Below are 57,671 nucleotides of genomic sequence, written 5' to 3'. Positions count from 1 at the left end.
TCCGGTTCGCCGCGCGCAGGGCGCCGTCGTTGGACTTGCCGAACCGCTCGAGCCGGGCCGCGATCCCGCCGCCGAGCCGCAGGGTCTCCCCCGCCGAGACGAACTCGTTGAACTGGGCGGCCATGGTGGCCTCGGCGGCGGCCTGGTCGCCGAAGGCGTCGTCGGCGTCGCGGTCGAACCAGCGCAGCACCAGGATCGTGGCGGGCACGAACAGCGCGAGCAGGATCACGGTCAGCAGCCAGGAGTAGACCAGCAGCACGACCACGGTCATGGTCAGCGAGATGAGCGCGCCGAGCAGGTCGGGCAGGCTGGCGCGGACGAACTGGGCCAGCTCGGCGACCTCGCCGGTGCTGCGCCGCAACAGGTCGCCGGTGCGGTGCGCCTCGATGAACCGCAACGGCGCGCCCGCCAGCCGAGCGACGACCAACTCCCGCACCCCGCGCACGACCTGCTCGCCGACCGAGGTGAGCTGGAGTTCGGCGGCGGCCAAGAGCACCAGCCGGATGAGCGTGAGTCCGACGAGGACGAAGACGGCCGTCCACAGCGCGCCGCGGTCGCGGTCCAGCACCGCGTCCACGCCCGCGCCGATGACCGGCGCGATGCCGACGACGGCGGCGGTGGCCACGGCCGTGGTGAGCAGGGCGGCGGCGATGCGCCAGCGGTACGGGCGCAGGTGCGGCCAGAAGCGGCGGATGACGCCCTTGGTCGCGGGGGACTCGTCGAGGGTCCGGATCTCAGCCACCGACGACCTCCATGCGCGCCTGCTCGTCGAGGCGGATCAGCCGGTCCGCGGCGGCGACCACGGCCGAGCGGTGCGAGACGAACACGACCGCGGTCTCGGGCGACCACTCGCGCAGGCGCCGCAGGATGGTCTGCTCGGTGTCGGCGTCGACTGCCGAGGTGACGTCGTCGAGGACCAGCACCGGCGGTTTCGCCAGCAGCCCCCGGGCCAACGCCAAGCGCTGCACCTGCCCGCCGGACAGGGTCTCGCCGCGTTCGCCGACGACGGTGTCGTAGCCGCCGGGCAGGCCGTCGATGAACTCGTCCAGCGCGGCCACCCGGCACGCCTCGCGCACCAGGTCCAGGTCGACGTCGCGGTCGAGGGTCACGTTGTCGCGGATCGTGCCGGAGAGCACCACCGGCCGCTGCGGCACCACCCCGATCCGGCGCCACACCTGTTCCGGGTCGGCCAACCGCAGGTCGACCCCACCGAAGTGGACAGTTCCGCTGTCAGGATCGTCGAGCCTGCACAGCAACCGCACGAGCACCGACTTGCCCGAGCCGGTCGGACCGGTCACCACGACCAGTTCCCCCGGCGCGGCCATCAGGTCGACAGGGCCGACGACCGCGCGGCCGTCGCGCACCGCGCGCACCCCGACCGCGGCGAGCATCCCGGACTCCGGCAGCGGCCGCGGGTCCGCGGGCGCGGCCACCGCGGGCTTCGCCGCCAGCACCTCCGCCACCCGACCCGCCGCGACCCTGGCCTGACCGCGGTTGACCAGCAGGTCGACCAGGACCGTCACGGCGACCGTCATGGTGATCATCCACGAGGTGAAGGCGACCAGGGAGCCGACGGTGATCCGCCCGTCGATCGCCGCGAGCCCGCCGACGGCCAGCCCGATCGCCACCGCGACGCGCAGCACCGCGGGCGGCGCCGAGACCCACCACGCGGAGACCCGCGCGACACCCATTGTGTGCCGGGTGACGTGCGCGCTCACCTCGTCGTGCCTGCGCACCAGCACCTGCTCGCCGCCGAGCCCGCGCACGGCCGCGCTGGCCGAGAGCAGGTCCTCCACCGCGTCGGCGCGCTTGCCGTGCGCGGTGGACAGCCGCTCGTTGGCACGGCGGTAGCGGCCCGGGAACTGGGCGTTGACCAGGCCCAGCACCGGCATGGCCAGCACCAGGACGAGTAGCAGCGGCGGGTCCATCGCGCCGACCGCGGGCAGCACCAGCGCGACCGTGACCACCACCCGCGCCCACCGGGTCAGCCCCTGCACCCAGGCGTTGATCATCTCGGTGTCCCGGGTGACCCGCATGGCCAGGTCGCCCTGGCCGAAGGGTGCGATGGCGGCCCGGTCGAGGGTGCCAGCCCGGGCCGCGAGGTCGGCGCGCAGCCGGTGCGCGACGCGGTGCGCGGCCAGGCCGGACCACCACTTGCCCGCCGCGGCGGAGACCATCATCACGACCGCGACGACGGCCGTCGTGCTCGACCAGAACAGCGTGCGACCGCTGTCACCGGGGGTGATGCCCTCGTCGAGGCCGTGCTGGACGCACCACGGCATGGCCAGGAACGCGATCTGCTGCACCACCGTGGCGGCCAGTCCGGCCCCGAGCACGACCCGTTCCCGCCGCAGCGCGCCGCGCAGCAGTTCCACCGCGGTGTCCTCCCTCGCCCGCGGCCAGTCGCCAGCCGCCCCAAAGTGCCTACAACTGAAGTTAGGCAATCCTTACTTGCGGCCCGGTCGGGTGTCAATGTGACCGGGTCGGCGGCGGGCTCAGCGGCGGCCGGAGCGCCATTCCGTGGCCAGCAGCCAGGCCAGGTAGACGCCGCCGAGCGCGGCCGTGGCCACCCCGACCGGCAACGCGTTCTGGCCGAACGCGCGCTGGGAGAGCACGTCGCCGCCGAGCAGCAGCGCCGCGCCCATCGCGGCGGCGGGCAGCAGCGCGGGACCGGAGGAGCCCGCGAGCCTGCGGGCCAGTTGTGGCGCGGCCAGTGCCACGAAGGCGATCGGGCCCGCGCACGCGGTGGCCACGGCGGTGAGCGCGACGCTGACCACGACCAGCAGCAACCGCGTCGACTCGACCCGCACGCCGAGCATGGTCGCGGTCTCGTCGCCCATCTCCAGCAGGTTCAGCTTCCGACCCAGCACCACGCCCGCGGGCAGCAGCAGGACCAGCGCGACGGCGACCGGCAGCACCTCGCTCCAGCCGCGCCCGTTGAGGCTGCCGACCAGCCACACCTGCGCGGCCTGCGCCTGGCGCAACCCGGCGCGGGTCAGGATGTAGGTGTTGAGCGACCCGAGCACGGCGGTGACGCCGATGCCGATCAGGATCAGCCGGTAGCCCTGCACGCCGGTGCGGTGGGCCAGCCCGTAGACGGCCACCGCCGCGGCGATGCCGCCGAGGATCGAGCCGAGCGCGATCTGCGTGATGCCGCCGCCGAAGACGACCAGCACCAGGATCGCGCCGGTCGCCGAGCCGCTGGCGAAGCCGATGATGTCCGGGCTGCCCAGCGGGTTGCGCGACAGGCTCTGGAAGATGGCGCCGCTGATCCCCAGCGCGGCCCCGACCAGCACCGCGACCGCGACCCGGGGCAGGCGCAGGTCGAACACCACGTACTTCTGCCCGCCCGTGCCCGCGCCGCCGAGGGTGTCCACGAGTTGGGTGTAGGTGAGGGGGAAGTCGCCGGTGAGCATCTCCAGCACGGCCAGGCCGGAGGTGGCCGCCAGCAGCGCGACGACCACGACGATCGCGCGCGGGTGGGCGCGCAGGGACATCCGACCGACGCGGACGGGGACGCCCGTCACCGGCCTGGCGTCCTCGGTGGTAGCGGTGCTCACAGGTGGGCCAGCTTCCTGCGCCTGCACAGCGCGATGAACACGGGCGCGCCGACGAAGGCGGTGATGATCCCGACCTCCATCTCCCGCGGCGAGATGATCACCCGGCCGACCACGTCGGCGCCGAGCAGCAGCACCGGCGCCAGCACCGCGCTGAACGGCAGCACCCAGCGCTGGTCGGGGCCGGTGAGCGCGCGGGCCATGTGCGGCACGGTCAGCCCGATGAACGCGATCGGCCCCACCGCCGCCGTGGCCGCCCCGCACAGCAGGGTGATCGCCAGCGCGCAGCCGAGCCGGACCAGCGTGAGGTTCACCCCGAGCGCGCGGCCGGTCTCGTCGCCGAGCGCGAGCGCGTTGAGCGGTGACGCGAGCGTGGCCGCTACCAGCAGCCCGGCCAGGATGAACGGCAGCACCTGGAGCACCACGGCCATGTCCCGGTTGTCCAGCGAGCCGATCTGCCAGAACCGGAACTGCTGGAACGCGGCCGGGTCGAGCACCAGCGTCGCGGCGACGAACGCGCCGAGCGAGGCGCTGATCGCCGCGCCCGCGAGGACCATGCGCTCGGGCGTCACCTGGCGACCGGTCGAGCCGAGCACGTAGACGACGACCGACGCGGCGGCGGCGCCGAGGAAGGCGAACCAGATGTAGCCGCCGACGGTGGTGATGCCGAAGAACGCGATCGACGCCACGACCGCGGTGGAGGCGCCGATGTCCACGCCGAGCAGGGCCGGGTCGGCGAGCGGGTTGCGGGTCAGCGACTGCATCAACGCGCCCGCGACGCCGAGCGCGGTGCCGACGAGCAGGCCGATGAGCGTGCGGGGCACCCGGCGGTCCCAGATGATCGTGGCCTCGTCGCCGGTCTTGAGCGCGCCGGTCAGCACGTCCCAGACGGTGCCGAACGGGATGGTGCGCGAGCCGATGGCGACGCTGAGCGCGCAGATCACGACGAGCGCGGCGACCGCGACCACCAGCCACGCGGGCCGCGCGCCCCACGACCGGGGCCTGGCCTCGGTGGTCTCCCGCCGCGTGACGGTCTGCTCCACGGCGGGCCCCTCTCCACTGCCGGTTAAGTTAGGCTCACCTTAACCCGGTAACCGCCGCGCGCGGTCGGGCTACCCCACCAACTCGGCCAGACCCGCCACCCAGCAGGCGCCCTCCTCGGCGAACCGGGCGCCGCGCACCTGACCGGTGGTCACCCCGACGAAGCCGAGCCCGGCGCCGCGGGCGGCGTGCAGGTCCATGATCGAGTCGCCGACGTAGACGGTCTCCGCCGGTCCGACGCCGTGCGCGGCCAGCAGCCGGATCGCGTCGTCGAACACCGCCGGGTCCGGCTTGTGCGCGGCGGTGGCGTCGGCGCCGTGCACGAACCGCAGGCGGCCGGTCGGGAACCCGACCCAGTCCAGGTCCGACAGCGTGGGACCGGTGTTGGCCGAGGTGACCACGCCGACGTGCGCGCCCCGGTCCAGCAGCCCGTCGACCACGTCGCGGGCGCCGTCCATGACCGGCTTGCGGTAGCGCGGCTCCAGCGTCAGGTTGGCCGCCCGCATCTCCTCCAGCGGCGCGGAATCGCGGTACAGCAAGGAGATCAGCTCGTCGAACGGCTTGCCCCAGTGCGCGGCCAGCTCGACCTCGGTGAGGGTGATGCCGTAGAACCGGGCGGCCACGGCCTGGTGTTGCGCCCACTTCACGACCCGGGTCATGACCAGGGTGTCGTCGAGGTCGAACACCACCGCGCGGGCGCGCTCGACCAACTGCCGCGCTTGTTCGCTCACACCAACTCCCGGGCCGGGGGGAAAATCGTCGCCATCCCCAGCATGGCGAGGCGCGGGCCCGGCGTCGAGGCCCTTCAGCGTCCGTTCACGGTCCGGTGGTCAGCCGGTCAAGCAGCCTGGTGAACACCGAGTCCAACGTATCGATCTCGGTATCGGTGAGGGAGTCGAAGAAGAAGTGGCGGACCGTGTCCACGTGCGCGGGCGCGGCGGCGGTGATCGCGGCGCGGCCCTCGTCGGTGAGCCGGACCATGCAGCCGCGGGCGTCGTCGGGGCAGTTCTCCCGGCGCACCAGGCCGCGCTTCTCCATGCGGCTGATCTGGTGGGAGAGCCTGCTGCGCTCCCAGCCGACCGCGGCACCGAGGTCACGGGAGCGGACGAGGCCGTCGCCCGCCTCCGAGAGCGGGACGAGCAGGGCGTAGTCGGCGATGGAGAGGCCGCTGTCGCGGGAGAGTTGGCGCTCCTGGGCGGCGTGCAGCTCGCGTTGCAGCGCCAGGTAGGCCATCCACACCCGGGCCTCCCGCTCGTCGAGCCAGCGTGGGGTGGCGGCGGTCACCGGGAAGACCCTACTCGACAGCTTTGTTGATGTGTCATCATTACCTCGGGAGGCGTGATGGAACTCGGGATCTACAGCTTCGCGGATCGACACCCCGATCCGGTCACCGGTGCGCGGGTTTCGGTCGCGGACGCGCTGGCGAACACGCTGGAGCGGATCCGGCTCGCCGATGAACTGGGCCTGTCGTTCTACGGCCTCGGCGAACACCACCTGGACACCTACGCGATCTCCAACCCCGGCACGGTGCTGGCCGCGGCGGCGTCGGTGACCGAGCGGATCACGCTCTCCAGCGCGGTCACCGTGCTCAGCACCGAGGACCCGGTCCGGCTCTACCAGCAGTTCACCACCCTCGACCAGCTCAGCCGGGGCCGCGCCGAACTGCTCGCGGGCCGCGGCTCGTTCACCGAGTCCTTCCCGCTCTTCGGCGCCGACCTCGGCGACTACGACGACCTGTTCGACGAGAAGCTGGCCCTGCTGCTGCGCTTGGACCGCGAGTCGCCGATCACCTGGTCCGGCCGCTTCCGCCCGCCGCTGGAGAACGCCGAGGTGCTGCCCCGGCCGTACGGGCGTCGGCTGCGCATCTCCGTCGGCACCGGCGGCAACCCGCAGTCGTCGGCGCGCGCGGGCCTGCTGGGCCTGCCCGTGGTGTACGCGGTGATCGGCGGCCAGCCGGAGCGCTTCGCGCCGCTCGTGCAGCTGTACCGGCACGCGGGCGAGCAGGGCGGTCACGCGCCGGAGGACCTGCACGTGACCATGGGCGCCATCGGGCTGGTCGCGAAGAAGTCCCAGGACGCCAAGGAAGCCTTCTTCCCGTACTGGCTGGAGACCATGGAGTACGGCGCCCGGGCCCGGGGCTGGACCGTGCCGTCGCGCGCGGACTACGACGGCTACGCCCGGGGCGCCCAGTCGATCTTCGCGGGCAGCCCGGACGAGGTCGCCGACCGGATGATCAGCGTCGGCAGGCTGGTCGGCGCCGACCGCTACGCCATGCAGATGGACTGGTCGGGCGTGCCGCACAAGACCGTCATGGCAGGCATCGAACTGCTGGGTACCGAGGTGCTGCCGCAGGTCCGCAAGGAACTCGGCTGACCTCCCCGGCTCCTGACCGGCGCGATCAGGGGGCGCGCCGGTCAGGTCAGCCCACTACCTACCGGCTTCCGGCGCCCAGTCGAGGACGTCCAGGGCACCGTTCGGGGCGAACTCGCCCAGGTTGGCGACGCCCTTGGCGAAGGCGTAGTTCTGCACGGTCGCCACCGGTAAGAACCAGGCCTTCTCGACCACCACCCGGTTGAACGCCTTCGCCGCCGCTTCCTGCCCTTCGGCCGGTGCCGACGCCAACGCGTGGAAGGCCGCTTCGACCTCGGGATCGCGGCTCTGGAACGGGTTCAGCGGCGAGGTGGTGCCGGTGATGTTGAACAGCGCGCTGGCGAACAGCGGGGTGTTGAGCCGGAAGGTGACCGCCGCGAACTCGCGCGAAGTCAGGTCGGCGACGAACCTGTTGAGGTCGTTGCCGTCGGTGTGGATGGTCGCGGTGACACCGACCTTGGCCAGTTGGGCGGAAACGGCCTGGGAGGCGGTGTTCATGCCGAACGTCAGCAGGTCGACCAGGTCGAACCGGACCTCCCCACCCAGCAGGCTCCGCGCCTTGTCCGGGTCGTAGGGGTAGCGGCTCTCCAAGGCGGGGTCGTAGCCGTCGGTGCCGTCCGCCGCGATCTGGCCGACGGGGCTGAACCCGGCGCCGAGCGCCTTAGCGATGGCGGCGCGGTCGACAGCGTGGTTGAGCGCCTGGCGGACCCGCACATCCCCCATGGCCGGGGTCGTCTCACCCGCGCGATCGACCAGGTACAGGGCCAGCACACCGGGGTTGCCCTCCAGTACCCGCGCACCCATGCCCCGCGCCTGGTCGGCGAGCGTGGCCGTGGCGTTGAGGTTGACGTCGACCTGGCCGCTCGCCAACGCCTGCGTCGCGGTGTTCGGGTCCGGGATGACGCGGACGACGACCTTGGCGAACCGCTGCGCGGACGGGTTCCAGTAGTGCGCGTTCTTGACGAACGTGTAATGGTCGCCCGCGACGGTCGTTGCGGTGTCGAGGGTGTACGGGCCCGCGCCGAAGGTCTGGGTGGTTAGCCTGTCCGGCATGGACAGTCCGGCGGGGCTGATGACATCGCCCCAGTTGACCAGTTGGCTAAACACGTACGGCAGGATCGGGTTCGGTGTGGACAGCTTCACCGTGACCTGTCTGCCGGACGCGGTGACGTCGGTGATGCCGGTGAGGAACGGCTTCATCGGGCCGGGGCTGCCCAGGTAGTACTTGATCGTGTCGACGACGTGCGCGACCTCGACGCGGGTACCGTCCGCGTAGTCGACGCCGTCGCGGATGGTCATGGCGAACTCGGTGTTGCCGGTGCCGACGTACCCCCACTCGGTGGCCAGGGCCGGGGCGAAGGAGCCGTCGGACTTCGCGCGGATCAGCGGTTCGTAGCTGAGCCAGTGCACGATCCCCTGCGCGCCGGAGCCGTTGTGCGCGGGGTTGAGGCTTTCCGGTGGCGCGGGCAACGCCACGACCAGCGTGTCGTCGGCGGTCGCGCCGCGCGAGGACGAGCAGGCGGGCAGCGCGGCGGCCAACACCACCGCGGCCACCAGGGCGGCGGCTCTCTTCATGATTCGCACGGGACGGGTCCTTCCTGGGCTGGGGCGGCCCGCAGCGCGCGGCGGCGGGCCTGCTCAGCGGGGTCGGGGACGGGGGCGGCGGCCAGCAGGGCGCGCGTGTAGGGGTGGCGCGGTACGTCCGGGTCGGTCGAGCAGACCTGCTCGACCGGTCCCGCCTCGACGACCTCGCCCCGGCGCAGCACCACCACCCGGTCGGCGATGTGCCGGACCACCGCGAGGTCGTGGGTGATGAACAGGTACGACAGGCCCTGCTCGGCCTGGAGGTCGGCGAGCAGGTTGAGCACGTGCGCCTGCACCGACAGGTCCAGCGCGCTGACCGCCTCGTCGCAGATGAGCAGCCGGGGCCCGGGCATGAGCGCCCGCGCGATGGCGATGCGCTGCAACTGCCCGCCGGAGAACCGCGACGGGTAGCGGTCGGCCGCCGACCGGTCGAGGCCGACCCGGTCGAGCATGGCGTCGACCCGCCCGCGCAGTTGCGCGGGCCGCAACCCGGCCAGGGTCAGCGGTTCGGCGACGGCCTGGCCGATGGTGCGGCTGGGGTTGAAGGACAGGTACGGGTTCTGGAACACGACCTGCACCTGACCGCTGAGCCCGCGCCGGGCCCGGCCGCGCAGGTGCGTGATGTCGCGGCCCGCCAACCTGATCACGCCTTCGGCGACGGGCACGAGCCCGAGCACCGCGCGGCCCAGCGTGGTCTTGCCGGAGCCGGACTCCCCCACCAAACCGACGGTCGTGTTGGGCGGCACGGCGAGCGAGACCCCGGTGAGCGCTTGGTGGTCTCGGTAGCGCACACCGAGTCCCGCTATCTCCAGCAGGTTCATGTGCGGGCTCCTGCGCGGGGGTGCAGGCAGCGCGACACCGCGCCCGCTGTGTCTGATGTGGACTGGATCGGCGCCGCCACGCATTCCGTTGTGACGTGGGGGCAGCGGAGGGCGAAGCGGCACCCGGTGGGCCAGTGGCCGGGGGCCGGGACCGCACCGGGGAGGACCGGGAGCCGGGACCCGGGTTCGGCGGCCGCGGGGTTGGCGGCCAGCAGAGCCTCGGTGTACGGGTGGCGCGGGGCCGCGAAGACCTCGGCGACGCCGGTGTTCTCGACGACCTGGCCCGCGTACATGACCACGGCCGTGTCGCAGGTGTCGGCGACGACGCCCCAGTCGTGGGTGACGAGGACGAGCGCCATGCCGGTGCGGGAGCGCAGGTCCCGCAGCAGGTCGAGGATCTCGGCCTGCACGGTGACGTCCAACGCGGTCGTGGGTTCGTCGGCGATCAGCAGGCGGGGTTCGCCCGCCAGCGCCCGCGCGATGGACACCCGCTGCGCCATGCCGCCGGACAGCTCGTGCGGGTACCTGGCCGCGACCGCCGCCGGGTCCGGCAGCCGCACGGCCGCCAGCAGCTCCAGCGCCTTGGCCCGCGCCTGCCGTCGAGTCGCGCCGGTGTGGTGGCGGACGGCCTCGACGAGCTGGTCGCCGACGGTGAACAGCGGGTCGAGCGAGGCGACCGGGTCCTGTCCGATGTAGCCGATGCCGCGACCGCGGACCCCGACCATCTCGCGTTCGGTCAGCCCCAGCGTCTCCCGACCGTCGAAGGTGATCGTCGCCGCGTCGACGGTCGCGCCCGGTGGGAGGAGCCGCAGGACTCCCGAGACCGCCATGGTCTTGCCGCACCCGGACTCACCCACCAGTCCCAGCGCCTGCCCGGCCGCGACGTCGAAGTCGACACCGTCGACGACCGGTGTGCCGTCCGCCAACCGGACCGTCAGGTCGCGCACGGACAGCAGGCACAGCGCGGCGGGCTCCCGGCTCTCCCTGGCGACCACGCGGGTCCGCATGCGCCGCCAGGACAGCGGTTCACCGGTCGCGCGGTCGTCGGTCGCGTCGCGGACCACGTCGCCGAGCAGCGCGCACGCCACGGCCGTCACCGCGACGACACCGCCGGTCGGGACGAGCATCCACGGCTGCCGGTAGATGGCCTGGGAGGCGTCCGCGATCAGCCCGCCCCAGCTCGGCTCCGGTGGCTGCGTCCCCAGGCCGAGGAAGCCCAGGGACGCCTCCACCAGCAGCGCCGAGCCCGCCACCAGCGACACCAGCGAGATCACCGGACCGGCCACCGCGGGCAGGACGTGCCGCACCAGGATCCGAACCGTCCCCAGACCCGCCACCGTCGCGGCCGCCACGTACGGTTCCTCCCGCACCCGGATCGCGGACGCGCGCACCACCCGCGCCAGCCCGGCCGAGGACAGCACGCCGAGGGTGGTCATCGCGGCGGCCTCGTTGTGCGGGAACACGGCGAGCACCACCAGCAGGATGACCACGGCGGGCGCGGACAGCAGCAGGTCGGCCAGCCGGGACACGATCCGGTCGACCAAGCCCCGCCGGTAACCCGCGACGAGACCCAGGACCACACCGAGCACGACGTGGACCGCCAACGCCACACCCACGACGAGCAGGCTGACCCGCCCGCCGTGCAGGACGCGGCTGAGGAGATCGCGGCCCAACTGGTCGGTGCCCAACCAATGGGCCGCGGACGGTCCACTGTAGACCGCTTCGAGATCCTGCTCCTGCGGCGAAGAGCCTAGCCACCCCGCCAGCAGGCACGCCAGGACCAGAAGACCCAACCACGCCACGCACACGACACCCAACGGCCGCCGCGCCACCGCGCGCACCACACCGCCACCCGCGCGGCCCGTGCTGCCAACGCCCGTCACGGCGCTCCCCGCGCTCACGGGGTCACCGCGCGGGGGGTGAGTTTGCCGGAGATCACGTCCGTCACGAGGTTGACCACTACGACCAGGATCGTGAAGCACAGGACGACGCCTTCCAGGACCGGCAGGTCGTGTTGGGCGGTGGCGGTCACGGTGAGCTGACCGAGTCCCGGTAAGGCGAACAACTGCTCCACCACGATCGACCCGCCCAGCAACCCGATCAGCACCACGCCGAAGACGTTGACCACCGGGAGGGCGGCGTTGCGGGTCGCGTGGCGGAACACGACCGAGCGGGTTGGCATGCCGTTGGCGCGCAGCGCGCGGATGTAGCCGCGGCCGAGCACGTCCGCCAGCGCCCCGCGCACCTGTTTGGCCACCACCGCTATCCCGCCGACCGACAGGCACACCACTGGCAGCACCAGTGACAGCGCCCAGTCGGCAGGGGCGTCGGCGAAGGCGACGTAGCCGGTGACCGGGAACAGGGCCAGGTCGACGGCGAACACCACGATCAGCACGAGCCCCAGCCACGGCGCGGGCACGCTCATGCCGACCACGGCCACCCCGTCGAGCAGCCTGCCCGCGAGGCCGCCGCGCAGGGCGCCGACCAGGCCGATGCCGGTGCCGACGGCCGCGATCACCAGGGCGGACAGGCCGAGCAGGGACAACGTGACCGGCAGCCGGTCGCCGACGATCGCCGAGACCGGCTCACCGGTGAACACCGAGCCGCCCAGGTCGCCGCGGACGACGCCGGTGAGCCAGTGCCAGTACTGCTCCACCAGCGGTCGGTCGAGGCCGAGCCGGGCGCGGACCTCGGCGTAGGCCACCGGGTCGGTGTTGGTGCCCAGGATGGTGCGGGCCGCGTCGCCCGGGGTGAGCCAGGCGAGCACGAACGTCAACGCGGACAGCGCGAGCAGGAGCGGGAGCGACCACAGCACCCGACCGCCGACCAGCCGGGCCATCACCGCCCTCCCGCGCAGTCGGGCACGACCGGCAGCACCACGACCGTCTCCGGCAGCACGGTGAGCCGGGCCGGGGTCGCGGCCTCGTCCGCGCGCACCACCGTGAGCCCCAGCCGCAGCCGCTCCCCCGGCGCCAGGTGCAGGTGGACGGGGTAGATCTCCACGTGCAGGTCGACGGGCTCGCCCTGCGGCAGCGGCGAAGCGCCGGTGTGCGGGTGCCACGGGACCGCGACGTCGCCATCCGGCGTGCGGACCGACCGGTCGGGGTCCAGTTCGCGGTGCGACGCGCGCAACCTGCCCTCGGTGATCTGCCGGACCGCTCCGTCGACGGCGACCACCGAGACCCGCGCGTGCAGGTCGACGTCGTCGCAGTCGTCGATGGTGACCGCCGCCGTGAGACCGATCTGCCCGAGCAGCCGCAGCGGTTCCCCGACGGGCAGGTCGAACCACGTCGTCTCGCCCCACAACCGCATGCCGGACTCGGTGACCAGGTCGACCATCAGGTTGACGTCCGTCGGCGCCGCGAGTGGCGCGGTGGCCAGGTTCGGCAGCACCGGGACGGTCACCGGCTCCGCTACGGGCCGCCACCGCCGCCACTGCGGTTCGGGCAAGCCGGGCAGCGTCTCCCACTCGTCGCTGCCCAGCCGGGACAGCGCGACGTTCGCCTCGGGCCGAGTCGGGTCATCGCCGGCACCGGCCAACCAGTGCCGCAGCCACGCCGTCAGCTCGGCGCCCAGTTCCGGGGTGGTGAACGGTTCGTGGGTCCAGTTGCCGACCACGAGCCGCTTCGGCGCCGCGCACTGCTCGAACCCGCGCACGCCACCGCGCAGGAAGTAGTCGGTCCAGCCCGCGAGGAACAGCACCGGCACGTCGACGGCCGCGAAGTCGACCCGCTCGAAGGGCGTGACGTCGAAGTCCTCTTCCAGCAGACCGAGGTAGAAGTACCGCAGACCGTCGCGCCGGGTCGCGCGCCGCTGCGCGGACAGCAGCGCCCGCGCGCCCCACGCGGTGTGCGAGGGGATGCCCCCGCGCTTCCACATGTCCCGGTACGTGTCGATCGGGGCGATCCACGGCGCGACGCACCTGAGCCCACGGGGCTTGCGGGCCGCGATGAGCAGTTGGTTGATGCCGGAGTACGAGCCGCCCGCGAGCGCGGTCCGGCCGTCGCAGAACGGCTGCGCGGCGATCCACTCCAGGAGTTCGGCGCCGTCGGCGATCTCGCGCGGGGACAGCACACCGGCGTACGGCCCGGTGGACCCGCCGAAGCCGCGCGCGTCCACGACGACCGCGTCGAACCCGGCCCGCAGCACCAGGTCGACGAGCGGGGCCTGCTGCGGGGATTCCTTGCGGTAGGGCGTGATCACGACGACGACCGGCCCGGGCGCGCCGCCCGCCGGGTAGCGCAGGGCGGAGAGCAGGGCGCCGTCGCTCACCGGGATGTCGAGCGGTTCGGGTACGGGCAAGGACGGGGGTTCGGGGAAAACGGACATGGCTGGGACCTCGAATGCTGGAGAAGGGCTGTCGCATGGAGAGAGCGGGGGCCGCGACGAACGCGGACACGGATCACCCGAAAGTGCGACGAATTAGGGGAAACCGCGATGCGCGGGGTGGCGATCGGGCGGGCCGTCGACGGGACCGGCCGCGCCCGATCGGAACATCACCTGGGCCGCCGCACGCGCGGGGCGGCGCTCGACCTCGGGCAACGCGCGACCTGGCGCGCGCGGCGAGCTACCCGCGCACCTGGGTGAGCCGGAAAGCGGTATCCGGATAGTTGATCAGAGAACTCAGAAGAACCAGGACACCGGTTCGTGGCCGCGGTCGACCACGTCGCCGAAGCGGCCGCGGAGGAACGCCAGGGGTTCGCCCTCGCGTTCGCAGGTCTCGCGCACGCGCCCGATCACCACGACGTGGTCGCCCGCCTCGAAAGCGCGCTCCACATCGCACTCCAGGTGCGCGAAGGCGTCCGGCACCGCGGGCACCCGGTGCCGCCCCTGCGTGACCGCCAACCCGGCGAAGTGGTCCTCGCCGCGACGCGCGAACCGGAGCGCGATGTGCTCCTGCCGCGCGGACAGGATGTTGACCACGAACCGCCCCGACGACGTGATGGCATCCGTGCTGCGCGCACCGGTCGTCAGGCACACCAACAACAACGGCGGTTCCAACGACACTGACGTCAACGAGTTCACCGTCATCCCGTGCGGCACACCGTCCAGGTCGCGCGTGGTGACCACCGCGACCCCGGTGGCGAAACGGCCCATGGTGCGCCGCATCGCCACCGGGTCGACGGAACCGCGCGTGCCGATCACGGCTCGTCCAGCCGGTACCGCACCTCGAAGGTCAGCACGCCCTCGTCGCTGCGCCACGGCCCGTGCGCCATGCCCGGCGGGCGGCAGGCGTACATGCCCGCGGTGAACGTCTCGTTCAGCGTGAGGTCGGTGAAGGAACCCTCCAGGATGTACACCTCCTCCCAGAAGTCGTGCCGCTGCACGCCCATCGGGCTGGAGTCCGCGCCGGGCGCGTAGCGCAGCAGCCGGGTGCCGACGCCGCTCTCCGGGTCGGCGGCCAGCACCTTGTGGGTGATCAGCGGGTCGCCGCCGGGGATGACGGTGGTGAACTCGACGTCGGCGACTGGGAAGAACTCGTATTCCGGTTTCACGCGGGGACCCCGTATTCAGCCAGGAACCGCTCGACCTCGGCCAGCGGCTCGTCGAACCCGTAGTTGCGGAACGCGTACCCCTTAACCACGAAGGGCGCTCCCGCGTAGAACATCTCGTACTGGTGGTGGCGGCCGGCGAACTCGCTGCCGACCGCGTCCCAGGCGAGCTTGAACAGCTTCACCCGCTCCTCGGCGGGCGTGTTGGGGCTTTGCACGTACCGATCGATGTCGGGACGCGTAGTGGGACTGGTCATGTCCGCCACGCTCGAAGGGACCTGGAGAACCCCACCGCCGACGAGGTCACGAAGGATGGCCAGCACGCGTGGGTACAGCTCCGCCTGCAACCCCATGGCGCCGTAGAGGGCCCGCGCGCCGGGGCGCCACAAGCCCTGGTCGTCCGGCGCCGCGGTGTATTCCGCCGCGAGCACCGCCGACTCCACAACGGACGCCAGCGCGGCCAACTCCCCCAGCTTCTCCACTACGCCCGGCAGCCGGTCCACGCCGTTGACCGCCGCGACCTTGCGCGCGATGCCGAGCAGGAACTGGAGCTTCACCGAGAACCGGATCTGCGCCTGCCAATTGCCGAGCTGGTGCGCGCCGGTGTCGAAGAACTGCCTGCGCAGTCCCGCGATATCCCGGTAGACGAAGACACGTTCCCACGGGATGAAGACGTCCTCGAACACCAAGAGCGCGTCTGTCTCGTCATAGCGCGTAGTGAGCGGATAGTCGTAAGAGCTTGTCGCGGCCGGTGCATAGGGGCGACGGCAGTACAGCTTCAGGCCGGGTGCCGCGACCGGGACCGCGAAACCGAGTGCGAAGTCGGCGTCCTCCGGGCCGAGGGGCTTGATGCAGGACACGAAGATCTCGTCGGCGACCGCACCGCCGGTGGCCAGCATTTGCGCGCCCCGCACGACAATGCCGTCCGCGCGTTCTTCGGCTACCCCCACCTGGATGAGGTCACCGTCCCATCCGTGCGCCGTAGTGGCGCGGGAGACCTGGGGAGGAATGATCGCGTACGAGACGTACAGGCTCTCCCGGGCAACCCGGTCGCAGAAGGCGGTGACGTTGCCCGCGTAGTCGCGTTCGTCGGACGCGAAGGCCTCCGGATGAGCCCCGAACGCCGCGACGAAGGCGCCGACGTGGTCCGGACTGCGGCCGACCCAGCCGCGCGTGTGGCGGGCCCACTTCTCGGCGGACACGCGGAACGCGGTGAGTTCGTCGCGGGTGCGCGGCGCGACGAACATCCGGTTCACGGTCCGGCCGGTGGCGGGGTCCTCGCGGAGGAACCCGGCGGCCGGGTCGGCGGCGAGGTCGTACAGCTCGGCGATGGTGGTGGCCACCGGCGCGAAGGCAGGATGACTGCCGACATCGGCGACAACCTCGCCGTCCAGGTAGACCCGGCGGTCGTCCTTGAGCGCCGCCAGGTATTCGGGTCCGGTTCTTGTCACGGGTTCCTCGGTTTCGTCTCGTAGGCGTGGGTGAGCACGTGACCGGCGGGGAGCTCCAGGTGCACCCGCCAGTACGCGCCGGGGGTGAACTCGCCGGTGAGCAGCGGCAGGGTGCCGCAGAAGAGGGCCAGGTCGCCGTCGACCGGGCCGAGCGCGGCGGTCATCCGGGTGAGGATGTCGGCGGGGTGGCGCAGCGCGGACAGGCCGCCGCGCTGGTAGGGCCAGCCGTCCACGCTGGAGTCGGCGGTGGCGTTGTCCCAGTCCAGGTCGGACAGGTCGGTGCCGATGCGGACGACGCTGTCGCCCAGCGGTTTGGGGCAGGCGGCCTTGCTCGTGGCGATGTCGGCCCGTTCCAGCTCGCGGTCGGTGTGGTCGGACCCGACGCCGAGGTAGTACTGCCCGGCGTGCCGGAGGATGACTGGCTCGACCTCGCCGGAGGTCACGGGTCCCGATACCGCCACTACGGCGTCGGTGGTCAGCAGTGCGGGATCCAGGTCGTAGTAGGCGGGGACGGACGTCGGCGGTGGGACACCGATCGCGGCCAGCTCGGCGATGTGCGCGGCCACTACGTCCTCGTCGCGCGCGGTGTACCCGGCAACGACAAGACGTGTCGGTGTCACGGAAAGCACCTCGTCGGTCCCCAGGACGCGCAGCTTGAGCGGGCTCACCGCGCACCTCCCGCGAGCGGCATGGGCAGCACGCGGTCCTTGAGGACGGCGAACTCGGCGCGGGTCTTGGCGACCACCGCCGGGTCGACCTCGCAGGTGGTGACGCCCTCGTCGACGCCCGCCTCGACCAGCACGGTGCCCCACGGGTCCACGACCCGGCTGGTGCCCGCGAGTTCGACGCCCGCCTGGGTGCCGACGGCGTTGCAGGCGATGAGGAGCAGTTGCTCCTCGACCGCGCGGCACGAGGTGAACAGCCGCCAGTGCTCCCGGCGCGCCGCGGGCCAGGCCGCGGGGACGATGGCCGATTCCGCGCCGTGGTCGACCATGGCCCGCCAGAGTTCGGGGAAGCGCAGGTCGTAGCAGGTGGTCATGCCGACCGTGCCCGCGACGGCCACGCGGTCGCCGGGGGTAAGCAACTCAGCCTCGCGGGAGGCGTGGCCGAAAACGTGGATCTTGCGGTAGGTCTGCGCGACGGTGCCGTCCGGGGCCAGGAGAACAGCCGTGTTGAACAGGCGGCCACGCGCGTCGCGCTCGATAACGCTACCGAGGTGGACGTGCGCGTCGAGCGCGCGTGCCCACTCACGGGCGAGGGTGACGGTGGGGCCGTCGAGGGATTCGGCGGCTTCCGGGTAAGAGTCGAAGGAGAAGTACCCGACCGCCCACAGCTCCGGTAAGACAACCAGGTCCGCACCGCGCGCGTCGGCGACCATCCGACCCACGCGCTCACGGCGCCGCTGCGGCGTTTCATCGTCAGGGCTGGCTACCTGGACAAGAGCGATCCTCATGCCTGAGCGCCGGAAGGTAGGCCCAGAGCCGTCATCGTGCTCGACAGGTGTTCGGCGAGCGCGGCGGCGGCGTGCTCGGGATCGCCGGTGCGCAGCGCGGTGACGATGGTGGCGTGTTCGTCGAGGACCGTGCGGAAGCGGCCCGCGTTGCCGGTGACCGCGCGCAGACCCATGCGCACCTGGCGTTCGCGCAGGGTTTCGTAGAACTCGCCCAGGACCGGGTTGCCCGCCGCGCCCACGATCGTCCGGTGGAACGCGCGGTCGCGGTCGATGAAGCCGACCGGGTCGCCGACCAGCGCTTCCTGCTCGGCCACCAGCGCCTCCAGTTCCTCCACCAGTCCCTCGGGCGCCTCCGCCGCCCGGCGCACGGCCCAGTCCTCGATCAGCTCGCGGGCCTGCATCACCGCCCGCACCTCGGCGTCGGAGATCGGCGGCACGAACGCGCCCTTCTTGGGCAGGATCCGCAAGAAGCCCTCGGCCTCCAGCCGCAGCAGGGCTTCGCGCACCGGGGTCCGCGACGTGCCCGCCGCCTCGGCGACGCCCGACTCGGTGAGGAACGTGCCGTCGTCGCGCGGCAGCGTGGCGATGTGCCGCTTGAGCCAGTCGTAGGTCGTGTCCTGCGCGGACGCTCGTGAACCACTCATAGCCGAGATGTATACAAGCCGTGGACAAGCGGCGCAAGAGCCGCTCAACAGCGGGATCAGGCCGTGATCGAGCGCTCCACCTCGGCCAGGAACTGCCCGAAGGCGTGCGGCATGTCCACGCGTTCCAGGTCGAGCAGCCACTGCTGCTGGAGGCCGTCCATGACGGCGAAGAGGCGTTGCGCGCAGGCGAGGGTGTCCAGGTCGGGACGCAGTTCGCCCGCCTCGACCCCGGCCTTGAACGAGCGGTCGGCGTGGTCGACCAACCGCCGGTAGCGCTCGCGCGCCCACTCCCGGGCCGGGTGGTCGTCGGTCACCGCCTCCCCGTTGAGCACGGTGAACAGCTGGACCAGCCCAGGGGCGCGGGAGTTGTACTCGACCAGGGCGCGCAGGTCGTCGAGGACCCGCCGCCACGGCGTGACCCCTTCGAGATCGATGCCGACCCTGGCACCATCCCGTTCGTCGCGTTCCCGCAGAACCTCGATGAGCAGGTCCGCCTTGCCCTTGAAGTGGTGCAGCAGCCCGGCCTGGGTCAGCCCGGCGCCCTCCGCGATGCGCGCGAGGGAGGCGCCGCGGTACCCGTTGGCCGCGAACTCCTGGAACGCGACGGCGATGATCCGATCGCGTCGAGCGTCCCCCCGACGAGCGCGTGCACCCACGTCGGCAGCCTAACCGGAGAGTGAAAGATAACGTAGACATAACAAACCTACTGATCGCTCGGTCGTTTTTCTACTGTAGGCCACCTCGACGCCAAGGCAAGGAGTTCTTCCGATGGACCTGACCTGGCCCCCGCCCTACGTCCCGCCCACCCGCGCCCGCCGGGGCGAGACCGGCACCAGCCACTTCGAAGGGCTGACCTACGCGCGGACACCGGGGTACCGGCCGGTCCTGCTCGACCTGCACGTGCCCGCCGCCGACACGCCGCCGCCGGTGGTGGTGTGGATCCACGGTGGCGCGTGGCTGGAGGGCGACCGGCGGTTCCCGCCGCCGACCGTGACGGAGCAGCAGCTGTTCGGCGGGTTGTTGGCGGCCGGGCTCGCCGTGGCGACGGTGGACTACCGGCACTCGCGCGAAGCCCACTTCCCGGCCCAGCTGCACGACGTGAAGGCGGCGGTGCGGTACCTACGGCGCTTCGCGGACCCGTTCGGGGTGGACGGGAGCCGGATCGGCGTGTGGGGCGAGTCGGCGGGCGGGCACTTGGCCGCGTTGCTGGCGTTGACGGGGCCGGGCCGGTTGGAGGGCACGGAAGGCGTGCCGGGTGAGGACAGCACGGTTTCGGCGGTCGTGGATTGGTACGGCGTGTCCGACCTGCCCGCGATGGGGAAGCTGGACCGACCGGCGCCGCCCGGTCGGCCGGTTCCCGAGCGGCAGTTGGTGGGCGGGTCGGAGGAGGAGTGGCCGGAGTTGGCGTTGGCGGCCAGTCCGGTGGCGTACGCGGATCGGGTGGGACCGCCGTTCCTGCTGATCCACGGGCTGGCCGACACGATCGTGCCGCACTCGCAGAGCGAGGTGCTGGCGGATCGGCTGCGGGATTCGGGGACGGAGGTGGAGCTGCACTCGGTACCGGGCGCGGACCACATCTTCATGGGGGTGCGCGACGTCGGGCCGCTGGTCGCGGAGAGCGTCGCGTTTCTCCGGGACCGGCTTGGGTGATCGGGGTCGGTTCGACCAGGGCCGAGTGGGCCCGGGCCGGGTCGATCAAGCCCGGCCGGGTCGATCGGACCGGGTCGGGACGGCTACGGGGTGATCATGGTGACGCCGGTGCCCGGGGCGTTGCCCATGGCCGTCAGGGCGTTGGGCGCGTCGTCCAGTGCGATGGTGCGGGTGATGAGGTCGGCCGGACGCAGGGTGCCCGCGCTGACCATCGCCATCATCTCGGGGTAGGCGTGGGCGGGCATGCCGTGGCTGCCCAGCACCGACAGCTCGTACGCGATCACCCTGGCCATCGGGACCAGTGGGTCCTTCGGCAGCAGCCCGACCTGGACGTGCCGACCGCGCCGCCGCAGGGACAGGATCGAGGCGGCGCACGTCGCCGGGCTGCCGAGGCAGTCGAGGGACACGTGCGCGCCGCCGCCCGTCAGGTCCCGGACCGCCGCCGGGATGTCCACTGTGGTCACCGGGTTCAGGCAGACCGCGCCCAGACCCGCCGCGAGGTCCAGCGCGGTCTGCGAGATGTCGACGGCAACCACCCGGGCGCCCGCGGCGATCGCGACGGCCACCGACGACAGGCCGACACCGCCGCAGCCGTGCACGGCGACCCACTCCCCCGCCGCCACCCGGCCCTGGGCGAGGACCGCCCGGAACGCGGTGGCCACCCGGCAGCCCAGGCCCGCCGCCGTGGCGAAGGGGATGTCGGCCGCCAGGCCGACCAGGTTCACCTCCGCGTCCTCCACCGCCACGTACTCGGCGAAGGAACCCCAGTGCGTGAAACCCGGCTGGGTCTGGCGCTCGCAGACCTGCTGGTCGCCCGCCGCGCAGGCGGGGCAGCGACCGCAGGCGCACACGAACGGCACCGTGACCCGGTCGCCCTCCCGCCACCTGGTGACGCCCGGGCCCACCGCGGCGATGGTGCCCGCCAGCTCGTGCCCCGGCACGTGCGGCAGGCGGATGTCCGGGTCGTGACCTATCCACCCGTGCCAGTCGCTGCGGCACAGGCCCGTCGCCGCCACCCGGATCACCACGCCCCCGGTGGACGGCGCGGGGTCCGGCACGGTTTCCACCTTGGGGTCCTGCCCGAACTGCTCGAACACCACGGCGCGCACCCGTTCACCCCTCTCGCCGACGGACACCGGGTCAAGGATTCGGGCGCGCGCCGGGCCAGGTCAACCCCGGTTGGGCCGGACGGGTACCTCAGCCGAGACCGACCGCGGCCTCCAGCAGGTCGGCGATCCGGGCGTGGCCCGCGGCGTTCGGGTGCACCAGCGCCCAGCCGCCGGAGCGGTCGGCCAGGCCCTCGATCCACTTGTCGGACGAGCACACGTCGTGGCCGACGGTCGGGGTGTAGACGTCGACGTAGGTGACGTTGTGCGTGGCGGCCTGCTGGGCGATGGTGGCGTTGAACCGCTCCAGCACCTCGGTGCGCAGGAAGTCCAGGTCCGGGTAGGTGGCGGTCGCGAAGTTGCGCAGACCCGCCGCGTCGAAGCCGTAGGCGCAGGTCGACGGGTCCTCCGGGATGATCGCCGGGTAGCCGAGGGCGAGCACCTTGGCGTTGGGCGCGACGGCCTGGATGGTGCCCAGCATCTCGCCGTACTGCCTGCTCACCTCGGTGAGCCGCTCGGTGATCGTCGGCACGCCGTCGCCGCCGCTGGTGAAGTAGTCCGCGCACGGGTGGTCGGTGTCCTTGTCCGCCGACGAACCCAGCTGCAGGCAGACGTAGATCAGCTCGGCGAAGCCGAGGGTGTTGCCGCCGACCTGCACGCTGACCACGTTCGCGCTCTCCGGGATCGCCGACACCTGGGGATCGACCGGGGAGAACGGGTAGCCGGGGTCGTAGACCTCGAAGAACGGCAGGTTGTACCCGTTGGGGGACTGCGGATCGGAGACGACCTCGGCGATGGTGGCGCCGCCGCAGCTGACGTTGGTCAGGTCGATGGCGTCGCCCAGGCGCGTGCGCAGCACCTCGGGATACGACCCGGCGGTGCGCGCGCACCCGTCGCGCTGGCCGCCGCCGGTGACCTCCACCCCGGCGGCCGGGATCACGCCCGCGGCGTAGGAATCGCCCATCGCGACCCACTGGATGACGTCCGCGGACTCCGCCGCGGCGGGCGCGGCGAGCGCGCCCAACGCCGTGCAGACGACGGCGACCAACGCGGGAACTCGGGCACGGCGCATGAGCTGGCTCCTCCGGGCGAGGTGGGCGGAACAGAGAAGTTCCGGATGAGTCGTACCGTCGCCCCCGGCAACCGCGCCAGTGGACTCACCCGGCCCGGTGAAGCCGGTGGTTCACACCGGAATCCGCCGCGGCTCAGCCGTTCGTGCAGGTCGGTCACGGTCAGCGTTCGACACCGCGGCTATTTCCACCACGGCGGTGGCATTCATTTCCGCGAGGCCGCGGAATGCGCATTCGGGAGGGGGTGGTGCGAGGGTGGTCTGGGCATAAACCACCCTCGCATCCCAGATGTTTTCCCCTACCGCGGCCTGGACCCGCCGCGGTGGCGCGGCGCGCGCGCCGTCGAACGCGGGCAACGCTAGAAGAAGCCGCCGGGGGCAGGTACCTCCGAACGGCCTAAGCCGCGACCGGCGCGTGATCGCGGAGTGATCGATCCGAGACAACTGGTGACAGACTGGACAGACGCACACGCAAGGGAAAGCGCGCAACGGCCGCCCGGATCCGGGAATTCCCAGGTCCGGGCGGCCGTACCCCCGGTGTGCGAACGCGCGGAATCCCTAGCCGGAAAAGGACTTCAGCAACCGGCCGCGCACGTGTTCGACCAGTTCCGGCGGCGCCGTGCGCGGGGAACCGGTGTTGTGCGGTGGCTGCGGGTCGTACTCGTGCACGAGCTGCATCGTCTGCGCCACAAGGGGTCCGGCGATCCGGTCGAGCAGCGCCAGACCCATATCGATACCGGCGGATACACCCGCGGCGGTGACGTACTTCCCATCGAACACCACGCGTTCGTCCACCTGGGTGGCCCCGTACTCCGGAAGTCGGTGTGCCAGCGCCCAATGCGAGGTGGCCTTGCGTCCGGTCAGCAGACCCGCGGCGGCCAGGATCAGCGATCCGGTGCACACCGAGGTGGTCCACGCGGTGGATTCGTCGGCCTGCCGCAGCCACTCGTGGATAGGGCCATCTGTCATGTGTTCCTCCTGCCCGGGTCCGCCGGGCACCAGCAGCATGTCCGGGTCGGGCACCTGGTCCAGGGTCGACTCGGCCACCAGGCGCAGGCTGCCGGAGTCGGCGACCACCGGCCCTTCCCGTTCGGCGACGAACACCACCTCGTTGCCCGGTGCGTGCGCCAGGATCTCGTAGGGACCCACCGCGTCCAACGCGGTGAAGCGTTCGAAGAGCAGGATCGCGATCCTCATCCCGTGACCTCCACAGTGGACGTGAACCGGCGCCGGTACTCCGCCGGTCCGACCGACAGCGCGCGCTGGAACGCGCGCCGCATGGCTTCGGTGCTGCCGTACCCGCACGCCCGCGCCACCCGTTCGACGCTGTCGGCGCTGTCCTGCAACCGGAGCCGGGCCGCCTCCAGCCGCACCTGGTCGACGTAGCGGCCCGGGGCCACGCCGACCTCCCTGGCGAACGCCCGCGCGAAGTGCCGGGGCGAGAGCCCGCACCGCCCGGCCAGCGCGGGCACCGACAGGTCCGCGTCCGGGTGCTCGGCGATCCAGCTCTGCAGCTCGCGCAGCGGCTGCCGGGTGGCGACCTGCGCGGCCAGGTGCGCGCTGAACTGGGCCTGGTCGCCGGGTCGGCGCAGGAAGACCACGAGGTGGCGGGCGATGGCGAGCGCGACGTCGCGGCCGTGGTCGTCCTCGACCAGCGCGAGCGCCAGGTCGATGCCCGCGGTGACGCCCGCCGAGGTGGCCACGTGCCCGTCCCGCACGAAGATCGGCTCGGGGTCGACGGCGATGTCGGGGTGCCGTCGGGCGAGCTGGGCGCAGTAGGCCCAGTGGGTGGTGGCCCGGCGGCCCGCCAGCAGACCCGCGTCGGCGAGCAGGAACGCGCCCGTGCACACCGACACGAGGCGCGGTACGCCGGGCGCGTGCGCGGCCAGCCAGCGGATCAGGCGCGCGTGCTCGTCGGAGTGCTCCGGGTCGGGGATGATGCCGCCGGGGACGACCAGCACGTCGGGGCGCGGCGCGATGGCGAGGTCTCGGTCGGGCAGCAGGCGCAGCCCGTTCGCCGCCGTGACCGGCATACCGCCCAGGCTCGCGGTGACCACGTCGTAGCCGGGGGCGTGACCGGTGCGCTCCAGGCGGGTGTTGGCGCCCGCGAAGACGTCCATCGGGCCGGTCGCGTCCAGGCCCTGGACACCTTCGAAGAGCAGAACCAGCACCGTGCGCATGGCTCCATGCTGGTGGCGCGCGCGGGAGTGGCGCAATGACGCGTTTCCCACCTTTTCTGCCACCGATGACGTCGCGTCCGAACCGGACGGTCGCCGGAGTCAGGTGCCGAAGCGGTAGCTCATGCTCGCGTCGTAGGCGCCCGCGTCGAGGAACAGCAGGTGGTCACCCGCGGCCAGGTCGGCGGGCAGGGCCAAGCCGTCGCGCGGGCGGTCGTGCTCCATGCACAGCCGACCGAGCACGGCCTCGTCGCCCGGTCCCAGGACGCGCCAGTCCGCGCCGGGCCGCCGCCACAGCACGCGGTGCGGGTGGCCCGCCCAGTCGGGCAGTTCGGCCACCGACGCGTCGACCACGGCGGCCCGGCCGTCGGGCCCGTCGCGCACGTCCAGCACCGTGCTGAACACCGCCATCGCGGGCTGCGCCAACACCTTGCCCGGCTCGAACAGCACCTGCTCCGGCCGCCCCAGCGCCCGGGTGGCGACCCGCACGGCCCTGGTCAGCACACCGGCCAGTTCGGCGCGCGAGGTCCCCGGGCGCCAGCCGCCGCCGAGGTCGACGCAGCGCACGCGGACCCCGGTGCGCGCGCAGAGGTCGGCCGCGGCGGAGATGGCGTCGGTGAACTCGCGCAGCCAGGCGACCGCGCCGATCCGGCTGGCGGCGTGGTGGAAGTGCAGGCCGATCCGCCGGATCCCCGCGGTGCGCAGGGCTTTCGCCACGGCGCGCGCGGTCGGCGGGTGGCTGAGGTCGATGCCGAAGCGGGTGGGGACGCCGATCGTCGACAGGCGTAGACCCAGGATGTCGGTGTGCGCCAAGCCCTGCTCGACCACGGCGACCGTGCGCTCGAAATCGGACACCGAGTCGCAGAACAGGGCACCGACGTCGACCGGCGCGCCGTCGTGGCGCCACCACTTGGCGGGACCGCCGAGGACCACCCGGTCGCCGGTGAACCCGGCGTCGAGGCAGGCGCGGACCTCGGACAGCGACACCGTCTCCGCCATCGCGCCGCGGCGCTGCACGGCGCCGAGCACCCGGCGGTCGGGGTTGGTCTTGACCGAGTAGGCGAACCGGGTGGCCACCCCCGTCGCCACCGCCACGTCCCGGCACACCCCGCCCAGCAGGTCGAGCCCGCTTTCCAGGGCGCCGCGCAGCAGCACCCGGCACGGCGACTCCCCCGGCGGCACGGGCAGCGCGGCGGCGACGTCGCGCGCCAGCGCCGCGTCCGGCTCACCCGGTGCGGGCCGGGGGCGCGCGGGCGCCAGGCGCCGGGACAGCGCGGGCATCGCCGACGGGTGCTTGGCGGCGGCCGACCCGGGGAACGCGCGGTGCTCGGGAGCGGGCAGCGGGTCGGCGGGGATCTCCTCGACGACCCGGACGAACCCGTCCGCCTCCGCGCGTTCCGGCAGGTGCGGGGGCAGGCCGGTGGCGGCGGTGACGAGCCGGGCGGGCAGGTTCGGGCCGGTGAGCGTGGCGCCGTGCACCCAGGCCGGGAAGCGGGGGTTCACCTCCAGCAGGTACCGCTCCCCCGTGCGGGCCTCGCGGATCACCTCGACCTCGCCGCCCCCGGTCCAGCGGGTCACCCGGACGAACTCCGCCAGCCGCCCGCCCCGGACCGGTTCGACGGTGCCCGCCCAGGTCTTGCCCTCGGCGGTGAGCATCGTCTTGCGCATCGCGCACGCGCCGAGCAGCTCGCCGTCGAGCGCGGCGAACACGATCGACTCCTCGACGCCGTCGACGTGCCGCTGCGCCAGGGCCGGACCGCCCCAGGTGGCGCGGACGCGGTGCAGCGCGGTGGCCAGCTCCGGCAGCGTGGTCACGGGCACCGCGTCGTGCCGCGGTCCCTTGACCCAGACCCGCCAGCCGTGCGCGGCGGCGAAGTCGGCGGCGTCCTCGATGCCCTCGACCCGGCGGTGCTCCGGCACGGCGAGCCCCAGTACCTCCGCGGCGCGCTCGGCGGGCTTGGCCACCAGCGCGAACGCCGCGGGCGGCGGCGCCAGCACGCCGGGGTGCCCGGGGTGGCGGGCGGCGAGCAGTTCGGCCTCCAGGTCCAGGCCGGGCACCAGCACGCCGCCGGTGGACTCGACCATCGACACCAGCGCCGCGCACTGGGCGTCGAGGTCGGCGCCGTGCCAGTCGGGGTGGACGTGCGCGCGGTCGAACTCCGGCGCGCTGAGCCCGGTGGCCCGCGGCGAGTAGTCCACGGCCTCCAGCCGCAGCCCCGGCCAGGCCCGCCGCAGGGATCGGGCCAGGCCGAGGCCGGGTGACGGGTTGGGGCCGCTGTGCACGCCGGTGATGAGCACGGTGGGGCTGGTGACCGCGGTCGTCGCGGTGATCGGGGAAGCGGACACGTCCGGGGTTCAGCTCCCAACCGCGAAGTAGGCGGACAACCGCTCGCGCTCGCGGCCCCGCAGCTCCGCCCACAGCGCGTCGTACTCGGCGGTGGGGATCTGCGAGTAGTTGTCGTTGTGGTCGGAGAAGTCCTGGAAAGCCGCGTCGCGCAACCGCTCCGGCGACAGCGCCGCGCGCGCCTTCGCCCAGTGGCTCTCCTCGCCGAGCGGGGTGCCGGGCAACGGGTAGTAGCGGTAGGCGTCGAAGGCGAGCCGGGGGACCTCGTCGACCAGGGCCAGCGTGCGGCGGGCGTCGGCGCCGTCCTCGCCGGGCCAGCCGATGCCGATCGAGGCGCGCAGCGCGAACCCGAGGTCGATGGCCCGGTTCAGCGCGCCCGCGACGTCGCGCACGGTGCCCTTGGCCAACCTGCCGCGGGTGGTGGGGGCGGCCGACTCGACGCCGACGTAGAGCGCGCGGAAACCCGCGCGGTGCATCAGCGCGAGCAGGTCGGGGTGCCGGTCCAGATCGGTCAACTGGACGTCGCAGCCGAATCGGAATGGACTGCCCTCCGCGATGAGCCGGGCGCAGAACTCGCGCACCCGGTGTTGCCGGGCGTCGATGAAACAATCGTCGACGAAGTAGAAGCCGCGCGCGCCGGTGGCCGCGTTGAGCGCGTGCAGATCGGTGTGCAGTTTCGGCGCGGTGACGAACCGGAACCGCGCGCCGGGGTGGTGCGCGTTGAGATAGCAGAATGTGCAGCGGCGGGTGCACCCCCGGGCAGCGGCGACGTGGATACCGGGCACGGCCATGTTCGGCCACGCGCTCGCCGGGTGCACGTACTCGGGGAGGTCGGGCCACCACGACGGCACGCCGACGGCGTCGAGGTCGGGTGGCTCGTGGCCGTGCACGAGGGTGCCGGGGCGGGGCCGGTCGGCCAGCCACGACACCATCGCCTGCTCGCCGTCGCCGCGGAAGAGGGTGTGCACACCGCGCCAGAGCGGGGCGCGCGGATCGGGGAAGGTGCTGACCAGGGGGCCACCCGCGACGACGGGGAGGTCCGGGGCGACGGCGCCGAGGTGGTCGACGGCCGCCCGGAACCGGCGGGCGCCGACGCCCTGCTTGGCGGTGAACCCGACGACCGTCGGCCGGTGCGCGGCCAGCGCCGCGTCGAGCGCGGCGACCACGTCGGCCCCGTTGAGGTCGAGCACCACGACGTCGTGACCGGCGGCGCGCAGCGCGTGCCCGACGGCGAGTGCGCCCCACGGCGGAAACGCCCGCGGATCGCTGTCGTCGTAGATTCCCGGATGGACCAGCAGCACCTGCTCGCGCGTCACCGCGTCTCCCTTCCCCCTCGACCGGGCATCGCGGCGAATGCGGCTCGCGTTACCCCGTCCCGGGTTCGAGCAATGCCACCGACACGTTTCCTCCACGATAGGGTGAAATCGAGGGAAAGGCAGCCGACAATCGTCACCGCGGGTAGGCAAAACGCATTTCCCGAGCGGGCCGCCGACCTTGCCCGACCCCGCCGAGGATCGTGTCGTTTTCTCGCTGGTACGCGGCGGGCGAACCGGCGATGCTGGACGGCGTGCACTCCGACACCGAGGCCTGCGTCCGCGCCGTGCGGTCCCGCGACGCGCGGTTCGACGGCTGGTTCTTCACCGCCGTGGTGACCACGCGCGTCTACTGCAGGCCCAGTTGCCCGGTGGTGCCGCCCAAGCCGCGCAACATGCGCTTCTACCCGAGCGCGGCGGCGGCCCAGCAGGCCGGTTTCCGCGCGTGCAAGCGGTGCAGGCCGGACGCCACACCCGGGTCGCCGCAGTGGAACGAGCGCGCCGACCTGGTCGGCCGCGCCATGCGGCTGATCGCCGACGGGGTCGTGGACTCCGGAGGCGTGCCCGCGCTGGCCGCCCGGCTCGGCTACAGCGTCCGGCAGGTCGAGCGGGCGCTGCGCGCGGAACTCGGCGCGGGTCCGCTGGCCCTGGCCCGGGCGCAGCGCGCGCAGACCGCGCGGGTGCTGATCGAGACCAGCGCGCTGTCGATGTCGGACGTGGCCATGGCGGCCGGGTTCGGCAGCATCCGCGCGTTCAACGACACCGTGCGCGACGTGTTCGCGCTATCGCCGACGGAGCTGCGCAGGCGCGCGGCCAAACCCGTCGTCGACCGCCTCGGCGTGCTGACCGTGCGGCTGCCGTTCCGCGCGCCGCTGTGCCCGGACAACCTGTTCGGCCACCTCGCCGCCACGGCCGTCCCCGGGGTGGAGGAGTGGCGCGACGGCGCGTACCGGCGCACGCTGCGGCTCCCCGGCGGACCCGGCATCGTCAGCCTGCGCCCGCTGCCCGACCACATCCGCTGCGACCTGTCGCTGACCGACCTGCGGGACCTGTCGGTGGCGATCAGCCGGTGCAGGCGGATGCTCGACCTGGACGCCGACCCGGTCGCGGTGGACGAGGCCCTCTCCGCCGACCGGGTGCTGGCCCCACTGGTCGCCAAGAACCCGGGCAGGCGCGTCCCGCGCACCGTCGACGGCGCGGAGATGGCGGTGCGCGCGGTGCTGGGCCAGCAGGTCTCGACGAAAGCGGCCCGCACCCACGCGGGTCGGCTCGTGCAGGCGCACGGCGAGCCGGTCGTCGACCCCGTCGGCGGCCTGACGCACCTGTTCCCCAGCACCGAGGCCCTGGCCGACCTGGACCCCGAGTCGCTGGCGCTGCCGCGGTCCCGGCGCGCCACCCTGACCGGCCTGATCGCCGCCCTACCCACCATCGACCTGTCAGTGGGCGGCGACTGGGAATCGGCGCGCGCGGCGCTGGCGGCGTTGCCCGGCATCGGTCCGTGGACGGTGGACACCATCGCCATGCGCGCCCTCGGCGACCCGGACGCGTTCCTGCCCACCGACCTGGGCGTCCGCCTGGCCGCCGAGGGACTCGGACTCCCCGCCTCCCCCACCGCCCTCACCACCCACGCGACGGCGTGGCGCCCGTGGCGGGCGTACGCGGTCCAGTACCTGTGGGCCACCGGCGACCACCCCATCAACCTGCTGCCCGCGGGTTGAGCCCTCCCGAAAGGAAGTTCGTGCAGAGCGCACCCGCCCCGGTCACCTTCACCGACCGGGCCACCGGCCCCACCAGGTACACACTGGTCGAGTCCCCCATCGACGACCTGCTCCTGGTAGGCGACGGCGAGTCGATCACCGGCCTGTACACGACCCCGAGCCACCGCCACTTCACCGGTGTGGGCGCAGATTGGGTCACCGACACCGGCGGCCCGTTCCCCGAAGCCCGCCGCCAACTGGCCGCCTACTTCGCCGGGGAGCTGCGGGACTTCGACCTCCCCCTGGCCCCCACCGGCACCCCTTTCCAGCGCACGGTGTGGACCGCGCTGACCACCATCACGTGGGGCCACACCACCACCTACGGCGGCCTCGCCCACCAACTGGGCCGCCCCACCGCCTCGCGCGCGGTGGGCATGGCCAACGGCCGGAACCCGATCTCCATCATCGTCCCGTGCCACCGCGTCATCGGCACCAACGGCTCCCTCATCGGCTACGGCGGCGGCCTCCCCCGCAAACAGCACCTGCTCACCCTCGAGGGCACCTCCCTCATGTGACCCCACTCCACCCTCGCCCGATCCGCCCCCCTTGTGCACTAACCGCCGATCCCTCCCGTCCGGTTACCAAGTTGCCCACATCCACCCAACCCATCCACAGAGTTTCGCCACCCCCTCCCGGCTGCCCCATCGCCGATTGGAGTGCCATGGATTTCTCGGACGTCGGACCCAAGTAGAATAGGTCTTGGATGATCGGAAATGTCATGGTTCATCGTCGTCATCGTTTCTCGCCGGAGTTCAAGGACGAGGCCGTGAAATTGGTCGAGTCCAGGGTGTCTGTTGCGGAGGCGGCGTGCCAGTTGGGTCTGCTTGAGCAGACTCTGCGGAACTGGGTCGAGACGCGCCGTAAAACCAGGGTACGGTCGCTCCGTTGAGTGTGGACGAGCGTGCCCGGTTGCGGGAGTTGGAGCGGGAGAACCAGGAATTCCGCATGAAGAACGAGTTCCTGGGAAAAGCCGCGGCCTTCTTCGCCCGCGACTATCGTGACCGAGATCGACGAGTTCATCGACGGCGAACGAGGCAGATATCCCGTGACGGCGATGTGCGAATGGCTGGGTGTCACGCTCCGGCTTCCATGACTGGCGGTTGAGGCCGACATCGTTCACCGTCGAGCGTCGGGAATCGCTCAAGGGCGGGATCGAGACGGTGTTCGCCGAATCCCGACGCACCTACGGATACCGTCGTGTGCACGCGGCGTTGGCTCGTCAGGGTGTGGCCCGCAGGCCGGAGCTCGTACGGATGATGATGCGCGAGCTTCACCTGGCCCCGACCGGACGACGTCGCCGGCCGCTCACGACCGTGCCGGCACCCGACATCCACATCACGCCGGACCTCGTCCGCCGCGATTTCACCGCGGACCGTCCCGGGCACAAATCGGTCGGGGACATCACCTGTCCCCCCAGAGGAGGGCGGGGGCTGTCCTGGGTCCGGGCGGGGTGATCAAGAAGTCGACCAAGCCGGATACCGCCTCAGCCGCACCTTGCCGGGCCACCAAGCCCGCTCATGCGCACCCCGCCTGAAGGCGGCGCACCCCGCCAAGCCGCACTCGGGCCCACCCGCGACTTCCCCACCCGGCCAGGCCGAGCTCACCGGCCCCCGCCCAAGCCGCGCTCGCCCACCTACCTCAGCCGCCCCGGCAACCTCTCCCACCCCGCCAGGCCGAACCCACCGGCCCACTCAAGCGGCACTCCCCCACCCACCGCAGCCGCCCCGTAACTTCCCCCACCCCGCCAGGCCGAACCCGCCGGCCCTCGACGTCTGCCAGCCCGACCCCCACTGAACCCACCGCGCCCCCACCTTCTGCTCGATGGGTGTGGATTGTCTTTGTGTGGGGGACGAGCCTGCCAAGCTCGCCCGCGGGTGGGGTGGGCTTGCCCATCCCACCGCTCTTGCCCCACCGCAGGCTCGTAGGGGCCCCGCGCAAAGACGATTCACCCCATCGAGCAACGCTCGAAAAACTCGCACCCAGACCACGAGAGAACCCAACCCCGCTGGAACCGCACCAACCCGCCTCTCTCGTGTGAACCGACCCACGCTCACGTTCCGACCCCCGACACCCCCGGGTACGCCCCCATAGGGCAACAGCCAACCGAAGGGGACGCAGCGTGTCCGAGACGTGGGTCCGAATAGCCACCGCGATCGGCGCGTACGCGGTGTTCCTACTGGTCGAGTGGACGATCCGGCGCACGCTAAGCGGCCTCGGCCGGTCCGCCCTGCAAGCATCGCTCCGGGAGTGCACCCGCACCCCGCTCCGCTGGTTCGCCGCGATGATCGTGCTCCGGTTCGCCGTCGGCGGTGTCCTGCCCGGCCCGGCCGCGCACCTGCTCACCCTCGCCCTGATCGGCACCGGCGCCTGGCTGCTCGCGGGCATCCTCATCGCCGTCGAGCACTCCGTCCTCTCCCGCCTGCGGGTCGACGAGCGGGACAACCGCCACGCCCGCCGCATGCAAACCCAGATCACCCTCGTCCGCCGCGTCACCGTCGCCGCAGTAGCCGTAGTAGCCCTCGGCACCATGCTCATGACCTTCCCCGCGGCAAGAGCAGCGGGCACCAGCCTCCTGGCCTCCGCGGGCGTCATCGGCGCCATCGCCGCGTTCGCCGCCCAGTCGCTGCTCAGCAACGTCATCGCGGGCCTGCAGATCGCGTTCAGCGACGCCATCCGGCTGGACGACGTGGTCATCGCCGAGGGCGAGTGGGGACGCGTCGAGGACATCACCCTCACCTACCTCGTGGTGCACGTCTGGGACGACCGCAGGCTCGTCATCCCGACCGCGCACTTCATGGCCAGGCCCTTCGAGAACTGGACCCGCCGCGAGGCGGCGCTGCTGGGCACGGTCGAGCTCGACGTCGACTGGGCCATGCCGATCGAGCGGATGCGCGAGGAGCTCCGCCGGATGGTCGACGAGACCGACCTGTGGGACCGCCGCGTCTGCGTCCTCCAGGTGACCGAGGCCGTGCACAGCGTGGTCCGCGTCCGCGCCCTGGTCAGCGCCGTGGACGCGCCGACGCTGTTCGACCTGCGCTGCCTGGTGCGGGAGAAGCTGGTCGCGTGGATCAACGACAACCACCCGTACGCGGTCCCCCGGCTGCGCACCGAGCACGTCCGCCACATCCCGACCCAGGACGGCCACGGCGAACCCGACCGCCTCTTCGGCGACACCCCCGACGGCCGCCGCCGCTCCCACGCCTTCCAGTGACACGGCCTCGGCTCCGCCGAGGCGGCGAGATCGCCCTTCAGCCGATTTCTTCCCTCCCGGTTTCGCGCGGCCGGGGGCCGCGCGAAACCGCTCAGTCCAGAAACCGGCGCGATCCCGCGTGCACGTCTTCGTCGATCGGTGACCGGGCCCCTAAGTTCGACCCGTGACCTACGACCACGGTGAACCCCACGACCAAGGCCTGCTCGACGTCGGTCAAGGCAACCGCGTGCACTGGGAGGTCTCCGGCAACCCCGACGGCCTACCCGCACTGCTCGTGCACGGCGGCCCCGGCGCCGGCAGCAACCCCCGCAGCCGCGAGTTCTTCGACCCGGACCGCTACCGGCTGGTCTCCTTCGACCAGCGCGGCTGCGGGCGCAGCGAACCGCACGCCGCCGACCCGGACACCGACATGCGGCACAACACCACCCACCACCTCATCGCCGACGTGGAACTCCTGCGCGAACACCTCGGCATCGACCGCTGGCTGGTCGCGGGCGGCTCGTGGGGCTCGACACTGGCGCTGGCCTACGCCGAGCGCAACCCGCACCGGGTCCGCGCAATGGTGCTCTCCGGCGCCACCAACGCCCGCCGCGCCGACTTCGAGTGGATCACCGGCGGTGTCGGCCGGTTCTTCCCGGAGGCCCTGGCCCGCTTCCGCGCGGGCGCCCCCGACCTGGCCCCCGACGACACGAACGTCGCCGCCGCCTACTCGCGCCTGATGGAGGACCCCGACCAGGCCGTGCGCGACAAGGCCATCAGGGACTGGACGACCTGGGAGGACACGGTCGTCTCCCTCGAACCCAACGGCGACCCCCAGGCCTACAGCGGCCGACCGCCCCGCAACCTCGCCGCCATGGTCCGCACGGTCACCCACTACTGGGGCAACCACGCCTGGCTCGAAGAGGACGAGATCCTCCGCGACGCGCACAAGCTGCGCGGCATCCCCGGCACGATCCTGCACGGCCGCCACGACCTCGGCGGCCCGGTCAGCGTCGCCTGGGAACTGGTCCACGCCTGGCCGGACGCGGAGTTGGTCGTCGTCGAGGACTCCGGGCACACCGGCAGCGCCGAGTTCTTCCGCCGCAAGCGGGAGATCCTGGACCGCTACGCCGAACTCAGTCCGCGGTGACCAGCCCGCTGCGGTAGGCGATCACCACGGCCTGCGCCCGGTCCCGCGCGTCGACCTTGGCCAGCACCCGCTTGACGTGCGTCTTGGCCGTGGACTCGGCGATGACCAGCAACTCCGCGATCTCGGCGTTGGACAGCCCCTGCGCGACCAGCCGCAGCACCTGGGTCTCGCGGTCGGTCAGCCGGGCCAGCCGGGGGTCGTCGCCCGCGCCGGGGACACGGCGGACGAAGTGCTCGACGAGGTCGCGGGTGATCGCCGGGTCGAGCAGCGTGTCCCCGGCCGCCACCACCCGCACGGCGTCGATGAGCCGCTCCGGGCTGGCCCGCTTGAGCAGGAAGCCGCTGGCGCCCGCGCGCAGCGCGCCCCAGACGTACTCGTCGTGGCGGAAAGTGGTCAGCACCAGCACGCGGGCGTCGGGGCGGGCGGCGACCACGCGGCGGGTCGCCTCGACGCCGTCGACGCCGGGCATGCGGACGTCCATCAGCACGACGTCCGGGTTGAGCGTCGCGGCCAACTCCACCGCGCGCAGCCCGTCACCGGCCTCACCGGCGACCTCGATGTCCCCGGCGGCGCCGAGCACCACGCGGACCCCGGCGCGCAGCAGGGAGTCGTCGTCGGCGAGCAGTACGCGGATCACGGCGCGAACCCAATCACAGCGCTCACCCGAGCGGGAGGACGACCCGCAGCCGGAAGCCGCCTCCTTCACCGCCCCCGTGGACGACCGTGCCGCCGAGCACGGACACGCGTTCCCCGATACCGGTCAGCCCGCGCCCCGGCCGGTATCCGGACTCCGGTCCGCTGCCGTGGTCGTGGATCTCCACCACCACCCCGCACTCGTCCGCGGCGATCGCGACCGTCGCGGACCGCGCCTCGCCGTGGGTGAGGGCGTTGGTCAGCGCCTCCTGCACGATCCGGTACACCGCCTGCTCGACCGCGCCGGGCAGCGGCGGCGCCGTCACCCGCAGGTCGACCCGCATGCCCGCCTCCGTCATCCGCGCCACCAGCCGGTCCAGCCCGGCCTCGGGGACGTCCTGGCGCAGGCCGCCGAGCACCCGGTCGAGCTCGTCCAGCGCCTCCCGGCCGGTGCGCTCCACTCCGGACAGCAGTTCCCTGGCCTGGTCCGGATCGGAGTCGAGCACGAGCCTGCTCGCACCCGCCTGCACCAGCATCACGTTGACCGTGTGCCCGACGAGGTCGTGCAGCTCCCGGGCCATCCTGGCGCGTTCCTCGGCGACCGCGGCGCGGCGGGCCAGTTCCCGCTCGACCTCCTGCCGGTCCCGGCTGCGCGCGCCCACGTAACCCAGTGCCCAGCCGAGCAACCACGTGAACACCGTGCCCGCCGCGGCGGGCGCGGGCACCGGGTCGGCGACGAAGTAGGCGAGGATCCCGGGGAGCAGGATCACCGGTCCCCACAACGCCCGGCGCGGCGCCGCGTGCAGGCCGACACTGTAGAGACCCAGCAGGTTTGCGTAGGGCGCAACGGGATTCGCCGTCGCGAGCAGGCTCTGCGCGATCAACCCCAGCGACCCCAGCAGGTAGCCCGCGACGGGCGTGCGCCTGCGCAGCGCCACGCCCGCCGCGACCACCGCGCTGAGCCCGATCGCCCGCCACGACCACGGGTCCACCACCACCATGGCGGCGAACGCCAGCACCGCGACGGACCCGTCGACCGCCGACCCTGCTCGGCGGTCGACCGACCGGATCCACTCGCGCGCTCTCACCCCACCACCTCACCCGACCTCACCGGCCCACGTCCAGCCCGCTCACCCGGCTCGGCGCGCGGCAGTGCCCGCAGGTAGGCGTAGCCGATGAGGGCGACGCCCGCGACACCGAGCACGGCCAGCGGCAGGACGGGGTCCGTCCACGCGCGACCCGCGTACGCGGTCAGCGTGATCGAGGTGAACGCGGCGGTGTAGCCGATCGCGGCCACGGCCACGACCCCGGTCCGCTTGCGCGCCGCCACGGCGCTGCCGTCGAGCAGGATGGCGAGCACACCCAGGACCTGGATGCCGTGGATGCCCGCGGCGTGGGCGAACTTCGCCGCGCCGTCCGCGCCGAAGGTGAGGTCGTAGGGCACGTGCCCGGTCGCGGCGACCACCGCGTCGCCCTCGGCGATCAGGTCGCTGCCGATGTACCCGGCCACGAGCAGGCCGCCCAGGCCCACCAGCGCGGCGATCCGCGCGTGGCCGGGGCCGCGGAAGTCGACCGCGGTCCACACCGCCAGCAGCACCATGCCCAGGACGATCAGCACGACCGTCATCCCCATGACGCTGAACATGTTGTCGTCGAACTCGGTCGCGGCGTTGAAGTGCGACGGCACCCCGCGCCAGCGCTGCGTGGTGATCACGCCGACCTCGAGCACCGAGCTGAGCCCCAGCAGCCCGGCCAGCGCGCCGCGCCAGACCCGCTTGGGCAGGTGCCGCAGCACCCACACCGCCGACCAGCAGAACGCCCCGAACGACACCGCGAAGACCACCGGCTTGCGCCAGGTCACCGGACCGACCCACGGCCCGCCGTCGACCAGCGCGACCACCCCGTGGAACCCCGCCGACGCCAGCAGCAGCGTCCCGCAGCACCACAGCAGCCACTGCGCCGCGCCGGCCGGGCGCATCGCCGCCCACACCTGCCGAACCATCCCTACCCCCTCTTGAGCACCGATAGGGGCAAAGGTAGGGATTCCGGCTTGCCCGCTCGTCCCTCCGACGAGGTCGCCGGGCATACCCCGACGGGGGTACCGCACCCTGAAAGACCTCTCAGGGTCCACAGTGGATCACCCGGATAGCGCCCGAATTGCGCCGTTCGGGCGTAGATGTGGTTTAGACCTCCGCCTAGTTTGGTCCAGACCAGAGGGTCACCGCCGGGAGGCGGCGACATGTCCCACCTCCAGAGGGAGAACTATGTCGGCTAGGAAATGGCGGGCGGCCACGCTGCTCACCGGGCTGGTCGCCGCCGCGGCGACCGTGGCCGTGCCGCCCGCGCAGGCGCACCAGCCCGACCGCGGCCACGGGCACGACCACGGCTCGCAGGTGCGGACCGTCGGCTACTTCATCCAGTGGGGGATCTACGCCCGCGACTACCACGCGGCCAACCTGGTCACCAGCGGCACCGCGGCGCGGCTCACCCACCTCAACTACGCGTTCGGCTCGCTCGACGAGCAGGGCAACTGCGTCAGCGCCGACGCGTGGGCGGACTTCCAGCGCCCGGTCCCGGCCGAGCAGAGCGTGGACGGCGTCGCCGACGTGGCCGGTCAGCCGGTGTCGGGCAACCTGAACCAGCTGCGCAAGCTGAAGGTCAAGTACCCCAACCTGAAGGTGCACATCTCGCTCGGCGGTTGGTCGGGTTCGAAGTACTTCTCCAACGCGGCCCTGACCCCGCAGTCGCGCGCCAACCACGTCAAGTCCTGCCTCGACGGCTGGCTCAAGGGCACCATCGCGGGCACCGACGCCAACGGCAAGGGCCTGGCCGCGGGCATCATCGACGGCGTCGACCTGGACTGGGAGTGGCCCGCGAGCACCGCGGGTGCCCCGGGCAACGTCGTGCGCCCCGAGGACAAGGTGAACTTCACCGCCCTGGTGAAGGAGTACCGCACGCAGCTCGACAAGTTCCCCGGTCGGCACAAGCCGGAGCTGACCGCGTACCTGCCCGCGAACTCCCGCGAGATCGACAAGGGCTTCGAGGTCTCGAAGGTCTTCAAGTACCTGGACTTCGGCACGGTGCAGGGCTACGACCTGCACGGCGCCTGGGACCTGGAGACCAACCAGCAGTCCGCGCTGCGCACCCCGAAGGGCGACCCGACGCCCGCGCCGGGCTACAGCACCGAGGTCACCATCGACAGCTACCTGTCGCGTGGCGCCCCGCGCAACAAGCTCGTGCTCGGCGTGCCGTTCTTCGGGCGCGGCTGGACCGGCGTCACCAACGCCAACCGCGGTCTGTTCCAGAAGGCCACGGCGGCCGCTCCCGGCAAGTGGGAAGCGGGCGGCGAGGACTACAAGGAGCTCAAGGCCAAGGTCGGCAAGGACGGTTTCAAGATCTACCGCGACGACCGCGCGGGTTTCTCGTGGATCTTCAACGGCACCACGTTCTGGACCTACGACGACCCGACCGAGATGCGGCGCAAGGCCCGCTACATCAAGGACCGCTGCCTCGGCGGCGCGATGATCTGGTCGCTCGACGCGGACACCGCCGACGGTGAGCTGATCAAGTCGCTGCACCGGGAGCTCACGTCCCGTTAGGACGGTCACTCCGGTGGCACGGGGCCCGGGCGGATTTCCGCCCGGGCCCCCGCTTTTGGCTGCGAATGGAGTCTTCTCCGCCCGTCCGCCCTGGCTTACGGTGACGCCAACCAGCAGGGAAAGGACTAGTCATGGCCCCGATCTCCCCCGAACGGACCAGCGGATGAGCGGCTGGCCGGAACTGCGCTCGAGCCGGACCGTCCGCGCGGGGCACGCCCCCGGCACGGTGATCAGGTGCGGGGTGACCGACACGGTCATCGCCGACGTGCCGGTGTCGGTGGTGTTTTTCTACCAGCGCGCGCTTTCCGCGGAACGCCTGGCGGACGGCCTTTCCACGGCCCTGGCCGCGGTACCCGCCTTCGCGGGCAGGCTGCGCACGGTCGGCGACCAACTGGAGATCGTCTGCGACGACTCGGGTGTGCCGTTCGAGACCTACGACGTGGACGACACGCTGCCCAAGGCGATCGGCCGGGTGACCCTGCCGGGTGGCGGGTTCGTCGACCACGTGCAGGCCAACGCCGCGCGGGTCGGCGGGCTGCCGCTGCTGACCGTGCGGTTGACCCTGCTCTCCGACGGCAGCAGCGCCCTGGGGTGCTCGTTCCACCACTCGGTGGGCGACCTGGCGAGCTTCATGCTGCTGGTGCGCGCCTGGTCCGCGGCCGTCGAGTCGACCACCGCGCCGGAGATCACCCAGCTGACCGACCCGGACGCGTTCCTCGACGCCTCGCTGCCCGCGGCGGACTCGGGCACCCCGGGGTTCCGCCTGCCGACCACCGAAGACGCCAAGCGCTTGGCCACCGAGTTCGAGTCCGCGGTGCGCGCCAACCGCACGGTGCAGGTGTACTTCACCGACGAGGAGGTCAGCCGCCTGCGGGCGGAGACCAGCGCGGCGGCGGGCCGGAGCCTGTCGGCCAACGACGTGCTGTGCGCCCACCTGGCCCACACCCTCCGCGCCCTCGACGGCGACACCGAGGAGCCGAGGTCGATGGCGCTGCCGGTGAACGTCCGCCGGTTCCTGGGGATCGAGCCGGGGGTGGTGGGCAACCTGGTCAGCGAGATCTTCCTGACCACCCCGCCCGCGGCGACCGCGGCCGAGATCGCGACCCGCATCCGCGAGGCCGTCGAGGAGTTCCCCACCGCCCACCTCAAGCTGCGCGCCAACCGCGCCTTCCTGGAGTCGATCGGCCGCGACCGCCTCAACGAGTGCATCCCCTGCGGCTTCGACCCGGAACGCAAAACCCTGACCATCACCAACTGGAGCCGCTTCGGCATCTACGACGTCGCGTTCGAGGGCGCCCGCCCGGCGTTCTTCAGCCCGACGTCGAACCTGCAACTCCCCTGGGTCGCCTGGCTGGTGGAAGGCTTCCACGGCAGCGGAACCCTCCTCACCATCGCCGTCCCAGCCCGCCTCGCCACCACCCTGCGCGGAGCGGTGGGCCGAGCGGCCCTGCACCCGCACCGGCGGGAGGACGACCCGGCGCTACCCGAACTGGTGACATCGGTACGCAAGTTGGCCTAGCGTTCGAACACGTGTTCGAACGCTGTGGTAGTATCGGTGGTGTGGAAGGGGAATCCAGGGGACGCACGAGGGACACCGTGGCCAGGTACTACCAGCCCTGGCCCACGCCGGTCCAGGCCGCGCACTACACCGAACCGGGCACCCTGCCCGCGATAGGCCAGTGGGTGACCTCCCTGCGCCAACAGGGGCGGGTCGCACCCCAGGTCTCGTTCACCATCGACGGAGGCGAACCCCCGGTCGGCGTGCTGACGAACGGAGCCGTCCACCACGCCCTGGTCCAGACCGAGTTCCTGGTCTACGACCGAGAAGGCTTGCACGTGTTGGACGCGCATACGTTCTGGCGCCACTACTACGACCCGTTCCCGCCGGATCGGGAGTGGACCCAGTAGCTCCGACCCACCGCCCCGCCCGCCCCCTCGGCAGGCGGGGTGGTGCCATGTCCTGACCCCTTCGAGAGTTGTCCACAGGCTTGATCGTCTTCGGCCGGAACTGTCGGTGCGCGCCGGTAGAATTGATACCGGGGGGCGGAGGCACAATGCCACTAACTTACGGAGCATCGTTGCAGGTCAACGGCATCTTGAGGGTGCCGTGCGAGAGGCGGGCGGCACGTGCGACGACGCCCTGCGGCACACCATAGTTCCATGGCCCGCATTGGGGCATCGAGCGAACACGCAACCCACTGTCGCAAGTGGACTTGATCCGAGTGTGCCAGAGGTCGATCGCCAATCGCTTAGACCGATACTGGCCAGCGAAAACGCGCTAAGTTAGTGGCATTGGGGCGGAGGCATGCCCCACCCCAAACCCACCCGAGCCGAGCCGAGCCGAGCCGAGCCGAGCCGAGCCGAGCCGAGCCGAGCCGAGCCGAGAAGGCTACTCCGTCCCCTCCGCCTGCCGCGCCGCCTTCGCCTTGCGCCGCTTGCCCTCGTGCATCGCCTGCACCCGCGCCACCGGAATCGTCCGCCCCTCCGCCACCAGATCCTCCGGCAGCACCTGCGGCTCAGGCATCGACTCCGCCCAAGGATCCCCGTCCCCCAACCGCTCCACCGCCGTCCGCAGCGTGAAGTCCCCCGGCCGCACGCTCTCCAGCTCCCCCCACCGAACCGGGAACGACACCGGCGTCCCCGGCCGGATCCGTGGGCTGTACGCCGCCACCAACGTCGCGCCATAAGCCCGAGTGGAGTCCAGGAACACCTTCCCGCCCCGGTCATCGATGATGTACGCCGTGGTCGCCAACGCCGGGTCCAGCCGCTCCGTCCGGACCGCCACCGCCCGCGTCGCCGCCGCCATGTCGTCCATGGACGCTTCCGCGACCGGTACCAGCACGTGCAGTCCCTTGGCGCCGCTCGTCTTCACCGCCGCGGCCAGCCCGTCGGCGGCCAGTGCCTGCCGCACCAGCAGGGCGGCCGCCACCACCGCGGCGAAGTCCGCGCCCTCCGGTGGGTCCAGGTCGAGCACCAGGTGGGTCGGCGCCGGGGAACCGAGTCGCCACAGGGGGACGTGGTACTCGACCGCGCGCTGGTTGGCGAACCACAGCAGGGTCCGGCGGTCGTCGCACACGGCGTAGGAGATGTCGCGCTTGGAGGTCTCCGCCCACATGGTCTCCGTGCGCACCCAGTCCGGGGTGTACTTCGGCACGTTCTTCTGCATGAACCGCCCCTGTCCCGGGCGGATCCGCACCACCGACAGCGGTCGGTCCCGCAGCCCGGGGAGCACGCGGGTGTGTACCGCGTCCAGGTAGTCGACGAGGTCGCGCTTGGTGGCGGACGCGTCGTCGAACAGGGGCTGGTCGAGGTTGGTCAGTGACACCGAGTCGCGGACCTCGTCGCTGCTCACCCGGCGAACTCTGCCACACGGGTGAGCGGCACGGCACCATCCGGCCGTATACGTCCACTGTGTACAGCCAAGAGTCACCCCAAAGTGCTCTGGCGGGAAAGTGTCCACCAGGCTGAACATTTTTTCGGCAGGATTTGTACAAGACCGCCGGGTTTGCCCGATACACCCAGCGGGTACCAGACATTGCCGAGAGGAAGCACGAGGACGAAGACATGCGCAACGCCGTGGGGGTGCTGGACGTGGGTTGCTTCAGCGCGCACCTCGTCGTCGTCGACGCGGACCGGGGCTCACCCACCGACGCGCTGCTCTCCCGCAAGGTCAGACTCCGCCTCGACCGAGCGTACGACGGCAAAGGCTGTCTGCGGCGGGAGGGCATCGAGCAGGTCGCGGGGGCGGTCGCGACCGTCCGGAGGTACGCGCGCAAGGCGGGGCTCCCCCTGGCCGACATCGTCCCGTTCGCGACGTCGTCGGTGCGCGACGCGGTCAACGCCGACGAGATCGTGCGGCAGGTCGCGCGGCGCACCGGGGTCACGCTGCGCCGGTTCAGCGGCCGCCAGGAGGCGCGGCTGGCCTACCTCGCCGCGCGCCGGTGGTACGGCCGGGCGGCGGGCGCGCTGACGGTGCTCGACGTCGGCGGCGGCACGGTCGAGGTCGCCGTCGGCGAGTCCGACACCCCGTCGGTGGCGCGCTCTTTGCCGTACGGCGCACGGACTCTGACCCGGCTGGGGCTGGCGGTCGGGCACGAGGACGAGGTCGAGGAACTCATCCGCGACGCCCTGGCCCCCGACGACCTGGTCGCGCTGCACGCGGGCCACGCGGTCGGCTGCTCCAAGGTCTTCCAGGGCCTGGCCCGCCTGGCCGACACGAGCTCACTCCAGGTCGAGGACCTCGACCGCTGGATCCCCCGCCTGGCCCGGCTCTCGGCGCGGCGCCGGGCGAAGCTGCCGGGGATCTCGCGGCACCGGGCCGAGCAGTCGCTGGCGGGCGCGGTCGCGGCGCGGGCCCTGATGGTGGCGACCGGCCACGACCGGGTGGAGATCAGCCCGTGGTCGACCAAGGAGGGCCTGCTGCTCACCCTGATGGACCGCAAGCCCACCCCCATCGCCAGCGTCGCCTGACCGGTCATGTTTCACCCCCGCCCGGCGAGGGGTATTCCCAGCGCATGAGCGAGATGTCGGTGGTGGAGGTCTGGGCGGTGACGGTCCCCGCCGAGCCCGGTCACCTGCACCTGGCCCGTCGCGCCCTGCGCGGCTGGCTCACCCGGGTGGGCGTCGCACCCCCCGCCCTCGACGACGCCGTCTGGTCCGCCGACGAGGCGATGAGCAACGCCATCGCGAACGCCAACCAGAGCGGCCCGGAGTCCACCGTCCTGGGGCTCAACGCCCACGTCGACGACGAGGCCGTCGTCATCACCGTCATCGACGAGAGCGGCTGGCGCGTCCCGGCCTCGGGTGTGGTCCTGGCGGGCCGCGGCATGGCCATCGTCCGGGCGTTGGCGGAACAGGTCAACCTCGCCGTCGCGGACGGCCGCACCACCTTCACGGCGTGGTTCCTCCGCTGACCACAGTGGACTGATCAGTGGTTCTGCAACCCTCTACCCACGCCTCAGCGCAGACCATAGGCGAACCCGGGCACCAGATCGCGGAACCGCACCCTCACTTCACCCGCCAAATCCGGCACGACTGCACTTCCACTGGTCAACTCGTCTTCCGCACCAAGCTGGAATGCGCGTTGAAGCGCAACAACCTTCTCGGGCATCTCCGGACCGAACCGCACGCGGAGATCGAAGGCAGCACACGGGATCTGCGGCACGCAGACATAGTGGTGCAGGGGCGAATCCGCCGCCAGAACTCGCACCGCGAACTCGTGCCCTTCACCATCAGTCAACGGCTCCGGTAGGTCCAGCGACCATCGCACCCGCTCGCTCGATTCCGTCTCCGGCTCACCCAACGTCCGCCGTAGAGGACGGAAAACTCGGACACCCTTCCTGTTGTGGCGAAATCCCACCTCCACGCGCCGTCACCGCCAGCAAGTACGCTCCGGGTCTCCAACACCTCCGGCACCGCTCAACGCGGGCCCGATCCGCTCGACAAGGTCGTGTGAGCTCAGTGCGCGCCCCCTTCAGAGCCGGTCACAGAACATGGCCGACGGACTTGGCGGAATGTTCAGCCGAGTCAGGCTGTTCAATCACCTGGGTTCACACCCGGGGTTCCTCCCCGTACCGGGCCAGCACCGCCGCCCGCAGGTCCTCGTCGCTGCGCGGCACCGGTTCGATGAACACCTCGGTCACGTCGTTGAACTTCGCCTGCAACTCCCCCGCCAGCCGCACGCACACCCGCTCCAGCTCGCCCGCCGTGATGGTGTCGTCGAAGTCCACGCGGGCGCAGACCAGGACGCTGTCGGTACCGATGAGCATCGTCTGGAGGTCCACCACCGCGTCCACCTCCCGCGCCGCCGCCAGCGTGTCGCGGATGCCGTAGACGAGGTCCGGTGGGGCTTGGCGGCCGATCAGCAGCGCCGCGTTGGCGCGGCCCAGCAGGAACGCCACGCACGCCAGCAGGACGCCGATGGCCACCGACGCCACGCCGTCCCACACGGCGGCGCCGGTGAGCTGGTGCAGACCCACCCCGGCGAACGCCAGGAGCAGGCCGCACAACGCCGCCGAGTCCTCGTAGAACACCGTGGTGGCGGTCGGGTCGTCGCCGTGGCGGAGTTGGGCCCGGAAGGTGCGGTGCTGGTCCGCCGCGTCCCGCCGGACCTGGCGCAGGGCCTGGGCCCAGGACACCGACTCCAGCGCGAAAGCGCCCGCCAGCACCAGGTACGCGACCAAGGGGGACGTCTGTTCCCCCGCCGCACCGAAGATCGTCGAGAAACCCTCGTACAAGGCGAACATCGAGCCCGACGCGAAGATCGATACCGCGGCCAGCAGCGACCAGAAGTACCGCGCTTTCCCGTATCCGAACGGGTGCGCGCGGTCCGCCGGTTTGCGCGACACGCGCAGCGCGGTCAGCAGCAGGATCTCGGTGAACGTGTCCGCCACCGAGTGCGCCGCCTCCGACAGCATCGCCGCCGAGCCGGTGATCAGGCCCGCGACCAGTTTCAGGATCGCGATCAGCAGGTTCACCGACCCAGCGAGCACCACCGTCAGGGTGCTTCCCTCTTTCTCCGCCACGAAAACGATCGTAGGTGCGCGGACGGCTCAGCGCGCGACCTCGCCCAGCGCCGCCACGGCGTCCAGCAGTTGCGAATCACGCAAATAGGGCGCGGGCCCGAACCGCAGGTAGCTCCCCCGGCTGTCCGACAGCACACCGCGTTCGGCCAGTGCCCGCTGGAACTCCCCGGCCCGTTCGGCGTGAAAGGCGACAAACCCCCCGAACTCCACGCGATCCGCCCGGTCCAGCGTGATCACCGACTCCGGCAGCCCCAACGCGTCGAACGCCTCGACGATCAACCCGGTCTGCAGCAGGGAGATCTCCCGCAGCAGCGGGGCGTCGAGTCCGAGGTCGACGAAGAAGTCCATCACCCTGGCCGCCCGGTAGTGGCTCGTCGGGTCGTACGTCGACCCCGCGAACCGCGTCGCCCCCGGCCCGTACGCCACCAGCGTCGGGTCGCGCTCGTCGGCCAACGCGTCGAACTCGGCGAACCAGCCCGTCACGAGCGGGCGCAGCTCCTGCGCGTGCGGCGGCAGCCGGAGGAAGCAGTTCCCCTCCCCCAACTGCAAGTACTTGTACCCGCCGCCGACGATCCACGCGTCCGACAGCCCCGCCGTGTCGAACGGCACGACCCCCAGCGTGTGGTAGGCGTCGACCAGCAGCTCCACCCCGTGCCGTTCGCACGCCGCGGCCACCGCGGCCAGCCCCGGCACGATCCGCGACGTCTCGAACAGCACCGCCGACACCAGCACGGCCGCTGTCCGGTCGTCCACTTCGGACGCGAGCCGCTCGGCGAGCGTCGCCACCGGCTCGGCGGGCACCCGCACGATCCGCACGAACTCCTCGGCCAACCGACCCAGCTGCCGCCGCAGCGTGTGGAACTCGCCGTCGGTGGTCACCAACTTCGGCCGACCGGTCAAGTCCACAGCGGACAGGAACCGCACCACCAGCTCGTGCGTGTTCGCCCCCAGCGCGATGTCCGCTCCCGGCTCGCCCAGCCACGACGCGAACCCGGCGCGCACCCGGTCGGCCTTCGCGAACGCCCGCGACCACTTCTCGTCCACCGCCAGCGCCGCGTCGTCGAAGGCCGCGATCTGGCCCTCCAGCGCGACGTCCGGCCACGCCTGGTGCGAGTGCCCGGTCAGCAGCAGCCGCGAGCCGACCCCGAACCGCGCGTAGCGCGGCGCCAGCTCCTCCGCCCTCACAGCCTGCTCCGCACGGCCCACAGGTCCGGGAACGCGGCCTCGAACAGCGTCCCCCGCAGGTACGCCGCCCCCGCCGACCCGCCGGTCCCCGGCTTGGCCCCGATCGTCCGCTCGACCATCTTCACGTGCCGGTACCGCCACTCCTGCAACCCTTCGTCGAGGTCGACCAGGTGCTCGGCCACCGTCGACGGCCCCGAGTCGTCCGCGTACACCGCGAGCAGAACCTCTTGCAGTTCGGGCGAAGCCTCGGCGGGCTCTGCCACATCCCGCTTCAGCAGGGAAGCCGGGACCTCGTACCCGTGCGAGACCAGGTACCGCAGGAAGGAGTCGTACAGCGACCGCCGGTCCATCGCCGCCGCGATCCGCGCCCGCTGCTCCCCGCCCTCCGGGTAGTGCGCGAACGCCCGCCGGTCCCGCCGCCCCAGCACCGCTTCCAGCTCGCGGAACTGCGCGGACTGGAACCCGCTGGAGGCGTCCAGCCGGGCGCGGAAACTGGTGAACTGCCGGGGCGTCATGGTTTCCAGCACGTCGATCTGGGCCACGTTCACCTTGAGGATCGTCAGCACCCGGCGCAGCGTGCGGACCGCGTGCGCGGTGTCGCCGCGTTCCAGGACGTTCTGCACCAGGCCGAGTTCGTGCAGCAGCTGCTTGAACCACAGCTCGTAGACCTGGTGGATGACGATGAACAGCAGTTCGTCGTGCTCGTCCGAGCGCGGGTGCTGCGCGGTGAGCACCTCGTCGAGGGACAGGTAGGAGGTGTAGGTCAACGCCGCCTGGGTGTCGGCGGGGTTCGTTTCGCTCACGGCTTCATCGCTTCGTCGAAGTGGTGCTGGGCGGGTGCGGCCAGTACGGGGTAGGCGTCGTGGAACAGGGCGACGGCCGCGGCGCGGTGCGGCGGCGCGGGCACCAGGTCCTCGGGCAGTTCGGGGTCGAGGGTGGCGAACTGCCGGTAGACGTGGATGAGCCGCACCCGTAAGTGGAACGCGGTGCGCGGGTCGTCGACCGGTTCCCTGGCGGGCGCGAACTCCGCCACGAACGCCTCGTACCGGGCCGCCAGCGCGGCCAGGTCCCAGACCCGGCGCGCGAAGTCGGCGAAGTCGCCCGCCCCGGCGGGCGCGCCGAGCAGCACACCGGCGTGCGCGGTCACCCCCAGGTCGGCGAGCAGCGCGTCGACCTCGGCGACCCGGTCGCGCGGCGCCAGCCAGGTGCCGTCCTGCACCGGTCCGAAGCCGAGGAACCGCAGCCTGCGCACCAGCCGGGTGCGGGCGACGCGCTGCTCCTCGGGGATGGCGTGCCAGAGCACGGTCCACTGGCCGCGCGCCGGGTCGACGCCGGTGCCGACGGTGAAGATCCGGCGGTCGCCGTCGACCAGCACGGCGGCCGCGCGGTCGGTGAGCCGGTAGTGCACCATGCGGCCGTCGCGGACGCGTTCCAGCAGGTCGCGCTGGACGAGGCGGGTCAGGGCCACGCGCGCGGCGCCGGGGGTGAAACCGAACTCGACCAGCAGCGAGACCAGCCCGCCGGACCACACCGTGGTGCGGTCGCGGGGACGCAGGTGCGCGCCGAGAATCGTCAGCACGAGGTCCTGGGGTGCGGGGTCGAACACCTCGCCGAGCTTAGTTGACACCTGAGCGAGGTCAACCGTAACGTTTTTCCGCAGTGACCCCGGCCACAAGGGTGTGACGCTGGTGCGGATCGGAATCGGACTCCCCAACACGGTCCCCGGGTGCGACGGCTCCGCCCTGCTCGACTGGGCGCGGCTGGCCGACGCGGGCCCGTTCGACGCGGTCGCCGTGCTGGACCGGCTGCGCTACGACTCGATCGAGCCGTTCGCCGCCCTCGCCGCGGCCGCGGCGGTGACCAGCCGGGTACGGCTGGCCACGATGATCGCCATCGGCCCGCTGCGGACCCCGGCCGCGCTGGCCAAGCAGGCCCTGTCCGTGCAGGCGCTCTCCGGCGGCAGGCTCACCCTCGGCCTGGGCATCGGCGCGCGGCTCGACGACTACGCCGCCGCCGAGGTCGACCACCGCACCCGGGGCGCCGCGCTGTCGCGGCAGCTGGCGTACTTGCGCGGTCCGGTCGCGGAGTCCGGTGTCGGCCCGGCGGCCCCGTTCGGCGCCCCCGGCATCCCGCTGCTGGTCGGCGGCACCAGCGGCTCGGCCCTGGCCCGCATGGCCCGCTACGGCGACGGCTACGCGCACGGCGGCGGCCCGCCCCGCGCGTTCGCGTCGGCGGCGGCGAAGGCGCGCGCGGCCTGGCAGGACCTGGGTCGCGCGGGTGAGCCGCTGCTGTGGGGGCAGGCGTACCTGGCGATCGGCGACCCGGACGCGGGCCGGGACTACCTGCGCGACTACTACGCCTTCACCGGCCCGTTCGCCGACAAGATCGCGGCGGGCGCCCTGACGTCGGTGCGCGCGGTCCGGGACGTCATCCGCGGGTACGCCGAAGCGGGCTGCGACGAGCTGGTCCTCTTCCCGACCAGCGCCGACGCGGGCGACCTCAACCGGATCGCCGAGGTCGTCGACGGGGGGTCCGCCTGATGGAGGTGTCGATCGCGGGCGCCGGGCCCGCCGGGCTGTACCTGGCGATCCTGCTGCGTAAGGCGGGCCACGACGTCGTGGTGCACGAGCGCAACGCCCCGGACGCCACCTTCGGCTGGGGCGTGGTGTTCTCCGAGGAGACCATGGGCGCGCTGCGCGACGCCGACCCCCGCACCCACCTGGAGATCACCGACTCGTTCGCCCGCTGGTCCACGATCGACATCCGCTACCGGGGCGAGGTGCTGCGCTCGACCGGCCACTCGTTCACCGCGATCTCCCGTCGCCACCTTCTGGGCATCCTCCAGCGCCGCGCCGCCGAACTGGGCGCAGACCTGCGGTTCCACAGCGAGGTCGACGAGCCACCGGAGGCCGACCTGCGGGTCGCGGCCGACGGCGCGAACAGCCGGGTGCGGTCGGCGCGCTTCAAGGCGAAGGTGGTGCCGCAGGGCGGGAAGTACGTGTGGTTCGGCACCGACCTGGTGCTGGACTCGTTCACCTTCGCGTTCCGGCCGACGGAGTTCGGCCTGTTCCAGGCGCACGCGTACCCGTTCGACGAGCACACCAGCACGTGGATCGTGGAGTGCGCGGAGCCGGTGTGGCGGCGGGCCGGGCTGGCCGAGATGTCCGAAGAGGACAGCATCGCGTTCTGCGAGCGCCTGTTCGCCGACGACCTGGCCGGGCACCGGCTGCGGTCGAACCGGTCGCTGTGGCTGGACTTCCCGCTGGTGCGGTGCCCGAGTTGGCACCGGGGGAACCTGGTGCTGCTCGGCGACGCCGCGCACACCGCGCACTTCTCCATCGGCTCCGGCACGAAACTGGCGATGGAGGACTCGATCGCCTTGGCCGCCGCGCTGGACCGGCACGGCACCGACCTGGCCGCGGCGCTGACCGACTACGAACTGGAGCGGCAACCGGTCGTCGACCGGTTCCAGCAGGCGGCGGGCGACAGCGCGGCGTACTTCGGCCGGACCGGGCACTACACGGGGTTCGAGCCGGTCCAGTTCGCGTTCAACCTCCTCACCCGCAGCGGCCGGATCACCCACGGCACGCTCGCCCAGCGCGACCCGGCGCTGGTGCGGTCGGTCGACGCGTGGTTCGCCGGGCGCGGGCCGGACGCGGTCGCGCCGCCGCCGCTGTTCGCGCCGCTGCTGGGGCTGCCGAACCGGCTGGCCGCCGAAGTGTCCGATGTGGACTCCGCAGTCGCGCGCGCGGAGGCGGGGATCGGGCTGGTGCTGGGCGAACCGGTCGCGGTCACGCCCGAGGGCAGGCTCACCCCGGACACGCCGCTGTTCGAGGAAGCCGCGTGGCGGGCGTATGCGGAGAAGGTGCGCGAGGCGGGCGCCCGGCTGGGTCTGCGGCTGACGCACGCGGGCGCGCGCGGCACGCAGGGACCGCTCGTCGCGGCTTCGCCCGTTCCCTACGGTCCGTTCGCGCCCGTCCCGACCGAGCTGACCGACCTCGACGGGGTCCTCCGGGCCTTCGCCGACACCGCCGCGCGCGCCGCCGGGACCGGCATTGACCTGCTGGAACTCGATATCGCCGACGGGCACCTGCTGGCAGGGTTCCGTTCCCCGCTGACCAACCGCCGGTCCGACGAGTGGGCCAAGCCGCACGCCTTCCCCTTGGCCGTGTTCGACGCCGTCCGGGCCGCGTGGCCAGGCACGCTGTCGGCGCGGTTGACCGTCACCGACTGGTCCCCCAAGGGCGCCACGATCGAGGACGGCACCGCCTTCGCGCGACTGCTGCGCGAGCACGGCGTGGACCTGGTGCACATCCGCGCGGGCCACACGCGCCCGGACTTCCACCCCGAGTACCGACGTGGCTACCTGACCACGCTGTCGGACCGCGTGCGCAACGGAGCGGGCGTGCGCACCATGGTCGGCGGCTACCTGACGACGCTCGACGAGGTGAACACCGTGGTCGCGGCGGGTCGGGCCGACCTGTGCCTGCTCGCCGACCCGCGTCCCGGGGCGAAGCCGTGACCCGGTTCGCCGACCTCACCTCGCCCCAGGTCGCGGCCCTGCGGGACGGCCCGCGCACGCCGGTCCTGCTGCTCCCGGTCGGCGCGATCGAACCGCACGGCCCGCACGCGCCGCTGGACACCGACCCGATCATCTCGGCGGGCATGTGCGCCCGGGCCGCCGCGCGGCTGGCCGACGATCCCGAGGTCCACGTGCTGGTTCTGCCCGCCTTGCCTTACGGCGTAACGGATTTCGCGGCGGGCTTCCCCGGGGCGATCAGCGTGGGCGCGGAGACCGTGCACAACGTCGTCGTCGAGATCTGCCTTTCCCTCGACGCACAAGGGTTCCCGGACGTCGTCGTGGTCAACAACCACTTCGAACCCGCGCACGTCCGGACACTGCGCCGCGCGGTCGACACGCTCGCCGAGCGCGGTGTCCGCACGGGATACCTGGACCTGCTGCGCCGCGCGGCCGTCGCGCGGCTGACCGCGGAGTTCCGGTCGGGCTCCTGCCACGCGGGCCGCTACGAAACCTCGCTGGTCCTCGCCGAGCGGCCCGACCTCGTCGACACCGCGGCCATGTCCGCGCTGCCCGCCGTCCCCGTCGACCTGCCCGCCGAGATGGGCGCGGGACGTCGGGACTTCCTCGCGATGGGCATGTCCCAGGCCTACTGCGGGGCACCCGCCGAGGCCACCGCCGACGAGGGTACGGACACGTTCACGCAGCTCACCGCGCTGCTGGTCGAGGCGATCCGCGACCAAGCCGCGCACCGGCGAGAGAGGAGAGAAGGTGCACCGTGACCGCGGGGCGTACAACCTCGCCACCCGCTTCCTCGACCAAGACCCCGACCGCACAGCCCTGCTCGGCCCGACCGGCCCCTTGACCTACGGCGAACTCACCGCGCTGACCAACCGCATCGGCAACGTCCTGCTCGACGTCGGCGTGCGACCGGGCGACCGGGTGCTGCTGGCCCTGGCCGACGGCGTGGAGTTCGTGGCCGCCTGGTTCGCGGCGCAGAAGATCGGCGCGGTGACGGCCGAGACGTACACGTTCTTGACGGTCAAGGACTACGCCTACTACCTCAACTACACCGACGCCACCGCGGTCATCGCCGACTCGATCACCCTCGACCGGCTCCGCGAGGCGGGCGCGCGGGACCGCGCCCGGCTCGTCGTCGGCCCCGCCGACCTGCGCGACGGCGAGCACGACCTGGACGCCCTGGCCGCCGCCGCTTCGTCCTCTTTGGACTCGGCGCCGGTCGGCCCGGACGACGTGGTGCTGTGGAAGTTCACGACCGGCAGCACCGGTGCGCCAAAAGCCTGCCCGCACACCGCGCGCAGCCCCCTGGCGGGCTTCGACGGGTACGCGCGCGGGGTCCTGGGGCTCGGGCCGGACGACGTCGTGCTGCCGGTGCCGAAGCTGTTCTTCGGCTACGCCCGGGACCTCGCCGCGCTGTACCCGTTCGGCGTCGGCGGTGCCGGGATCGTGTTCCCGGAGCGCACGACGCCGGAGCGGGTGTTCGCGCTGATCGCCGAACACCGGCCGACAGTGCTGGTGAACGTGCCGACGATGATGGCGGCGATGGTCGCCCACCCCCTCGCGGACGACCAGGACCTGAGCTGCCTGCGACTGTGCACGTCGGCGGGCGAGGCGCTACCCCCGGAGTTGCACCGCAAGTGGCACAACACTTTCGGTGTCGAGGTGGTCGACGGGATCGGGTCGTCGGAGCTGTACCACATCTACATCTCCAACCGCCCGGGCTCGACCCGCACGGGCAGCATCGGTTCCCTGGTACCCGGCTACACCGCGCGCGTCGTCGACCCGGACGGCCAAGACGTGCCGGACGGTGAGATCGGCACGTTGGAGGTCACGGGGTCGACGGCCGCGCTGGAGTACGTCGGCGACGCGGAGAAGTCCGCCACCACGTTCCTCGGTGATGGGACCGTCCACACGGGAGACCTGGTGAGCCGCGACCCGGATGGCACCTTCCGGTACCGGGGGCGGGCGGACGACCTGCTGAAGGTGAGCGGGATCTGGGTGGCGCCGAGCGAGATCGAGCACTGCCTGATCGGCCACCCGGATGTGGTCGAGTGCGCGGTGCTGGGGCGCGAGCGGGACGGCTTGGTGCGGCCGTACGCGTTCGTGGTGGTGTCCGCCCCCGGGATCGACCCCGACGACCTGCGCCGATACGTGCGCGAGCGACTGTCCCCACACAAGACACCGGAGCGCGTCGTCTTCGTCGACGAACTTCCACGCACCACCAACGGAAAACTCGATCGCCGAGCCCTCCGCACCCTGGACGCGTCATGAGGCGGGTTGTGGTGACCGGCGGCACGCGCGGCATCGGCGCCGCGATCGCGGCCCGTTTCCACGCGGCGGGTGACGAGGTGGTCGCCCTGGGCCGAGCCGACTGCGACGTGACCGACGAGTCCGCCGTGGTCGACCTGTTCGCGGGCTTGGGACCTGTCGACGTCCTGGTGAACAACGCGGGCATGGCCGCGAGCGCACCCCTGGCCCGGACAACCGTCGACCAATGGCAGGACCACCACAACGTCAACGCCTTGGGCGCCTTCCTCTGCACCCGCGCCGTGATCCCCAGCATGCTGGAACGCAACATGGGCCGGGTCGTCACGGTCGCCTCCACAGCGGGCCGCGTCGGCTCGCGCTACACCTCCGCCTACACCGCCGCCAAACACAGCGCCGTCGGTCTGATGCGCGCGGTCGCGGCCGAGGTGGCGGGCACCGGCGTGACCTCGAACGCCGTGTGCCCGACCTTCGTGCGCACGGACCTGACGGCGGAGTCGATCCGCGCCATAGTCGACCGCACCGGCCGCACCCCGGAGGAGGCCGAGTCCGCGCTGGCCTCCGCGTCCCCGCTGGGCAGACTCCTGGAACCGGACGAGGTGGCCTTCGCGGTGCTGTTCCTCGCCGCACCCGAAGCGGGCGCGGTAAATGGTCAAACGCTCGTGCTGGACGGCGGTGGTTCGCCGTGACCGGCGCGGTTCACCGGCTCCGGCGGCGCTCGACGGGCCGCCGGAGCCACCAGTTCGGGAGAGGGGACGGGAGTTGAGTCCGTTTCGGGCGTCCGCCGGGTTCACCTCGGCGTGGGAGCACTTCGGCGTCACCGTCGCCGACGGGGTCGCGACGGTGACGCTGGACCGGCCGGAGAAGCTGAACGCGTTGACCTTCGAGGTCTACGCCGACCTGCGCGACCTGGTCGCCGAGTTGCCGCACCGGGGCGACGCGAAGGTGCTGGTGCTGCGCGGCACCGGGCGCGGCTTCTGCTCCGGCGGCGACGTCGAGGAGATCATCGGGGCGCTGCGCGCGATGAAACCGGTGGAGTTGCTGGAGTTCACCCGGCTGACCGGCGCGGTCGTCAAGGCGCTGCGGGAGTGCCCGCTGCCGGTCGTCGCGTCGGTCAACGGGGTGGCGGCCGGGGCGGGCGCGGTGCTGGCCCTGGCGTCGGACTTCCGGCTGCTGGACCAGAAGGCGTCCTTCGCGTTCCTGTTCACCCGCGTCGGCTTGGCCGGGGCGGACATGGGGTCGGCGTACCTGCTGCCCCGGCTCATCGGGCTGGGGCGGGCGACCGAACTGCTCATCCTCGGCGACAAGGTCGACGCGAAGCGCGCCGAGTGGCTGGGGTTGGGCACCACCGTCGACGACCTGCCCGCCGCCACCGAGGCACTGGCCCGGCGGCTGGCCGACGGCCCGGCGCTGGCCTACTCGACGACGAAGGTGCTGCTGACCCGCGAGCAGGACATGGACCTGGGCGCGTCGATCGAACTCGAGGCCATCACCCAGGCGCTGCTGATGAAGTCCGACGACCACGCCGAGTTCTACGACGCGTGGAAAGCGGGGGTCTCCCCGGTTTGGCGGGGGAAATGACCCCGCACCGGATCGTCACCGCACCCGACCTCGCGCCGCCGGTCGGGTTCGCGCACGCCGTCGTCGCCGCACCGGGGCGGACCGTGCACCTCGGCGGCCAAACGGCGCAGGACCCGACCGGCGCGATCGTCGGGGAGACGATGGCCGAGCAGTTCGACCGGGCGGCGGGAAACGTCGTCTCGACACTGACCGCGGCCGGGTCGGAGGCGCCCCACCTGGTGTCCGTGATCATCTACGTCACGAGTGTGGCCGCGTACAAGGCTGCCCTGCCGGAACTGGGCCCGTTGTGGCGCAAGCACTTCGGAAAGCACTACCCGGCCGTCGCGCTGCTGGGCGTGGCGGAGTTGTTCGACACCGAGGCGATGATCGAGTTGGTGGCCACGGCGGTGATCCCGACATGAACCTCCCCACCGAGTACCAGGAACTACGGCAACACGCCGAACACCTCGCCAAAGGTCCACTAGCGACCCGAGCACACCAGGGCGAGCCCGGTCGACTGAACCGCGACCTGCTCCGCTCCCTGGCGACCCACGGCCTCCTCGCCCACCTGTTCCCCGCCGACGGAACCACGACGAAAGCGCTTGTCCTGTGCGTGATCCGGGAAGCCCTGGCCCGGCACTGCACCGAGGCGGAGACCGCGTTCGCCCTCCAGGGCCTCGGCGCGTACCCCATCCTGCTGGCGGGCACCGATCCGGTCCGGACCCGGTGGCTCCCGCGGATCGCCCGGGGCGAGGCCGCCGTGGGCTTCGCCCTCACCGAACCGGAAGCGGGCTCGGACGCCGCCCGCCTGCGCCTGCGCGCCGACCGCGACGGCGACGGCTTCCGGCTGACCGGCGAGAAGACCTACATCTCCCACGCCCCCGAAGCCGATGTCTACTCGGTTTTCGCCCGCACGACCGACAACGGCGCCAAGGGCATCACCGCGTTCGCCGTCCCCCGCGACTCCCCCGGCCTCGACGGCGACCACATCGACCTGCTCGCACCCCACCCGATCGGCCGCTTGCGCTTCGACGCCGTGCGCGTCGACCCCGACCAGGTCCTCGGCGAGGTCGACGGCGGCTGGTCCGTCGCGATGCGCACCCTCGACATGTTCCGCCCCAGCGTCGGCGCCTTCGCCGTCGGCATGGCCCAGGCCGCGTTGGACGCAGCCGTCGCCCACGCCGCCCAGCGCCAGGCCTTCGGCCGCGCCCTGTCTGCGTTCCAGGGCGTGTCCCACCAACTGGCCGACGTCGCGACCCGCCTGCACGCCGCCCGCCTCATGGTCCACGACGCGGCGTGCGCCTACGACGAGCGCCCCGGCGAAACCGGCCACCTCTCCGCCATGGCCAAGCTCTTCGCCACCGAAACCGCCCAGGTGGCCGTCGACTTGGCCGTGCAGGTCCACGGCGCCCGAGCCCTGGAACGCGGACACCTGCTGGAGCACCTCTACCGGGAAGTACGCGCCCCGCGCATCTACGAAGGCGCCTCGGAGATCCAGCGGGAGATCATCGCCCGCAACCTGTTCCGCTGAACTGTCACCCCGGCCTGCCATGATCGGTACATGACCGACGAGGCGTTCTGGCAACTGATAGGCCGAACGGCGGAACAACCCGGCGACCGCGACGAGCGCACGGAGTGGCTCACGGAGGAGCTGACCCGCCTCCCCGTCCCCCAGATCATCGACTTCGCCCAACGCCTCGCCACCGTCCACCACAAAGCCGACACCTGGACCATGCGCGCCGCCGCCAGACTCATCCACGACGGCTGGTGCTCGGACGACAGCTTCTGGTCCTTCCAGCTGTGGCTGCTGACCCTGGGCCGCGACACGTTCGAGAGGGCGGTGGACGACCCGGACACGTTGGCGGAGGTGGAAAGCATCCGCGTCCTCGCGGCCAAACCGATGAAGGAATGGGCAGACCGCGACTGGCCGGAGTGGGAGAGCCTGGACTACGCGGCCCACGAGGCCCACCAAGAGGCCACCGGCCAGGAGTGCGGCCTGGAGTCCCTGGACCTCCCCACGGCCCCAAACCCCCAAGACGCCCCGTGGGACCTGGCCGACCCAGCCCAACTACAGGCCCGCCTCCCCCACCTTTCCACCCTCTTCGCCCACTCCCAAACCTCCCTACGCGGCGACTAAGCCCCGCACCCCCACCGCACAACCGCTCTCCCACCGCATCGCACCAGCGCTCCACCCGCTCACCAACGACCTCACGGCCCTCACCGCATGCCGGGCGCCCCTTCCCTCTCCCCAGCATTCCCTCTCCCCAACCACCTCTCTCCCCAGCCACCCCCAGAAGCCGCAGCAGAGTCCTAGCCCCCACCCAACCCAACACGGCCCTACCGAACCCGCCCCATAACCACCGCAGGATCCCAACCCCAACCCAACACAACACGGCAGTACCGGACCCACCCCAAGACCGCGCAGAATCCCAGCCCCCACCGAACGCGACGCGCCCCCGTCATACGCCTTGATTGGGTGGACTTGCTTTGCGTGGGGGGACGAGCCTGCCAAGCTCTCCCGCGGGTGGGGTGGGCTTGCCCCTCCCCACCGCTCTTCCTCACCGCAGGTTCGTAGGGGCCCCGCGCAAAGCAAGTTCACTCAATCAAGGCCGCCCATCTTTCCGCGAACAGCCGGACAAACCCAACGCGCCCAGCCCACCCACGCCCAGCAGCCCACCGCAGGCCCCGCAGAGCAAGTTCACCCGATCAAGGCCACACAGCTCCCCGCGAACAGCCAGACCGATCACCCCAGCCACCGCCCCAAGCAGCACCCCGCACCGCGAACGAGCACGGACCGGAAGATCAGCGCCCAGACTCCGCCAACCACCGCTCATGGAGCAACCTCAGAACACGAACCGCCTCATCCGGCTCGATATTGCTGGCCGCGTACTCACCGCCGTCCTCAATCTCATACTCGCCATACCAGGCTGGATCGTCAAAGTCACCGAACTCCAGCGAGCACGTACTCCACCGACACCGAAAGTAGAACTCCTCCCCCGATGGAGCACGCCCCTCAAGCTGGAACGGCGCCCCAGGCGAGGTCAGCTCCAACTCCCACCCCTCACCACGCAGCTCAGCCAACACCCGCTGCCTAGCTGTAGTGAGGTGCTTCGAAGTTTCCGGACAGTGGACCAAGTAGAATTGGGTTCTCTGGAAGGAGACGGTTTTGGCGGGATCAAGGAGGAGTTTCTCTCGG

56 protein-coding genes (1 of these 56 running past the window's edge) are annotated in these 57,671 nt (G+C 72.1%); 22 read left to right on the top strand and 34 right to left on the bottom strand.

All coding sequences use genetic code 11. The annotated features are described in order from the left end of the window. The 6 genes from CLV40_RS31210 to CLV40_RS31185 all read right to left on the bottom strand — a co-directional run. A protein-coding gene (locus tag CLV40_RS31210; protein WP_104482596.1) for an ABC transporter ATP-binding protein crosses the window boundary here: on the bottom strand, positions 1–742 show its 5' end (the start). Its footprint begins 938 nt before the window's first position; 742 of the gene's 1,680 nt are visible here — the first part of the coding sequence; its start codon is at positions 740–742; its stop codon lies beyond the left edge, outside the window. After that, a complete protein-coding gene (locus CLV40_RS31205; RefSeq protein WP_104482595.1) occupies positions 735–2,375 on the bottom strand; it encodes an ABC transporter ATP-binding protein in 1,641 nt (546 codons plus the stop codon). Before CLV40_RS31205 ends, CLV40_RS31210 begins: the two co-directional genes overlap by 8 nt. A gap of 120 nt (positions 2,376–2,495) precedes the next feature. After that, positions 2,496–3,560, bottom strand: coding sequence for a FecCD family ABC transporter permease (locus CLV40_RS31200; RefSeq protein WP_342752319.1), 1,065 nt, complete (start codon positions 3,558–3,560; stop codon positions 2,496–2,498). After that, positions 3,557–4,600 carry a FecCD family ABC transporter permease gene (locus tag CLV40_RS31195; RefSeq protein ID WP_374065801.1) on the bottom strand — a complete coding sequence of 348 codons (1,044 nt, stop codon included), beginning with the start codon at positions 4,598–4,600 and terminating at the stop codon, positions 3,557–3,559. The genes CLV40_RS31200 and CLV40_RS31195 overlap by 4 nt, the downstream gene beginning before the upstream one ends. Positions 4,601–4,669: 69 nt before the next feature. Then, positions 4,670–5,329, bottom strand: coding sequence for an HAD family hydrolase (locus CLV40_RS31190; RefSeq protein ID WP_219824164.1), 660 nt, complete (start codon positions 5,327–5,329; stop codon positions 4,670–4,672). 85 nt (positions 5,330–5,414) lie between these two features. Further along, complete coding sequence (locus tag CLV40_RS31185) at positions 5,415–5,882, bottom strand: MarR family winged helix-turn-helix transcriptional regulator (protein WP_342752318.1); 468 nt, start codon at positions 5,880–5,882, stop codon at positions 5,415–5,417. A gap of 57 nt (positions 5,883–5,939) precedes the next feature. On the opposite strand from CLV40_RS31185, the gene CLV40_RS31180 reads away from it, so the two are divergent. Next, positions 5,940–6,971 (top strand): LLM class flavin-dependent oxidoreductase, encoded by a 1,032-nt coding sequence (locus CLV40_RS31180; protein WP_104482594.1) that lies wholly within the window; start codon positions 5,940–5,942, stop codon positions 6,969–6,971. A gap of 54 nt (positions 6,972–7,025) precedes the next feature. Here CLV40_RS31180 and CLV40_RS31175 read toward each other — a convergent pair whose 3' ends face one another. The 12 genes from CLV40_RS31175 to CLV40_RS31120 form a co-directional block, all read right to left on the bottom strand. Then, positions 7,026–8,543: an ABC transporter substrate-binding protein gene (locus CLV40_RS31175; protein WP_104482593.1), complete on the bottom strand. Its 1,518-nt coding sequence runs from the start codon at positions 8,541–8,543 to the stop codon at positions 7,026–7,028. Further along, positions 8,540–9,373, bottom strand: coding sequence for an ABC transporter ATP-binding protein (locus CLV40_RS31170; RefSeq protein WP_104482592.1), 834 nt, complete (start codon positions 9,371–9,373; stop codon positions 8,540–8,542). Before CLV40_RS31170 ends, CLV40_RS31175 begins: the two co-directional genes overlap by 4 nt. Next, complete coding sequence (locus tag CLV40_RS31165) at positions 9,370–11,256, bottom strand: dipeptide/oligopeptide/nickel ABC transporter permease/ATP-binding protein (protein WP_245931680.1); 1,887 nt, start codon at positions 11,254–11,256, stop codon at positions 9,370–9,372. Before CLV40_RS31165 ends, CLV40_RS31170 begins: the two co-directional genes overlap by 4 nt. Positions 11,257–11,270: 14 nt before the next feature. After that, complete coding sequence (locus CLV40_RS31160) at positions 11,271–12,212, bottom strand: ABC transporter permease (protein WP_104482591.1); 942 nt, start codon at positions 12,210–12,212, stop codon at positions 11,271–11,273. Continuing rightward, positions 12,212–13,702: a CocE/NonD family hydrolase gene (locus CLV40_RS31155; protein ID WP_104482590.1), complete on the bottom strand. Its 1,491-nt coding sequence runs from the start codon at positions 13,700–13,702 to the stop codon at positions 12,212–12,214. Before CLV40_RS31155 ends, CLV40_RS31160 begins: the two co-directional genes overlap by 1 nt. 294 nt (positions 13,703–13,996) lie before the next feature. Further along, complete coding sequence (locus CLV40_RS31150) at positions 13,997–14,518, bottom strand: flavin reductase family protein (protein ID WP_245931679.1); 522 nt, start codon at positions 14,516–14,518, stop codon at positions 13,997–13,999. Next, positions 14,515–14,868 carry a cupin domain-containing protein gene (locus CLV40_RS31145; protein WP_104482589.1) on the bottom strand — a complete coding sequence of 118 codons (354 nt, stop codon included), beginning with the start codon at positions 14,866–14,868 and terminating at the stop codon, positions 14,515–14,517. The genes CLV40_RS31150 and CLV40_RS31145 overlap by 4 nt, the downstream gene beginning before the upstream one ends. Then, a complete protein-coding gene (locus CLV40_RS31140; RefSeq protein WP_104482588.1) occupies positions 14,865–16,316 on the bottom strand; it encodes a 4-hydroxyphenylacetate 3-hydroxylase family protein in 1,452 nt (483 codons plus the stop codon). The genes CLV40_RS31145 and CLV40_RS31140 overlap by 4 nt, the downstream gene beginning before the upstream one ends. Further along, positions 16,313–16,984, bottom strand: a complete 672-nt coding sequence (locus CLV40_RS31135) for a DUF2848 family protein (RefSeq protein ID WP_104482587.1) — start codon at positions 16,982–16,984, stop codon at positions 16,313–16,315. Before CLV40_RS31135 ends, CLV40_RS31140 begins: the two co-directional genes overlap by 4 nt. Then, the gene (locus tag CLV40_RS31130) at positions 16,981–17,769 is read right to left on the bottom strand and encodes a carbon-nitrogen family hydrolase (protein WP_104482586.1); all 789 of its coding nucleotides are present in this window, start codon (positions 17,767–17,769) and stop codon (positions 16,981–16,983) included. Before CLV40_RS31130 ends, CLV40_RS31135 begins: the two co-directional genes overlap by 4 nt. Next, a complete protein-coding gene (locus CLV40_RS31125; RefSeq protein WP_104482585.1) occupies positions 17,766–18,413 on the bottom strand; it encodes a GntR family transcriptional regulator in 648 nt (215 codons plus the stop codon). Before CLV40_RS31125 ends, CLV40_RS31130 begins: the two co-directional genes overlap by 4 nt. Before the next feature lie 56 nt (positions 18,414–18,469). Continuing rightward, complete coding sequence (locus CLV40_RS31120; RefSeq protein ID WP_104482584.1) at positions 18,470–19,069, bottom strand: TetR/AcrR family transcriptional regulator; 600 nt, start codon at positions 19,067–19,069, stop codon at positions 18,470–18,472. A 112-nt stretch (positions 19,070–19,181) separates the two neighbouring features. Between CLV40_RS31120 and CLV40_RS31115 the strand changes: the two genes are divergently transcribed. Then, positions 19,182–20,063 (top strand): alpha/beta hydrolase, encoded by an 882-nt coding sequence (locus tag CLV40_RS31115; protein WP_104482583.1) that lies wholly within the window; start codon positions 19,182–19,184, stop codon positions 20,061–20,063. 83 nt (positions 20,064–20,146) lie between these two features. On the opposite strand, the gene CLV40_RS31110 is transcribed toward CLV40_RS31115, so the two are convergent. From CLV40_RS31110 to CLV40_RS31085, 6 genes are all read right to left on the bottom strand, one after another. Beyond that, positions 20,147–21,172, bottom strand: coding sequence for a zinc-dependent alcohol dehydrogenase family protein (locus tag CLV40_RS31110; protein ID WP_104482606.1), 1,026 nt, complete (start codon positions 21,170–21,172; stop codon positions 20,147–20,149). An 88-nt stretch (positions 21,173–21,260) separates the two neighbouring features. Continuing rightward, positions 21,261–22,241: an SGNH/GDSL hydrolase family protein gene (locus CLV40_RS31105; RefSeq protein ID WP_104482582.1), complete on the bottom strand. Its 981-nt coding sequence runs from the start codon at positions 22,239–22,241 to the stop codon at positions 21,261–21,263. Between the two features lie 555 nt (positions 22,242–22,796). Further along, a complete protein-coding gene (locus tag CLV40_RS31100) occupies positions 22,797–23,435 on the bottom strand; it encodes a DJ-1/PfpI family protein (RefSeq protein ID WP_104482581.1) in 639 nt (212 codons plus the stop codon). Next, entirely contained in the window at positions 23,432–24,418 is a 987-nt protein-coding gene (locus CLV40_RS31095; protein ID WP_104482580.1) for a GlxA family transcriptional regulator, read from the bottom strand. The genes CLV40_RS31100 and CLV40_RS31095 overlap by 4 nt, the downstream gene beginning before the upstream one ends. Before the next feature lie 99 nt (positions 24,419–24,517). After that, positions 24,518–26,761: a hypothetical protein gene (locus CLV40_RS31090; protein ID WP_104482579.1), complete on the bottom strand. Its 2,244-nt coding sequence runs from the start codon at positions 26,759–26,761 to the stop codon at positions 24,518–24,520. Between the two features lie 9 nt (positions 26,762–26,770). Continuing rightward, positions 26,771–28,075, bottom strand: coding sequence for a B12-binding domain-containing radical SAM protein (locus tag CLV40_RS31085; protein ID WP_181043848.1), 1,305 nt, complete (start codon positions 28,073–28,075; stop codon positions 26,771–26,773). Positions 28,076–28,326: 251 nt separating this feature from the next. On the opposite strand from CLV40_RS31085, the gene CLV40_RS31080 reads away from it, so the two are divergent. From CLV40_RS31080 to pip, 6 genes are all read left to right on the top strand, one after another. Then, the gene (locus CLV40_RS31080; RefSeq protein WP_181043852.1) at positions 28,327–29,790 is read left to right on the top strand and encodes a DNA-3-methyladenine glycosylase 2; all 1,464 of its coding nucleotides are present in this window, start codon (positions 28,327–28,329) and stop codon (positions 29,788–29,790) included. 20 nt (positions 29,791–29,810) lie between these two features. Further along, a complete protein-coding gene (locus CLV40_RS31075; protein ID WP_245931678.1) occupies positions 29,811–30,344 on the top strand; it encodes a methylated-DNA--[protein]-cysteine S-methyltransferase in 534 nt (177 codons plus the stop codon). Between the two features lie 188 nt (positions 30,345–30,532). Further along, on the top strand, positions 30,533–30,718 hold the full coding sequence (locus CLV40_RS40935; protein ID WP_104482576.1) for a transposase: 186 nt from the start codon (positions 30,533–30,535) through the stop codon (positions 30,716–30,718). A gap of 181 nt (positions 30,719–30,899) precedes the next feature. Then, complete coding sequence (locus CLV40_RS40930) at positions 30,900–31,283, top strand: IS3 family transposase (protein ID WP_104482575.1); 384 nt, start codon at positions 30,900–30,902, stop codon at positions 31,281–31,283. 665 nt (positions 31,284–31,948) lie between these two features. Next, positions 31,949–33,040 carry a mechanosensitive ion channel family protein gene (locus CLV40_RS31060; RefSeq protein ID WP_104482574.1) on the top strand — a complete coding sequence of 364 codons (1,092 nt, stop codon included), beginning with the start codon at positions 31,949–31,951 and terminating at the stop codon, positions 33,038–33,040. 163 nt (positions 33,041–33,203) lie between these two features. Beyond that, a complete protein-coding gene (gene pip / locus CLV40_RS31055; protein WP_104482573.1) occupies positions 33,204–34,169 on the top strand; it encodes a prolyl aminopeptidase in 966 nt (321 codons plus the stop codon). Here the strand turns inward: pip and CLV40_RS31050 are convergent. From CLV40_RS31050 to CLV40_RS31040, 3 genes are read right to left on the bottom strand one after another with little or no spacing between them, the layout of a single operon-like run. After that, positions 34,156–34,806, bottom strand: a complete 651-nt coding sequence (locus CLV40_RS31050; RefSeq protein WP_104482572.1) for a response regulator — start codon at positions 34,804–34,806, stop codon at positions 34,156–34,158. The two genes, pip and CLV40_RS31050, sit on opposite strands and share 14 nt — an antisense overlap. Before the next feature lie 22 nt (positions 34,807–34,828). Continuing rightward, complete coding sequence (locus CLV40_RS31045) at positions 34,829–35,890, bottom strand: sensor histidine kinase (RefSeq protein WP_104482571.1); 1,062 nt, start codon at positions 35,888–35,890, stop codon at positions 34,829–34,831. Further along, entirely contained in the window at positions 35,887–36,804 is a 918-nt protein-coding gene (locus CLV40_RS31040; protein ID WP_104482570.1) for a hypothetical protein, read from the bottom strand. The genes CLV40_RS31045 and CLV40_RS31040 overlap by 4 nt, the downstream gene beginning before the upstream one ends. Positions 36,805–37,066: 262 nt before the next feature. On the opposite strand from CLV40_RS31040, the gene CLV40_RS31035 reads away from it, so the two are divergent. The 3 genes from CLV40_RS31035 to CLV40_RS31025 all read left to right on the top strand — a co-directional run bounded on the left by CLV40_RS31035 (position 37,067) and on the right by CLV40_RS31025 (position 40,309). Next, positions 37,067–38,401: a glycoside hydrolase family 18 protein gene (locus CLV40_RS31035; protein WP_104482569.1), complete on the top strand. Its 1,335-nt coding sequence runs from the start codon at positions 37,067–37,069 to the stop codon at positions 38,399–38,401. Between the two features lie 163 nt (positions 38,402–38,564). After that, positions 38,565–39,920, top strand: coding sequence for an acyltransferase (locus CLV40_RS31030; RefSeq protein WP_104482568.1), 1,356 nt, complete (start codon positions 38,565–38,567; stop codon positions 39,918–39,920). Positions 39,921–39,997: 77 nt separating this feature from the next. Further along, positions 39,998–40,309, top strand: a complete 312-nt coding sequence (locus CLV40_RS31025) for a hypothetical protein (protein ID WP_104482567.1) — start codon at positions 39,998–40,000, stop codon at positions 40,307–40,309. 481 nt (positions 40,310–40,790) lie between these two features. Here the strand turns inward: CLV40_RS31025 and ligD are convergent, their stop codons facing one another. Continuing rightward, positions 40,791–41,753, bottom strand: coding sequence for a non-homologous end-joining DNA ligase (ligD, locus tag CLV40_RS31020; protein ID WP_104482566.1), 963 nt, complete (start codon positions 41,751–41,753; stop codon positions 40,791–40,793). A 212-nt stretch (positions 41,754–41,965) separates the two neighbouring features. On the opposite strand from ligD, the gene CLV40_RS31015 reads away from it, so the two are divergent. Together CLV40_RS31015 and CLV40_RS31010 are read left to right on the top strand one after the other, a co-directional pair. Then, the gene (locus CLV40_RS31015; protein ID WP_104482565.1) at positions 41,966–42,871 is read left to right on the top strand and encodes a Ppx/GppA phosphatase family protein; all 906 of its coding nucleotides are present in this window, start codon (positions 41,966–41,968) and stop codon (positions 42,869–42,871) included. A gap of 44 nt (positions 42,872–42,915) precedes the next feature. Further along, positions 42,916–43,314 carry an ATP-binding protein gene (locus CLV40_RS31010; protein WP_104482564.1) on the top strand — a complete coding sequence of 133 codons (399 nt, stop codon included), beginning with the start codon at positions 42,916–42,918 and terminating at the stop codon, positions 43,312–43,314. A 44-nt stretch (positions 43,315–43,358) separates the two neighbouring features. Here CLV40_RS31010 and CLV40_RS31005 read toward each other — a convergent pair whose 3' ends face one another. The 5 genes from CLV40_RS31005 to CLV40_RS30985 form a co-directional block, all read right to left on the bottom strand. Continuing rightward, complete coding sequence (locus CLV40_RS31005) at positions 43,359–43,703, bottom strand: hypothetical protein (RefSeq protein WP_146108312.1); 345 nt, start codon at positions 43,701–43,703, stop codon at positions 43,359–43,361. Positions 43,704–43,950: 247 nt separating this feature from the next. Then, complete coding sequence (locus CLV40_RS31000) at positions 43,951–44,925, bottom strand: cation diffusion facilitator family transporter (RefSeq protein WP_104482562.1); 975 nt, start codon at positions 44,923–44,925, stop codon at positions 43,951–43,953. A gap of 27 nt (positions 44,926–44,952) precedes the next feature. Beyond that, entirely contained in the window at positions 44,953–46,110 is a 1,158-nt protein-coding gene (locus CLV40_RS30995; protein WP_104482561.1) for a kynureninase/PvdN C-terminal domain-containing protein, read from the bottom strand. Continuing rightward, on the bottom strand, positions 46,107–46,913 hold the full coding sequence (locus tag CLV40_RS30990) for a tryptophan 2,3-dioxygenase (protein WP_104482560.1): 807 nt from the start codon (positions 46,911–46,913) through the stop codon (positions 46,107–46,109). The genes CLV40_RS30995 and CLV40_RS30990 overlap by 4 nt, the downstream gene beginning before the upstream one ends. Beyond that, a complete protein-coding gene (locus CLV40_RS30985; protein WP_245931677.1) occupies positions 46,910–47,737 on the bottom strand; it encodes a PaaX family transcriptional regulator in 828 nt (275 codons plus the stop codon). The genes CLV40_RS30990 and CLV40_RS30985 overlap by 4 nt, the downstream gene beginning before the upstream one ends. 61 nt (positions 47,738–47,798) lie before the next feature. On the opposite strand from CLV40_RS30985, the gene CLV40_RS30980 reads away from it, so the two are divergent. From CLV40_RS30980 to CLV40_RS30940, 9 genes are all read left to right on the top strand, one after another. Next, entirely contained in the window at positions 47,799–48,650 is an 852-nt protein-coding gene (locus tag CLV40_RS30980; RefSeq protein WP_181043847.1) for an LLM class flavin-dependent oxidoreductase, read from the top strand. Beyond that, a complete protein-coding gene (locus CLV40_RS30975; protein WP_104482557.1) occupies positions 48,650–50,632 on the top strand; it encodes an FAD-dependent monooxygenase in 1,983 nt (660 codons plus the stop codon). Before CLV40_RS30980 ends, CLV40_RS30975 begins: the two co-directional genes overlap by 1 nt. Further along, complete coding sequence (locus CLV40_RS30970; protein ID WP_104482556.1) at positions 50,629–51,411, top strand: creatininase family protein; 783 nt, start codon at positions 50,629–50,631, stop codon at positions 51,409–51,411. The genes CLV40_RS30975 and CLV40_RS30970 overlap by 4 nt, the downstream gene beginning before the upstream one ends. After that, positions 51,401–52,921: a benzoate-CoA ligase family protein gene (locus CLV40_RS30965; protein WP_104482555.1), complete on the top strand. Its 1,521-nt coding sequence runs from the start codon at positions 51,401–51,403 to the stop codon at positions 52,919–52,921. Before CLV40_RS30970 ends, CLV40_RS30965 begins: the two co-directional genes overlap by 11 nt. After that, on the top strand, positions 52,918–53,604 hold the full coding sequence (locus CLV40_RS30960; protein ID WP_104482554.1) for an SDR family NAD(P)-dependent oxidoreductase: 687 nt from the start codon (positions 52,918–52,920) through the stop codon (positions 53,602–53,604). Before CLV40_RS30965 ends, CLV40_RS30960 begins: the two co-directional genes overlap by 4 nt. Before the next feature lie 73 nt (positions 53,605–53,677). Beyond that, the gene (locus CLV40_RS30955; protein WP_104482553.1) at positions 53,678–54,496 is read left to right on the top strand and encodes an enoyl-CoA hydratase family protein; all 819 of its coding nucleotides are present in this window, start codon (positions 53,678–53,680) and stop codon (positions 54,494–54,496) included. After that, the gene (locus CLV40_RS30950) at positions 54,493–54,897 is read left to right on the top strand and encodes a RidA family protein (protein ID WP_104482552.1); all 405 of its coding nucleotides are present in this window, start codon (positions 54,493–54,495) and stop codon (positions 54,895–54,897) included. The genes CLV40_RS30955 and CLV40_RS30950 overlap by 4 nt, the downstream gene beginning before the upstream one ends. Then, positions 54,894–56,006 carry an acyl-CoA dehydrogenase family protein gene (locus tag CLV40_RS30945; protein WP_104482551.1) on the top strand — a complete coding sequence of 371 codons (1,113 nt, stop codon included), beginning with the start codon at positions 54,894–54,896 and terminating at the stop codon, positions 56,004–56,006. The genes CLV40_RS30950 and CLV40_RS30945 overlap by 4 nt, the downstream gene beginning before the upstream one ends. A gap of 30 nt (positions 56,007–56,036) precedes the next feature. Beyond that, positions 56,037–56,612 (top strand): DUF4240 domain-containing protein, encoded by a 576-nt coding sequence (locus tag CLV40_RS30940; protein WP_104482550.1) that lies wholly within the window; start codon positions 56,037–56,039, stop codon positions 56,610–56,612. A gap of 665 nt (positions 56,613–57,277) precedes the next feature. Here CLV40_RS30940 and CLV40_RS39160 read toward each other — a convergent pair. Next, the coding region (locus CLV40_RS39160) for a hypothetical protein (protein WP_104482549.1) at positions 57,278–57,671 on the bottom strand (394 nt) is incomplete at its 5' end.

The organism is Actinokineospora auranticolor (assembly GCF_002934265.1).
GTDB lineage: Bacteria > Actinomycetota > Actinomycetes > Mycobacteriales > Pseudonocardiaceae > Actinokineospora > Actinokineospora auranticolor.
This window is presented reverse-complemented; position numbering and strand designations above follow the sequence as displayed.

Coding starts and splice junctions, on each gene's coding strand:
- CLV40_RS31180 (WP_104482594.1), top strand. CDS start 5,940: ATGGAACTCGGGATCTACAGCTTCGCGGATCGACACCCCGATCCGGTC.
- CLV40_RS31175 (WP_104482593.1), bottom strand. CDS start 8,543: ATGAAGAGAGCCGCCGCCCTGGTGGCCGCGGTGGTGTTGGCCGCCGCG.
- CLV40_RS31170 (WP_104482592.1), bottom strand. CDS start 9,373: ATGAACCTGCTGGAGATAGCGGGACTCGGTGTGCGCTACCGAGACCAC.
- CLV40_RS31160 (WP_104482591.1), bottom strand. CDS start 12,212: ATGGCCCGGCTGGTCGGCGGTCGGGTGCTGTGGTCGCTCCCGCTCCTG.
- CLV40_RS31155 (WP_104482590.1), bottom strand. CDS start 13,702: ATGTCCGTTTTCCCCGAACCCCCGTCCTTGCCCGTACCCGAACCGCTC.
- CLV40_RS31130 (WP_104482586.1), bottom strand. CDS start 17,769: ATGAGGATCGCTCTTGTCCAGGTAGCCAGCCCTGACGATGAAACGCCG.
- CLV40_RS31125 (WP_104482585.1), bottom strand. CDS start 18,413: ATGAGTGGTTCACGAGCGTCCGCGCAGGACACGACCTACGACTGGCTC.
- CLV40_RS31115 (WP_104482583.1), top strand. CDS start 19,182: ATGGACCTGACCTGGCCCCCGCCCTACGTCCCGCCCACCCGCGCCCGC.
- CLV40_RS31105 (WP_104482582.1), bottom strand. CDS start 22,241: ATGCGCCGTGCCCGAGTTCCCGCGTTGGTCGCCGTCGTCTGCACGGCG.
- CLV40_RS31100 (WP_104482581.1), bottom strand. CDS start 23,435: ATGAGGATCGCGATCCTGCTCTTCGAACGCTTCACCGCGTTGGACGCG.
- CLV40_RS31095 (WP_104482580.1), bottom strand. CDS start 24,418: ATGCGCACGGTGCTGGTTCTGCTCTTCGAAGGTGTCCAGGGCCTGGAC.
- CLV40_RS40935 (WP_104482576.1), top strand. CDS start 30,533: ATGATCGGAAATGTCATGGTTCATCGTCGTCATCGTTTCTCGCCGGAG.
- CLV40_RS31040 (WP_104482570.1), bottom strand. CDS start 36,804: ATGGTTCGGCAGGTGTGGGCGGCGATGCGCCCGGCCGGCGCGGCGCAG.
- CLV40_RS31035 (WP_104482569.1), top strand. CDS start 37,067: ATGTCGGCTAGGAAATGGCGGGCGGCCACGCTGCTCACCGGGCTGGTC.
- CLV40_RS31030 (WP_104482568.1), top strand. CDS start 38,565: ATGAGCGGCTGGCCGGAACTGCGCTCGAGCCGGACCGTCCGCGCGGGG.
- CLV40_RS31015 (WP_104482565.1), top strand. CDS start 41,966: ATGCGCAACGCCGTGGGGGTGCTGGACGTGGGTTGCTTCAGCGCGCAC.
- CLV40_RS31010 (WP_104482564.1), top strand. CDS start 42,916: ATGAGCGAGATGTCGGTGGTGGAGGTCTGGGCGGTGACGGTCCCCGCC.
- CLV40_RS30975 (WP_104482557.1), top strand. CDS start 48,650: ATGGAGGTGTCGATCGCGGGCGCCGGGCCCGCCGGGCTGTACCTGGCG.
- CLV40_RS30960 (WP_104482554.1), top strand. CDS start 52,918: ATGAGGCGGGTTGTGGTGACCGGCGGCACGCGCGGCATCGGCGCCGCG.
- CLV40_RS30950 (WP_104482552.1), top strand. CDS start 54,493: ATGACCCCGCACCGGATCGTCACCGCACCCGACCTCGCGCCGCCGGTC.
- CLV40_RS30945 (WP_104482551.1), top strand. CDS start 54,894: ATGAACCTCCCCACCGAGTACCAGGAACTACGGCAACACGCCGAACAC.
- CLV40_RS30940 (WP_104482550.1), top strand. CDS start 56,037: ATGACCGACGAGGCGTTCTGGCAACTGATAGGCCGAACGGCGGAACAA.